This window comes from Raoultella sp. T31, assembly GCF_002806725.1.
GTDB classification, from domain to species: Bacteria; Pseudomonadota; Gammaproteobacteria; order Enterobacterales; family Enterobacteriaceae; genus Klebsiella; species Klebsiella electrica.
Genome location: NZ_PIBO01000037.1, coordinates 1 through 57037 on the forward strand (window position 1 = coordinate 1; position 57037 = coordinate 57037).

General features: G+C 53.6%; 60 protein-coding genes and 1 tRNA gene (1 of these 61 cut by a window edge). 24 read left to right on the forward strand and 37 right to left on the reverse strand.

All coding sequences use genetic code 11. From position 1 onward, the window contains the following. On the forward strand, window positions 1-181 hold a 181-nt coding region (locus CWM52_RS26535), incomplete at its 5' end, for a hypothetical protein (RefSeq protein ID WP_206057730.1). A 159-nt stretch (window positions 182-340) separates the two neighbouring features. Continuing rightward, complete coding sequence (locus CWM52_RS20320) at window positions 341-1075, forward strand: arginine ABC transporter substrate-binding protein (protein WP_100685743.1); 735 nt, start codon at window positions 341-343, stop codon at window positions 1073-1075. Between the two features lie 38 nt (window positions 1076-1113). Here CWM52_RS20320 and orn read toward each other — a convergent pair whose 3' ends face one another. Next, window positions 1114-1659 carry an oligoribonuclease gene (gene orn / locus CWM52_RS20325; protein ID WP_100685744.1) on the reverse strand — a complete coding sequence of 182 codons (546 nt, stop codon included), beginning with the start codon at window positions 1657-1659 and terminating at the stop codon, window positions 1114-1116. 160 nt (window positions 1660-1819) lie between these two features. Here orn and rsgA point away from each other — a divergent pair, with 160 nt between their 5' ends. From rsgA to mscM, 3 genes are all read left to right on the forward strand, one after another. Further along, window positions 1820-2881, forward strand: a complete 1062-nt coding sequence (gene rsgA, locus CWM52_RS20335) for a small ribosomal subunit biogenesis GTPase RsgA (protein ID WP_100685745.1) — start codon at window positions 1820-1822, stop codon at window positions 2879-2881. 94 nt (window positions 2882-2975) lie between these two features. Further along, window positions 2976-3902 carry an archaetidylserine decarboxylase gene (asd, locus tag CWM52_RS20340; protein WP_100685746.1) on the forward strand — a complete coding sequence of 309 codons (927 nt, stop codon included), beginning with the start codon at window positions 2976-2978 and terminating at the stop codon, window positions 3900-3902. A gap of 24 nt (window positions 3903-3926) precedes the next feature. Then, on the forward strand, window positions 3927-7253 hold the full coding sequence (gene mscM / locus CWM52_RS20345; protein WP_100685797.1) for a miniconductance mechanosensitive channel MscM: 3327 nt from the start codon (window positions 3927-3929) through the stop codon (window positions 7251-7253). 87 nt (window positions 7254-7340) lie between these two features. On the opposite strand, the gene epmA is transcribed toward mscM, so the two are convergent. Beyond that, window positions 7341-8318, reverse strand: coding sequence for an elongation factor P--(R)-beta-lysine ligase (gene epmA, locus CWM52_RS20350; protein WP_100685747.1), 978 nt, complete (start codon window positions 8316-8318; stop codon window positions 7341-7343). Window positions 8319-8594: 276 nt separating this feature from the next. Here epmA and frdA point away from each other — a divergent pair, with 276 nt between their 5' ends. From frdA to CWM52_RS20375, 5 genes are all read left to right on the forward strand, one after another. Next, window positions 8595-10385 (forward strand): fumarate reductase (quinol) flavoprotein subunit, encoded by a 1791-nt coding sequence (frdA, locus tag CWM52_RS20355; protein WP_100685798.1) that lies wholly within the window; start codon window positions 8595-8597, stop codon window positions 10383-10385. Continuing rightward, window positions 10378-11112 (forward strand): fumarate reductase iron-sulfur protein, encoded by a 735-nt coding sequence (frdB, locus tag CWM52_RS20360; RefSeq protein WP_100685748.1) that lies wholly within the window; start codon window positions 10378-10380, stop codon window positions 11110-11112. Before frdA ends, frdB begins: the two co-directional genes overlap by 8 nt. Before the next feature lie 10 nt (window positions 11113-11122). After that, window positions 11123-11518 (forward strand): fumarate reductase subunit FrdC, encoded by a 396-nt coding sequence (frdC, locus tag CWM52_RS20365; protein WP_100685749.1) that lies wholly within the window; start codon window positions 11123-11125, stop codon window positions 11516-11518. Window positions 11519-11528: 10 nt separating this feature from the next. Beyond that, a complete protein-coding gene (gene frdD, locus CWM52_RS20370; protein ID WP_100685750.1) occupies window positions 11529-11888 on the forward strand; it encodes a fumarate reductase subunit FrdD in 360 nt (119 codons plus the stop codon). A gap of 113 nt (window positions 11889-12001) precedes the next feature. Beyond that, on the forward strand, window positions 12002-12532 hold the full coding sequence (locus tag CWM52_RS20375) for a lipocalin family protein (protein WP_100685751.1): 531 nt from the start codon (window positions 12002-12004) through the stop codon (window positions 12530-12532). Here CWM52_RS20375 and sugE read toward each other — a convergent pair whose 3' ends face one another. From sugE to efp, 4 genes are all read right to left on the reverse strand, one after another. After that, window positions 12533-12850, reverse strand: coding sequence for a quaternary ammonium compound efflux SMR transporter SugE (gene sugE, locus CWM52_RS20380; protein WP_100685752.1), 318 nt, complete (start codon window positions 12848-12850; stop codon window positions 12533-12535). 140 nt (window positions 12851-12990) lie between these two features. Further along, window positions 12991-13137, reverse strand: a complete 147-nt coding sequence (gene ecnB / locus CWM52_RS20385; protein ID WP_004097935.1) for a lipoprotein toxin entericidin B — start codon at window positions 13135-13137, stop codon at window positions 12991-12993. A 174-nt stretch (window positions 13138-13311) separates the two neighbouring features. Further along, window positions 13312-13443 (reverse strand): entericidin A/B family lipoprotein, encoded by a 132-nt coding sequence (locus tag CWM52_RS20390; protein ID WP_100685753.1) that lies wholly within the window; start codon window positions 13441-13443, stop codon window positions 13312-13314. Window positions 13444-13518: 75 nt separating this feature from the next. Further along, window positions 13519-14085 carry an elongation factor P gene (gene efp, locus CWM52_RS20395; protein ID WP_100685754.1) on the reverse strand — a complete coding sequence of 189 codons (567 nt, stop codon included), beginning with the start codon at window positions 14083-14085 and terminating at the stop codon, window positions 13519-13521. 40 nt (window positions 14086-14125) lie between these two features. Here efp and epmB point away from each other — a divergent pair, with 40 nt between their 5' ends. Beyond that, a complete protein-coding gene (gene epmB, locus CWM52_RS20400; RefSeq protein WP_100685755.1) occupies window positions 14126-15157 on the forward strand; it encodes an EF-P beta-lysylation protein EpmB in 1032 nt (343 codons plus the stop codon). A 107-nt stretch (window positions 15158-15264) separates the two neighbouring features. On the opposite strand, the gene CWM52_RS20405 is transcribed toward epmB, so the two are convergent. From CWM52_RS20405 to CWM52_RS20420, 3 genes are all read right to left on the reverse strand, one after another. After that, on the reverse strand, window positions 15265-15618 hold the full coding sequence (locus tag CWM52_RS20405; RefSeq protein WP_100685756.1) for a DUF4156 domain-containing protein: 354 nt from the start codon (window positions 15616-15618) through the stop codon (window positions 15265-15267). A gap of 252 nt (window positions 15619-15870) precedes the next feature. Beyond that, on the reverse strand, window positions 15871-17517 hold the full coding sequence (groL, locus tag CWM52_RS20415; RefSeq protein WP_100685757.1) for a chaperonin GroEL: 1647 nt from the start codon (window positions 17515-17517) through the stop codon (window positions 15871-15873). A gap of 39 nt (window positions 17518-17556) precedes the next feature. Then, window positions 17557-17850 carry a co-chaperone GroES gene (locus CWM52_RS20420; RefSeq protein WP_003855929.1) on the reverse strand — a complete coding sequence of 98 codons (294 nt, stop codon included), beginning with the start codon at window positions 17848-17850 and terminating at the stop codon, window positions 17557-17559. 231 nt (window positions 17851-18081) lie between these two features. Here CWM52_RS20420 and yjeH point away from each other — a divergent pair, with 231 nt between their 5' ends. Next, window positions 18082-19344 (forward strand): L-methionine/branched-chain amino acid transporter, encoded by a 1263-nt coding sequence (gene yjeH / locus CWM52_RS20425; protein WP_100685758.1) that lies wholly within the window; start codon window positions 18082-18084, stop codon window positions 19342-19344. 80 nt (window positions 19345-19424) lie between these two features. Here the strand turns inward: yjeH and CWM52_RS20430 are convergent, their stop codons facing one another. Next, window positions 19425-19895, reverse strand: a complete 471-nt coding sequence (locus CWM52_RS20430; RefSeq protein WP_100685759.1) for an FxsA family protein — start codon at window positions 19893-19895, stop codon at window positions 19425-19427. 339 nt (window positions 19896-20234) lie between these two features. Here CWM52_RS20430 and aspA point away from each other — a divergent pair, with 339 nt between their 5' ends. The 7 genes from aspA (at window position 20235) to CWM52_RS20470 (ending at window position 28367) form a co-directional block, all read left to right on the forward strand. After that, window positions 20235-21671, forward strand: coding sequence for an aspartate ammonia-lyase (gene aspA / locus CWM52_RS20440; protein WP_100685761.1), 1437 nt, complete (start codon window positions 20235-20237; stop codon window positions 21669-21671). A gap of 117 nt (window positions 21672-21788) precedes the next feature. Further along, entirely contained in the window at window positions 21789-23090 is a 1302-nt protein-coding gene (locus tag CWM52_RS20445; RefSeq protein WP_100685762.1) for an anaerobic C4-dicarboxylate transporter, read from the forward strand. 94 nt (window positions 23091-23184) lie between these two features. Further along, window positions 23185-23508, forward strand: coding sequence for a divalent cation tolerance protein CutA (gene cutA, locus CWM52_RS20450; protein ID WP_100685763.1), 324 nt, complete (start codon window positions 23185-23187; stop codon window positions 23506-23508). Further along, on the forward strand, window positions 23484-25298 hold the full coding sequence (locus tag CWM52_RS20455; RefSeq protein WP_100685764.1) for a protein-disulfide reductase DsbD: 1815 nt from the start codon (window positions 23484-23486) through the stop codon (window positions 25296-25298). Before cutA ends, CWM52_RS20455 begins: the two co-directional genes overlap by 25 nt. Before the next feature lie 35 nt (window positions 25299-25333). Then, window positions 25334-25909, forward strand: a complete 576-nt coding sequence (locus CWM52_RS20460) for a transcriptional regulator (RefSeq protein ID WP_100685799.1) — start codon at window positions 25334-25336, stop codon at window positions 25907-25909. Between the two features lie 179 nt (window positions 25910-26088). Then, complete coding sequence (locus CWM52_RS20465; protein WP_100685765.1) at window positions 26089-28176, forward strand: DUF1176 domain-containing protein; 2088 nt, start codon at window positions 26089-26091, stop codon at window positions 28174-28176. 115 nt (window positions 28177-28291) lie between these two features. After that, a tRNA-Phe gene (locus CWM52_RS20470) sits at window positions 28292-28367 on the forward strand. A gap of 220 nt (window positions 28368-28587) precedes the next feature. On the opposite strand, the gene CWM52_RS20475 is transcribed toward CWM52_RS20470, so the two are convergent. The 4 genes from CWM52_RS20475 to CWM52_RS20490 all read right to left on the reverse strand — a co-directional run bounded on the left by CWM52_RS20475 (window position 28588) and on the right by CWM52_RS20490 (window position 32151). Next, a complete protein-coding gene (locus CWM52_RS20475; protein ID WP_100685766.1) occupies window positions 28588-29550 on the reverse strand; it encodes a tyrosine-type recombinase/integrase in 963 nt (320 codons plus the stop codon). Between the two features lie 10 nt (window positions 29551-29560). Beyond that, entirely contained in the window at window positions 29561-30952 is a 1392-nt protein-coding gene (locus tag CWM52_RS20480) for a TraI domain-containing protein (RefSeq protein WP_100685767.1), read from the reverse strand. A gap of 95 nt (window positions 30953-31047) precedes the next feature. Then, window positions 31048-31917, reverse strand: coding sequence for a hypothetical protein (locus tag CWM52_RS20485; RefSeq protein WP_100685768.1), 870 nt, complete (start codon window positions 31915-31917; stop codon window positions 31048-31050). 9 nt (window positions 31918-31926) lie between these two features. Beyond that, a complete protein-coding gene (locus CWM52_RS20490) occupies window positions 31927-32151 on the reverse strand; it encodes a hypothetical protein (RefSeq protein ID WP_100685800.1) in 225 nt (74 codons plus the stop codon). Between the two features lie 183 nt (window positions 32152-32334). Between CWM52_RS20490 and CWM52_RS20495 the strand changes: the two genes are divergently transcribed. Further along, window positions 32335-33657: an SH3 domain-containing protein gene (locus CWM52_RS20495; RefSeq protein ID WP_100685769.1), complete on the forward strand. Its 1323-nt coding sequence runs from the start codon at window positions 32335-32337 to the stop codon at window positions 33655-33657. Window positions 33658-33764: 107 nt separating this feature from the next. On the opposite strand, the gene CWM52_RS20500 is transcribed toward CWM52_RS20495, so the two are convergent. From CWM52_RS20500 to CWM52_RS20515, 4 genes are all read right to left on the reverse strand, one after another. Then, the gene (locus CWM52_RS20500) at window positions 33765-34700 is read right to left on the reverse strand and encodes an ArdC family protein (RefSeq protein WP_100685770.1); all 936 of its coding nucleotides are present in this window, start codon (window positions 34698-34700) and stop codon (window positions 33765-33767) included. Between the two features lie 75 nt (window positions 34701-34775). Then, window positions 34776-35162 carry an antirestriction protein gene (locus tag CWM52_RS20505; protein WP_227521316.1) on the reverse strand — a complete coding sequence of 129 codons (387 nt, stop codon included), beginning with the start codon at window positions 35160-35162 and terminating at the stop codon, window positions 34776-34778. A 4-nt stretch (window positions 35163-35166) separates the two neighbouring features. Continuing rightward, window positions 35167-35472, reverse strand: coding sequence for a hypothetical protein (locus CWM52_RS20510; protein WP_100685772.1), 306 nt, complete (start codon window positions 35470-35472; stop codon window positions 35167-35169). A 313-nt stretch (window positions 35473-35785) separates the two neighbouring features. Further along, window positions 35786-36676 (reverse strand): integrase domain-containing protein, encoded by an 891-nt coding sequence (locus tag CWM52_RS20515; protein WP_100685773.1) that lies wholly within the window; start codon window positions 36674-36676, stop codon window positions 35786-35788. 1031 nt (window positions 36677-37707) lie between these two features. On the opposite strand from CWM52_RS20515, the gene CWM52_RS26890 reads away from it, so the two are divergent. Next, window positions 37708-38214: a cold shock domain-containing protein gene (locus CWM52_RS26890; protein ID WP_227521317.1), complete on the forward strand. Its 507-nt coding sequence runs from the start codon at window positions 37708-37710 to the stop codon at window positions 38212-38214. Window positions 38215-38237: 23 nt separating this feature from the next. Further along, window positions 38238-38492 carry a hypothetical protein gene (locus CWM52_RS20530; RefSeq protein WP_133121758.1) on the forward strand — a complete coding sequence of 85 codons (255 nt, stop codon included), beginning with the start codon at window positions 38238-38240 and terminating at the stop codon, window positions 38490-38492. 27 nt (window positions 38493-38519) lie between these two features. Here CWM52_RS20530 and CWM52_RS20535 read toward each other — a convergent pair whose 3' ends face one another. Genes CWM52_RS20535 through CWM52_RS20555 form a run of 5 tightly spaced genes read right to left on the reverse strand, consistent with a single transcriptional unit; the run spans window position 38520 to window position 43164 of the window. Then, window positions 38520-40052 carry a conjugal transfer protein TraG N-terminal domain-containing protein gene (locus CWM52_RS20535; RefSeq protein ID WP_100685802.1) on the reverse strand — a complete coding sequence of 511 codons (1533 nt, stop codon included), beginning with the start codon at window positions 40050-40052 and terminating at the stop codon, window positions 38520-38522. Further along, a complete protein-coding gene (locus tag CWM52_RS20540) occupies window positions 40052-40384 on the reverse strand; it encodes a hypothetical protein (RefSeq protein WP_100685775.1) in 333 nt (110 codons plus the stop codon). Before CWM52_RS20540 ends, CWM52_RS20535 begins: the two co-directional genes overlap by 1 nt. 1 nt (window position 40385) lies before the next feature. Further along, window positions 40386-41801 carry an integrating conjugative element protein gene (locus CWM52_RS20545; RefSeq protein WP_100685776.1) on the reverse strand — a complete coding sequence of 472 codons (1416 nt, stop codon included), beginning with the start codon at window positions 41799-41801 and terminating at the stop codon, window positions 40386-40388. A gap of 14 nt (window positions 41802-41815) precedes the next feature. Continuing rightward, the gene (locus CWM52_RS20550; protein WP_100685777.1) at window positions 41816-42766 is read right to left on the reverse strand and encodes a TIGR03756 family integrating conjugative element protein; all 951 of its coding nucleotides are present in this window, start codon (window positions 42764-42766) and stop codon (window positions 41816-41818) included. After that, window positions 42766-43164, reverse strand: coding sequence for a TIGR03757 family integrating conjugative element protein (locus tag CWM52_RS20555; protein ID WP_100685778.1), 399 nt, complete (start codon window positions 43162-43164; stop codon window positions 42766-42768). Before CWM52_RS20555 ends, CWM52_RS20550 begins: the two co-directional genes overlap by 1 nt. Before the next feature lie 11 nt (window positions 43165-43175). Between CWM52_RS20555 and CWM52_RS20560 the strand changes: the two genes are divergently transcribed. After that, on the forward strand, window positions 43176-44291 hold the full coding sequence (locus CWM52_RS20560) for a type II toxin-antitoxin system PemK/MazF family toxin (RefSeq protein WP_100685779.1): 1116 nt from the start codon (window positions 43176-43178) through the stop codon (window positions 44289-44291). 138 nt (window positions 44292-44429) lie between these two features. Here CWM52_RS20560 and CWM52_RS20565 read toward each other — a convergent pair whose 3' ends face one another. The 10 genes from CWM52_RS20565 to CWM52_RS20610 are packed head-to-tail and all read right to left on the reverse strand — an operon-like array spanning window position 44430 to window position 52315. Continuing rightward, on the reverse strand, window positions 44430-44822 hold the full coding sequence (locus tag CWM52_RS20565; protein WP_100685780.1) for a hypothetical protein: 393 nt from the start codon (window positions 44820-44822) through the stop codon (window positions 44430-44432). After that, the gene (locus CWM52_RS20570; RefSeq protein WP_165785419.1) at window positions 44819-47590 is read right to left on the reverse strand and encodes a conjugative transfer ATPase; all 2772 of its coding nucleotides are present in this window, start codon (window positions 47588-47590) and stop codon (window positions 44819-44821) included. The genes CWM52_RS20565 and CWM52_RS20570 overlap by 4 nt, the downstream gene beginning before the upstream one ends. Continuing rightward, window positions 47587-47988 carry a TIGR03751 family conjugal transfer lipoprotein gene (locus CWM52_RS20575; RefSeq protein ID WP_100685782.1) on the reverse strand — a complete coding sequence of 134 codons (402 nt, stop codon included), beginning with the start codon at window positions 47986-47988 and terminating at the stop codon, window positions 47587-47589. The genes CWM52_RS20570 and CWM52_RS20575 overlap by 4 nt, the downstream gene beginning before the upstream one ends. 9 nt (window positions 47989-47997) lie before the next feature. Then, window positions 47998-49464 (reverse strand): TIGR03752 family integrating conjugative element protein, encoded by a 1467-nt coding sequence (locus tag CWM52_RS20580; protein ID WP_100685783.1) that lies wholly within the window; start codon window positions 49462-49464, stop codon window positions 47998-48000. Then, entirely contained in the window at window positions 49454-50329 is an 876-nt protein-coding gene (locus CWM52_RS20585; RefSeq protein ID WP_100685784.1) for a TIGR03749 family integrating conjugative element protein, read from the reverse strand. Before CWM52_RS20585 ends, CWM52_RS20580 begins: the two co-directional genes overlap by 11 nt. Next, on the reverse strand, window positions 50329-50985 hold the full coding sequence (locus tag CWM52_RS20590; protein ID WP_100685785.1) for a PFL_4703 family integrating conjugative element protein: 657 nt from the start codon (window positions 50983-50985) through the stop codon (window positions 50329-50331). Before CWM52_RS20590 ends, CWM52_RS20585 begins: the two co-directional genes overlap by 1 nt. Next, on the reverse strand, window positions 50978-51358 hold the full coding sequence (locus CWM52_RS20595) for a TIGR03750 family conjugal transfer protein (protein ID WP_100685786.1): 381 nt from the start codon (window positions 51356-51358) through the stop codon (window positions 50978-50980). The genes CWM52_RS20590 and CWM52_RS20595 overlap by 8 nt, the downstream gene beginning before the upstream one ends. A gap of 9 nt (window positions 51359-51367) precedes the next feature. Continuing rightward, window positions 51368-51742 (reverse strand): TIGR03745 family integrating conjugative element membrane protein, encoded by a 375-nt coding sequence (locus CWM52_RS20600; protein WP_100685787.1) that lies wholly within the window; start codon window positions 51740-51742, stop codon window positions 51368-51370. 28 nt (window positions 51743-51770) lie between these two features. After that, window positions 51771-52007: a TIGR03758 family integrating conjugative element protein gene (locus tag CWM52_RS20605; protein WP_100685788.1), complete on the reverse strand. Its 237-nt coding sequence runs from the start codon at window positions 52005-52007 to the stop codon at window positions 51771-51773. Next, window positions 52004-52315, reverse strand: a complete 312-nt coding sequence (locus CWM52_RS20610; protein ID WP_100685789.1) for an RAQPRD family integrative conjugative element protein — start codon at window positions 52313-52315, stop codon at window positions 52004-52006. The genes CWM52_RS20605 and CWM52_RS20610 overlap by 4 nt, the downstream gene beginning before the upstream one ends. A 337-nt stretch (window positions 52316-52652) precedes the next feature. Between CWM52_RS20610 and CWM52_RS20615 the strand changes: the two genes are divergently transcribed. Next, complete coding sequence (locus CWM52_RS20615) at window positions 52653-53348, forward strand: hypothetical protein (protein WP_416308815.1); 696 nt, start codon at window positions 52653-52655, stop codon at window positions 53346-53348. Window positions 53349-53576: 228 nt separating this feature from the next. Here CWM52_RS20615 and CWM52_RS20620 read toward each other — a convergent pair whose 3' ends face one another. The 4 genes from CWM52_RS20620 to CWM52_RS20635 all read right to left on the reverse strand — a co-directional run. Beyond that, window positions 53577-54341: a TIGR03747 family integrating conjugative element membrane protein gene (locus CWM52_RS20620; RefSeq protein ID WP_044349370.1), complete on the reverse strand. Its 765-nt coding sequence runs from the start codon at window positions 54339-54341 to the stop codon at window positions 53577-53579. A 9-nt stretch (window positions 54342-54350) separates the two neighbouring features. Next, entirely contained in the window at window positions 54351-54650 is a 300-nt protein-coding gene (locus tag CWM52_RS20625; protein WP_227521318.1) for a hypothetical protein, read from the reverse strand. Then, the gene (gene traD / locus CWM52_RS20630; RefSeq protein ID WP_100685792.1) at window positions 54634-56718 is read right to left on the reverse strand and encodes a type IV conjugative transfer system coupling protein TraD; all 2085 of its coding nucleotides are present in this window, start codon (window positions 56716-56718) and stop codon (window positions 54634-54636) included. The genes CWM52_RS20625 and traD overlap by 17 nt, the downstream gene beginning before the upstream one ends. Before the next feature lie 103 nt (window positions 56719-56821). Continuing rightward, on the reverse strand, window positions 56822-57037 hold the end of the coding sequence (locus CWM52_RS20635) for an integrating conjugative element protein (protein WP_100685793.1). It continues 297 nt past the right edge of the window; the window shows 216 of its 513 coding nt (coding positions 298-513); its start codon lies off the right edge, out of view — the gene reads right to left on this strand; the stop codon is at window positions 56822-56824.

The following is a 57037-nucleotide window of genomic DNA, read 5'->3' on the forward strand; positions in this document are numbered from 1 at the left end:
AACTCGCGACCCCGACCTTGGCAAGGTCGTGCTCTACCAACTGAGCTATTCCCGCGTACTTCTTGCCATATTTCTATGGCGTCGTGATGTGCATTTCTGCTTCGTCACGGGAGGCGCATTATACGAGAATTCGATTTACCTGCAACCCCCCAGCGAACACTTTTTTGCGTTTTTTGTCTGAATGGACGTTTTATCGCCAGACACACTGCCAAATTGTACAAATAAGCATCTGACAAGGCAAAATAACTTTTTCCAGCCGGGCGAAAGGCGCAAAATCGCTCAGATTTGCGGGTCCGCTACCCGCTAACGGTCAATAACCATGACATACAGGGAAATTCAGATGACAAGAGCGCTTTCCGTCCTGCTGCTGACCACGCTGCTTGCTGCTGGGGCAGCATCCGCGACGACGCTACATTTCGGCACCACGACGGCCAATCCGCCCTTTGAAACCGTGAATGCGAAAAACCAGCCCTCGGGGTTTGATATCGATCTGGCCAAAGCACTGTGCAAACAGATGCAGGCCGAATGCAAATTTACCCCTCAGGACTTCAATACCCTGATTCCCGCGCTGCGTTTTAAAAAATTCGATGCCATCATTGCCGGCATTGAAGTTATTCCCATGCGCGAAAAGCAGGTCGCCTTTACCCAGCCCTATCGTCAGACGCTCTCCGGCGTGGTGGTGACGGCAAAAGGGGCGGCCCATCGCTTCGCCGATCTGCAGGGCAAGAAACTCGGCGTCGTGAAAGGTACCGTCCACCAGCACTATCTGCACGATACACAAAAAGGGGTCAACGTCATCGGGTACGACAATGACGCCAGCGCATTGGCCGCGTTGAAAGACGGGAGCGTGAATGCCGTGATGGGCGACCAGACGACCCTCGACCCGTGGCTGCAGGATAATCCGGATTACGCCATGATGGATGAACGCGCGACCGACCCGAAATACTACGGCAAGCAATATGCCATTGCGGTACGTAAAGACGATCCGGAGCTGCTCAATGCCATGAACGCTGCGCTGGAGGTGGTTAAGGCATCGCCTGACTTCCAGGCGATGGAACAGAGGTGGTTTAAATAAGCTAGCGACGCCGGGGCCATTGGACCCCGGCGCCGGTATTACAGCTTGATAAAGTTCTCGCGATAGTAGGCCAGCTCCGCTACCGACTCGCGGATATCATCCATCGCCTGATGGGTACCCTGCTTTTTAAAACCACTAAGGATTTCCGGCTTCCAGCGGCGCGCCAGCTCTTTCAGCGTGCTGACGTCAAGGTAGCGGTAGTGGAAATACGCTTCCAGCTCCGGCATATATTTGAACAGGAAGCGGCGATCCTGACCAATGCTATTCCCGCAAATCGGTGATTTCCCGGCAGGAACCCACTGCTTGAGGAATTCAATCGTCGCCAGTTCCGCTTCGCGATCGCCCTGGGTGCTGGCCTTAACGCGTTCGACCAGTCCGCTTCCGGTATGCGTGCGCACGTTCCACTCATCCATCAGCGCCAGCTGCGCATCGGACTGGTGAACCGCAATCGTCGGCCCTTCCGCCAGAATATTCAGGTGCGCATCGGTCACCAGAGTGGCGATTTCAATAATGCGATCGCGCTCAGGATCCAGCCCGGTCATTTCGAGATCGATCCAAATCAGGTTGTTTTCATCTGCACTCATGCTATTTTCCACCCATAATTTTACAATTCTGGCCCGTAAAACTTCAGGATGCAGGCAAAACAACGTACCAGCATCTTGCAAGATGACGGGTCGATATTCATCTTAGATAGCGTGTATCATAGAGGTTTTGCCCACTCAGGGCGACCAGGAGCCAGTTCGATTGAGTAAAAATAAACTCTCCAAAGGCCAACAGCGCCGCGTGAAGGCCAACCACCAGCGCCGCCTGAAAACGACTTCGGAGAAGGCCGATTACGATGACAACCTGTTTGGTGAAACCTCTGAAGGGATCGTCATCAGCCGCTTTGGCATGCATGCCGATGTCGAATCCGCCGATGGCAGCGTTCACCGCTGCAACATTCGCCGCACGATCCGTTCGCTGGTCACCGGCGATCGCGTCGTCTGGAGACCCGGTAAAGATGCCGCCGACGGCGTCAATGTGAAAGGGATTGTCGAAGCGGTACACGAGCGGACTTCCGTCCTGACTCGTCCGGACTTTTACGATGGCGTTAAGCCTATCGCCGCCAATATCGATCAGATAGTGATTGTTTCCGCGATCCTGCCCGAGCTGTCTCTGAACATTATCGACCGCTATCTGGTCGCCTGCGAGACGCTGGACGTTGAACCGCTGATTGTGCTCAATAAGACCGACCTGCTGGATGCCGACGGCATGGCCTTCGTGAACGAGCAGATGGATATCTACCGCGGCATCGGCTACCGCGTACTGATGGTTTCCAGCCGCACTCAGGATGGCCTCAAGCCGCTTGAGGAAGCGCTCACCGACCGTATCAGTATCTTTGCCGGGCAGTCCGGGGTGGGGAAATCCAGTCTGCTGAACGCGCTGCTGGGTCTGCATGAAGATCAGATCCTGACCAATGACGTGTCTGACAACTCAGGACTGGGCCAGCACACCACCACCGCCGCGCGCCTCTATCACTTCCCGCACGGCGGCGATGTCATTGACTCACCTGGCGTTCGCGAATTCGGCCTGTGGCACCTGGAAGCGGAACAAATTACCCGCGGCTTTGTCGAATTCCATGATTATTTAGGCCGTTGTAAATATCGCGACTGCAAGCATGATACCGATCCGGGCTGCGCCATTCGTGAAGCGGTAGAAAATGGCCACATCGCCGAGAGCCGTTTTGCAAACTATCACCGTATTCTGGAAAGCATGACTCAGGTGCAGGTAAAAACGCGTAAAAGCTTTTCATCATCCGATGACTGACATTTAAGCTGAGCATCGTTAGAATCGTCCCCTTTTTTCAGGGCCCCGCACGTTGACGGGGTCAGGAACGACAAACCATGGCCTGGAGGCTACCTTGTTAAACGATCTTAAACTTTCACTGCAATACATTCTGCCTAAACTGTGGCTCACCCGCCTCGCAGGCTGGGGTGCGAGCAAACGGGCGGGTTGGCTGACAAAGCTGGTCATCGATCTGTTCGTGAAATGCTACAAGGTCGATATGAAAGAGGCGCAAAAGCCCGATACCGCCAGCTACCGTACCTTTAACGATTTCTTCGTGCGCCCGCTGCGCGAAGATGCCCGTCCGTTGAACACGGACCCTAACGTGCTGGTCATGCCTGCCGATGGCGTTATCAGCCAGTTGGGCGCAATCGAAGACGACAAAATTTTGCAGGCCAAAGGCCACAACTACACGCTGGAAGCGCTGCTGGCGGGGAACTACCAGATGGCCGATCTGTTCCGCAACGGCACCTTCGCCACCACCTACCTGTCGCCGCGTGACTACCACCGCGTGCACATGCCGTGCAACGGTATCCTGCGTGAAATGATCTACGTTCCGGGGGATCTGTTCTCCGTTAACCACCTGACCGCACAGAACGTTCCGAATCTGTTTGCCCGTAACGAGCGCGTCATCTGCCTGTTTGATACTGAGTTTGGCCCGATGGTGCAAATTCTGGTGGGGGCGACAATTGTTGGCAGCATTGAAACCGTGTGGTCCGGTACGGTGACCCCGCCGCGTGAAGGCGTCATCAAACGCTGGACCTGGCCGGCGGGCGACAGCGAAGGTTCCGTCGCGCTGCTGAAAGGCCAGGAGATGGGCCGCTTTAAGCTCGGTTCGACGGTAATCAACCTGTTTGCCCCGGGCAAAGTGCAGCTGGTTGAACAGCTGCACAGCCTCTCCGCTACCCGACTCGGCCAGCCGCTGGCGACGGCCGTAGAGACCATGTCCGCGAGCGCAGACGACGTCAGCCCACTGAGCGACGCGACGCAAGACGAAGGTTAATTGCTGACAAAAAAAGGTTACGCCGTGCGCCTGATATATATTTTCCTGCTGGCCTGGAGCCTCAGTCTGGGGGCGTACGCAGCGACAGCCCCCGATGCGAAACAGATCGCTCAGGAACTGGAACAGGCGAAGGCGGCAAAACCCGCTCAGCCTGGTACCGTTGAAGCGTTACAATCTGCGCTGAACGCGCTTGAGGAACGCAGCGCCTCCCTTGAGCGCGCACGCCAGTATCAGCAGGTTATTGATAACTTCCCCAAGCTGTTCCAGACCCTGCGTTCGCAAATCAATAACCTGGCCGATGAACCGCGCCAGGTCTCAACCAGCCTCTCCACGGATGCGCTGAACCAGGAAATCCTGCAGGTCAGCAGTCAACTGCTCGAAGCCAGTCGCCAGGCACAGCAGGAGCAAGAACGCGCCCGCGATATCGCCGATTCGCTTAACCAGCTTCCGCAGCAGCAGAGCGACGCGCGTCGCCAGCTCAATGAGGTTGAGCGCCGCGTCGGCGCGCAAACCAGCAATACGCCGCTGGCACAGGCCCAGAATCTGGGTCTGCAGGCGGAATCTGCGCGCCTGAAAGCGCTGGTCAACGAGCTGGATCTGGCCCAGCTGTCAGCGAACAATCGTCAGGAGCTGTCGCGGATGCGCGGCGATCTGGCGCAGAAGCAGGGCAAGCTGCTCGACGGCTATCTGCAGGCGCTGCGTAATCAGCTTAATAGCCAGCGTCAGCGTGAAGCGGAAAAAGCACTGGAAAGCACCGAGCTGCTGGCGGAGAACAGTGAAAACCTGCCGCCGCAGCTGGTGGCCCAGTTTAAAGTCAACCGCGAACTCTCGCAGGCGCTGAACCAGCAGGCCCAGCGTATGGATCTGGTGGCTTCGCAGCAGCGTCAGGCGGCCAACCAGACGCTGCAGGTGCGCCAGGCGCTGAATACCCTGCGCGAGCAGTCGCAATGGCTGGGCTCCTCCAATCTGCTGGGCGAAGCCCTGCGCGCCCAGGTGGCCCGTCTGCCGGAAATACCGAAACCGCAGCAGCTGGATACCGAGATGGCGCAGCTGCGGGTGCAGCGTCTGCATTATGAGGATCTGCTTGGCAACCAGCCGCAGCTACGCCTGATTCGCCAGGCGGACGGCGAACCGCTCACCAGCGAACAAAACCGCATTCTGGAAGCGCAGCTGCGCACGCAAACTGAGTTGCTTAATTCGCTGCTGCAGGGCGGCGATACGCTGATTCTGGAACTGACCAAGCTGAAAGTCTCCAACGGCCAGCTTGAAGACGCGCTGAAAGAGATCAACGAAGCAACCCACCGCTATCTGTTCTGGACGTCGGATGTCAGCCCGATTGATTTTTCATGGCCGCTGGATATCGTCCATAATCTGCGCCGTCTGGTCTCTCTCGATACGATAAGCCAGCTGGGCAAGGCCAGCGCCATGATGTTAACCAGCAAGGAGACGCTGCTGCCGCTGTTTGGCGCGCTAATCCTGGTCGGCTTCAGCATCAGCTCGCGCCGCCACTTTACCCGCTTCCTCGAACGCTCCAGCGCCCGCGTCGGTAAAGTGACGCAGGATCACTTCTGGCTCACGCTGCGCACGGTGTTCTGGTCGATTCTGGTGGCCTCTCCCCTCCCCGTGCTGTGGATGACGCTGGGCTACGGCCTGCAATCGGCATGGCCCTACCCGCTGGCGGTCGCGATCGGCGAAAGCGTCACCGCCACGGTGCCGCTGCTGTGGGTGGTGATGGTTTGCGCCACCTTCGCGCGTCCAAACGGCCTGTTTATCGCGCATTTCGGCTGGCCACGCAGTCGCGTCAGCAAAGCCATGCGCTACTACCTGATGAGCATCGGCCTGATCGTCCCGCTGATTATCGCGCTGATCATGTTTGATAATCTCAACGACCGCGAGTTTTCCGCTTCGCTCGGCCGTCTGTGCTTCCTGCTGATTTGCGGGGCGCTGGCGCTGGTCACCCTGAGCCTGAAGCATGCCGGCATCCCGCTGTATCTCGATAAAAGCGGCAGCGGCGATAATATGGTTAACCGCATGCTGTGGAACCTGCTGCTCGGCGCGCCGTTAATCGCCATGCTGGCGGCGGCGATCGGCTATCTGGCCACCGCTCAGGCGCTGCTGGCCAGGCTGGAAACCTCCGTTGCTATCTGGTTCCTGCTGCTGGTGGTCTACCACATCATTCGCCGCTGGATGCTGATTCAGCGCCGCCGGCTGGCCTTTGACCGCGCCAAACATCGCCGGGCGGAAATCCTTGCCCAACGCGCTCGCGGTGAAGATGACGTGGTGCATTCCAGCAGTCCGGAAGGTTCTGCGGAAATCGAAGTGAGCGAAGTCGATCTTGATGCTATCAGTACGCAGTCCCTGCGCCTGGTCCGTTCGCTGCTGATGCTGGTCGCGCTGGTCTCGGTGATCGTCCTGTGGTCAGAAATTCACTCCGCCTTCGGTTTCCTCGAAAATATCTCGTTGTGGGACGTCACCTCGACGGTGCAGGGCGTTGAAAGTCTGGAGCCGATTACCCTCGGCGCCGTGCTGATTGCCATCCTGGTGCTGATTATCACCACCCAGCTGGTGCGAAACCTCCCGGCGCTGCTGGAGCTGGCTATCCTGCAACACCTCGATCTCACTCCGGGGACCGGATATGCCATCACCACCATTACCAAATATCTGCTGATGCTGATTGGTGGCCTGATGGGCTTCTCGATGATTGGGATTGAATGGGCGAAGCTGCAGTGGCTGGTCGCCGCGCTCGGCGTGGGGCTGGGCTTTGGTCTCCAGGAAATCTTCGCCAACTTTATCTCCGGCCTAATCATCCTGTTTGAAAAACCGATACGTATTGGCGATACGGTGACGATCCGCGATCTGACCGGCAGCGTCACTCGCATCAATACCCGGGCAACCACCATCAGTGACTGGGACCGTAAAGAGATTATCGTGCCTAACAAGGCCTTTATCACCGAGCAGTTTATCAACTGGTCGCTCTCTGACTCGGTCACCCGCGTGGTGTTAACCATCCCGGCACCGGCAGATGCCAGTACGGAAGAAATCACGCAGATCCTGATAGCCGCCGCCCACCGCTGTTCGCTGGTGATAGACACGCCAGCGCCGGAAGCGTTCCTCGTCGACCTGCAGCAGGGGATTCAGATTTTCGAGCTGCGTATCTACGCCGCCGAGATGGGGCATCGTATGCCGCTGCGCCACGAGCTACACCAGCTGATTCTGGCTGGCTATCGCGAACACGGTATCGATATGCCGTTCCCGCCGTTCCAGATGCGTCTGGAAAGCATCGATGGCAGAAAAAGCAGCCGCGCGCTGACCTCGGCAGGGAGATCCAGCCGCACGGCAGGGAGCATGTAAGACGAATCGCGCCGGTGCGGCGCGCTATCCGTTAACCTATCACCGCGCTTCCCTTAGCCCGTTTGCTAAGGGAAGCCGTCGGGCAAATCAGGCGCGATCGACGGTAAAGGCAATCACTTCGCTGATGCTTTCGGCGCCCAGCGCCAGCATCACCACGCGATCGACCCCCAGCGCGACGCCGGAACAGTCCGGCAGCCCGGCGGCCAGCGCACCCAGCAGATTCCGATCGATAGGCTGCTGCGGCAGACCGCGAGCGGCACGTTTGCGGTTGTCCTGCTCGAAACGCTGCTGCTGTTCACGCGCGTCGGTCAGTTCGTGGAAACCATTCGCCAGCTCAATGCCCTTGTAATAGACCTCAAAACGCTCCGCCACGCGGTGATCTTCGGTGCTGATTTGCGCCAGAGACGCCTGGCTGGCCGGGAAGTGATAGACAAAGGTCGGGCGATCTTTACCAATATGCGGCTCGACGCCCATGGTAAACAGCAGCTGCAGCAAGGTATCCCGGTCTTCTTCCGTATCGGCAATATTACTCAGATCGAGCTTCGCCGCCGCCTCGCGCAGCTGCGTCTTATCGGCCGACAGCGGATCAAGCTCAAGGTGACGCAGGAACGCCTGCTGATAAGAGAGGCTTTCCGCCGGCTGGCACTCCAGTACCTGCTGCAGCAAGTCATCGACTTCGTTAATCAGACGGTACATGTCATAGCACGGACGATACCATTCCAGCATCGTGAATTCCGGATTGTGGTGTCGCCCCATCTCTTCATTGCGGAAGCTACGACACAGCTGGAATACCGGGCCACAGCCCGCAGCCAGCAGGCGCTTCATATGGTATTCCGGGCTGGTCATCAGATAGAGATCCATCCCCTGGGAATAGCCAGGGCCGACGAAACGGGTCTGGAACGGAAACAGGTGAATATCCGTCACCGTAGCCTGACTCATGCAAGGCGTCTCCACCTCCAGCACGCCGCGATCGCTAAAGAAACGGCGAATTTCCGCCATTATCGCCGCGCGTTTCAACAGGTTGGGAATGGACGCGCTCGGCTGCCAGGTTGCCGTCTCGCTCATGTTACTTTCTCCGATTTCATACAAGGGCACGAAGTCTACTCGTAACCGTCGGGTGAAACAAATTTTGTGCGAACCGGCGCTCCTGCGGCAGACGGGAAACCTGTTGCCGAAGAGAATTCATCACCAGAGCTGATAAACCAGCGTACATATTGACAAAAAAATCGAACACATCAATTTTCCCCACCAACCCTACGGCTATACTCCTTTACCTATAAAGGAGCAGTGATACTTTTTCGCCAGTCCGGCGGCGAAATAAACAAAAACTGGAGGAATGTCGTGCAAACTTTTCAAGCCGATCTTGCTGTTATTGGCGCTGGCGGAGCGGGTCTTCGCGCCGCTATTGCCGCGGCGCAGGCAAATCCACATGCCAAAATCGCACTGATTTCAAAAGTCTATCCCATGCGCAGCCATACCGTTGCGGCCGAGGGAGGTTCTGCTGCCGTTGCACAGGATCATGACAGCTTTGAGTACCATTTTCACGATACCGTCGCCGGCGGCGACTGGCTCTGCGAGCAGGATGTCGTCGATTACTTTGTCCACCACTGCCCCACGGAAATGACCCAGCTTGAGCAGTGGGGATGTCCGTGGAGCCGCCGTCCGGATGGTAGCGTCAACGTGCGCCGCTTCGGGGGGATGAAAATCGAACGCACGTGGTTTGCCGCCGATAAGACCGGCTTCCATATGCTGCATACCCTGTTCCAGACCTCCCTCCAGTTCCCGCAAATCCAACGCTTCGATGAACACTTCGTCCTCGACATTCTGGTCGACGATGGGCAGGCCCGTGGCCTGGTGGCGATGAACATGATGGAAGGTTCGCTGGTCCAAATCCGCGCCAACGCGGTGGTGCTGGCGACCGGCGGCGCGGGACGTGTCTATCGCTACAACACCAACGGCGGCATCGTCACCGGCGACGGAATGGGGATGGCGCTGAGCCACGGCGTACCGCTGCGCGATATGGAGTTTGTCCAGTATCACCCCACCGGCCTGCCGGGTTCCGGCATTCTGATGACCGAAGGCTGCCGCGGTGAAGGCGGTATTCTGGTCAACAAAAATGGCTACCGCTATCTGCAGGATTACGGCATGGGTCCGGAAACGCCGCTGGGTGAGCCTAAAAACAAATATATGGAGCTCGGTCCGCGCGACAAAGTCTCCCAGGCCTTCTGGCACGAATGGCGTAAAGGTAACACCATCCCGACGCCGCGCGGCGACGTGGTCTATCTCGACCTGCGTCATCTCGGTGAGAAAAAGCTGCTTGAACGCCTGCCGTTTATCTGCGAGCTGGCTAAAGCCTATGTCGGCGTTGACCCGGTGAAAGAGCCGATTCCGGTCCGCCCGACCGCCCACTACACCATGGGCGGCATTGAAACCGACCAGCAGTGCGAAACGCGGATTAAAGGCCTGTTCGCGGTTGGCGAATGTTCTTCCGTCGGTCTGCATGGCGCCAACCGCCTCGGCTCCAACTCGCTGGCGGAACTGGTGGTCTTTGGTCGCCTCGCCGGTGAACAAGCCATAAAACGTGCAGCAGAAGCCGGGGAAGCCAACGCCAATGCGCTGGATGCGCAGGCTGCCGATGTAGAAAAACGTCTTAACCATCTCGTCAATCAGGAAGGTAACGAAAACTGGGCGAAAATTCGCGATGAAATGGGACTGTCGATGGAAGAAGGCTGCGGTATCTATCGCACGCCGGAGCTGATGCAGAAAACCATCGATAAGCTGGCGGAACTGCAGGAGCGCTTTAAACGCGTGCGCATTACCGACAACTCCAGCGTCTTCAACACCGACCTGCTCTACACCATCGAACTGGGCCATGGCCTGAACGTCGCTGAATGTATGGCGCACTCCGCGATTGCACGTAAAGAGTCACGCGGTGCGCACCAGCGTCTGGATGAAGGCTGCACCGAACGTGATGATGTCAATTTCCTCAAACATACGCTGGCCTTCCGCGATGCGGATGGCACTACGCGCCTGCAATACGGCGAGGTGAAAATCACCTCTCTGCCGCCGGCGAAACGCGTATATGGCGCAGAAGCGGAAGCAGCCGAGAAGAAGGAGACGGCAAATGGCTGAGATGAAAAACCTCAAAATTGAAGTGGTGCGCTACAACCCGGAAGTGGACACCGCACCGCACAGCGCGTTCTATGAAGTGCCTTATGATGAACAAACCTCGTTGCTCGACGCACTGGGTTATATCAAAGATAACCTCGCGCCGGACCTCAGCTATCGCTGGTCCTGCCGCATGGCTATCTGCGGTTCCTGTGGGATGATGGTCAATAAAGTGCCGAAGCTGGCCTGTAAAACCTTCCTGCGCGAATACACTAAGGGTATTAAGGTTGAGGCGCTGGGCAACTTCCCGATTGAGCGCGATCTGGTGGTCGATATGACCCACTTTATCGAGAGTCTGGAGGCCATTAAGCCCTATATTATTGGCAACCCGCGCACACCGGATCAAGGGCCAAACAAACAAACCCCGGCGCAGATGGCCAAATACCATCAGTTTTCTGGCTGTATCAACTGCGGCCTGTGCTACGCCGCCTGCCCGCAGTTTGGTCTTAATCCGGAGTTTATCGGCCCGGCGGCCATCACCCTCGCCCATCGCTACAACGAAGACAGTCGCGACCATGGCAAGAAGGAGCGTATGGCGCAGCTTAACGGTCAGAACGGCGTCTGGAGCTGTACCTTCGTAGGCTATTGCTCGGAAGTCTGTCCGAAGCATGTCGATCCGGCAGCCGCCATTCAGCAGGGCAAGGTAGAAAGCTCGAAAGACTTTCTTATCGCGACCCTGAAACCACGCTAAGGAGTGCATGATGACGACTAAACGCAAACCCTACGTGCGGCCGATGACGTCCACCTGGTGGAAAAAACTGCCGTTTTATCGCTTCTACATGGTGCGTGAAGGAACCGCAGTGCCAACGGTATGGTTCAGTATCGTGCTGATTTACGGTCTGTTTGCCCTGAAAAATGGCGCAGAAAGCTGGGCTGGCTATGTCGGTTTCCTGCAAAACCCGGTGGTGGTGATCCTGAATCTGATCACTCTTGGCGCCGCGCTGCTGCACACGAAAACCTGGTTTGAGCTGGCGCCGAAAGCCGCCAGTATCATTATTAAGGGTGAAAAAATGGGGCCAGAGCCGGTGATTAAAGGGCTTTGGGTGGTGACCGCGCTGGTGACCGTGGTGATCCTGTTTGTTGCCCTGTTGTGGTAAGGAGGCTGAAATGATCAATCCCAACCCGAAACGTTCCGATGAACCGGTATTCTGGGGGCTGTTTGGCGCAGGCGGTATGTGGGGCGCGATTGTCGCGCCGGTCATGGTGCTGCTGGTCGGCATTCTGCTGCCGCTAGGCCTGGCGCCAGGTGATGCATTCAGCTATGAGCGCGTGCTGGGCTTTGCCCAGAGCCTGGTGGGCCGCGCGTTTATCTTTCTGATGATTGTCCTGCCGCTGTGGTGTGGGCTACACCGCATCCATCACGCCATGCACGACCTGAAAATTCACGTTCCGAATGGTAAGTGGGTCTTCTACGGCCTGGCCGCGATCCTGACCGTGGTGACGCTGATTGGCGTGTTATTTATTTAACCTCCCTGAAGCCCGATAGCATTCTGTTATCGGGCTCTCTTTTGCAGAAAATATCCCCCGCTTTTCTCCCGACAGAATCTACACTTAGCTAAAAAACCAGCAAGGAAAATGCTATGCGTGTGCTGCCCATGATTGCGGTTGTTGCCGCCTCGTTTCTGCTTGTTGCCTGTAGCACGCCAACGCCGCCACCAGGCGTGACGGTAGTCAGTCCATTTGATACCCAGCGCTATCTTGGCACCTGGTATGAAATAGCCCGCTTCGACCATCACTTTGAAAGCGGCCTTGAAAAAGTGACCGCCACCTACAGCCTGCGCGACGATGGCGGACTGGACGTGGTGAATAAAGGCTATAACCCCGACCGGGGTGTGTGGCAGAAAACCGATGGCGTGGCCTACTTCACCGGCCAGCCGACCCGCGCAGCGCTGAAAGTCTCCTTTTTCGGCCCGTTCTACGGCGGCTACAACGTGATAGCCCTGGATAAAGATTATCGTTATGCGCTGGTCTGCGGGCCAGACCGCGATTATCTCTGGCTGCTGGCGCGCACGCCGAAAATAGCACCGGAAGTGAAACAGCAGATGCTGGACATTGCCACCCGACAGGGCTTCGACGTCAGCAAACTTATCTGGGTTAACCAGCGCTATTAGTCAGTGCGCGCTGATTTTCAGCCCGATAATACCGACAACGATGCACGCCAGGCTGGCAATACGCATGGCGCTGGCGGATTCGCCCAGCAGGACAATGCCGGCGAGCGCCGCGCCTACCGCGCCAATTCCCGTCCACACCGCATAGGCGGTGCCGACGGGCAGCGTTTTCATCGCCCATGACAGCAGCGCCATGCTAAGTACCATAGCCACAATGGTGATCACGCCTGGCAACAGGCGGCTAAAACCGTGGGTGTATTTCAGACCAACCGCCCAGACCACTTCCAGCAGACCGGCGATAAACAAAATAAACCAGGACACAGGACTCCCTCGATGGGGCCGTCCCCAAATGCGATACGCTTACAGGTCGTCCCGTAAGGTGTGGATGAAAGCACAGAGATTATAGCCAGCAGAACGAACGATGAAAAGAACGGTACGGCCAGTCACCGTACCGTCAGGGTCTATTGCTGAGCTTTTGTCGCAGCCCCAGAAATGGCACTGCCGCCTTCTGAAATATCCTGACCCACACCACGTGTTGTATTACATGCGGTCAGCACAGAAGAGAGGGCCAAAACCGTAAAGAACGCTGCAATTGCTTTTTTCACCATAATGTCATCCTTATTACCAGTTTTAGTTATCGTGCCCTATAAGCATAGACAACCTGACCCAGGATGACGGAATCTCAGCGTTTTTTAAGAGAAAAAGAGAAGATGACACGGCAGGTGTAAGCGAAACGGTACAGCGAGGTGGCCATGTAGCAAAAAGAACGGGTAAAAAGGCGCTTAGCTGACCGCACGCGAAATCGCATGTCCCAGCCCCTGGATGTCTTCACCAACGCCGCGCGCGGTATTGCATCCGGTGAGCAACATTGCGCTCAGAGAGAGCAGCAGCAGCAGTTTTATCGCGTTGTTCATCTTCCCTGCCTGCGGTTTGCTTAACGGCTTATAGCAGGCGCAGCACGCTGCTGCGCCAACCCTGTATGGCATGAATTACTTCACGCGGGATACGTATTCGCCAGAGCGGGTATCCACTTTGATGACTTCGCCAATCTGCACAAACAGCGGAACTTTAACCACTGCGCCAGTAGACAGCGTCGCCGGTTTACCGCCGGTACCTGCGGTATCACCTTTCAGGCCTGGATCGGTTTCCACGATTTCCAGCTCAACGAAGTTCGGCGGGGTGACGGAGATAGGCTGACCGTTCCACAGGGTCACGATGCACTCAGCCTGATCCAGCAGCCATTTTGCGTTATCGCCTACGGCTTTCCCATCGGCAGCCAGCTGCTCGAAAGTGGAGTTATTCATGAAGTGATAGAACTCACCGTCGTTGTACAGGTAGGTCAGGTTCATATCCACAACGTCTGCGCCTTCGGCGGAATCGGTAGATTTGAAGGTTTTCTCTACGCGAGTCCCGGTCAGCAGACGGCGCAGCTTAACGCGCGCAAAAGCCTGGCCTTTGCCTGGTTTCACGAATTCACTGGCTTCAACGGCATAAGGTTCGCCGTCCATCATGATTTTAAGACCGGCACGAAAATCGTTGCTATAGTAAGTCGCCATAAGGCCCTCTAAATTTGTTAATTGGTAGCTAAGCCACAAAATGGCGCATATTGTAACCCTAAATACCCCATCCAGAGAAGATTGGTTAACGCAACTTGCAGATGTTGTGACCAGTCCCGATGAACTGCTGCATCTTTTAAATGTAGACGCTGACGCGAACTTGCTGGCGGGACGCGAGGCAAAACGCCTCTTCGCCCTGCGCGTGCCGCGGGCATTTATCGCCCGCATGGAGCCGGGAAACCCCAACGATCCCCTGCTTCGTCAGGTACTTACCTCGCAAGATGAGTTTATTTCAGCGCCGGGGTTTTCCACCGATCCGCTGGAGGAACAGCACAGCATCGTACCCGGTCTGCTGCATAAATACCGCAACCGGGCGCTGCTGCTGGTCAAGGGCGGCTGCGCGGTAAATTGCCGCTATTGCTTCCGCAGACACTTCCCTTATGCCGAAAATCAAGGCAATAAGCGTAACTGGCAGGCGGCGCTGGCGTACATTGCCGAACATCCGCAGCTCGATGAGATCATTTTTTCCGGCGGCGATCCGCTGATGGCAAAAGATCATGAGCTGGACTGGCTGCTCACCCAACTGGAGGCGATCCCGCACATTAAGCGTCTGCGCATTCACAGTCGCCTGCCTGTGGTCATCCCGGCGCGGATTACCGATGCGCTGGCCGCTCGCTTTGCCAGCTCCTCGCTGCAGGTGCTGCTGGTCAATCATATCAACCATGCCAATGAGATCGACGCTGATTTCCGCGCCGCGATGGCGAGTTTGCGCCAGGCCGGCGTCACACTGTTGAATCAAAGCGTTCTGCTACGCGGCGTCAACGACAATGCACACACGCTGGCCGCGCTGAGCAATGCCCTGTTCGATGCGGGCGTCATGCCCTATTACCTGCATGTGCTGGATAAAGTCCAGGGCGCGGCCCATTTTATGGTCGAAGACGAAGAGGCCCGGGCGATTATGCGCGAACTGCTGACTCTGGTTTCAGGTTATATGGTGCCAAGACTGGCGCGGGAAATCGGCGGTGAGCCAAGTAAGACGCCGCTGGATTTGGGCTTAAAGCAACATGCGTGAAAAGGTCTGCCGGGGAAAGCTGGCAGACCTTCGATTCACAGACTGACTGAACGCGCGGAGATAGCCCGGGTCCCTTTTACCCTCGACGGGAGAGGCCCGGAATCAAATCAGTTCGGGCACTTATAGACCTGGCCGTTCATTTCGCTGTCGGTCGGCACAAAGCTCGACAACAGGTTCTGCGTCGGGCTGCTCACGCCATAAATCACGTTGCCGCCCATCGCCGCAGCCTGGTTGCGCAGCGCGTTTGCCGCGCCACGCATGGAGCCGCCTTCGTCACCGTTATGCCCGGACAACCAGTTGCTCTGCTTGCCCGTCGCGGTCCCCAACAGCTGGCAATCCGCACCCGGCTTATCTTCAACAAAGCGTACGCTCTGTCCGCCTGAGCTCAGTTCGTTGCTGGAACTGCAACCCGCTAACAATAATGCTGCGCCGACAATCCCTGCTAAATATCTTACCTGCATGTTATTCCCCATGATCAATGAGCTGGACGCGCTGGCCCGGATGTACACCTTATACTAAAAAGCTGAGAAAAAGAAAAACCCCCGAGCATTTCTGCCCGGGGGTTTCTCATTTTTCGCGAGATGCTGATTTAATCGAATAATTCAGGTTGCAGGCAGTCGGCAAGTCTATGATTCCCCGGAAGCTTACATGAGTAAGTGACCGGGTGAATAAACGCAGCCAACGCACCTGCGGTTTGAAGTATGAAGATTAAATTACATCATGCCGCCCATACCACCCATGCCGCCCATACCGCCAGCAGCGCCTAAGTCAGGAGCGTCGCTTTTCGGCAGGTCAGTAACCATGCACTCGGTGGTGATCATCAGACCAGCAACGGATGCGGCGTACTGCAGAGCAGAACGGGTCACTTTAGTCGGGTCGAGGATACCGAAGTCGATCATGTTGCCGTATTCTTCAGTTGCCGCGTTATAACCGTAGTTGCCTTCACCCGCTTTCACGTTGTTAGCAACCACAGACGGCTCTTCGCCGGCGTTGGACACGATCTGACGCAGCGGAGCTTCCATTGCGCGCAGCGCAACTTTGATACCGACGTTCTGATCTTCGTTCTGAGCGGTCAGGCCAGCCAGTTTAGCGGCAACGCGAACCAGCGCTACGCCACCACCCGCAACCACGCCTTCTTCTACCGCAGCACGGGTTGCGTGCAGGGCATCGTCAACGCGCGCTTTTTTCTCTTTCATTTCAACTTCGGTCGCTGCACCGACTTTGATTACCGCAACACCGCCAGCCAGTTTCGCTACGCGCTCCTGCAGTTTTTCACGGTCGTAGTCAGAAGTCGCTTCTTCGATCTGCTTACGGATCTGAGCAACGCGGCCCTGAATGGCGCCTTCTTCACCCACGCCATCGATGATGGTGGTGGTGTCTTTGTTGATGACAACGCGTTTCGCCTGACCCAGGTCTTCCAGAGTCGCTTTTTCCAGCTCCATACCGATCTCTTCAGAGATAACGGTACCGCCGGTCAGGGTCGCGATATCCTGCAGCATCGCTTTACGACGGTCGCCAAAGCCCGGTGCTTTAACAGCAGCGACTTTCACGATACCGCGCATGGTGTTGACCACCAGAGTTGCCAGCGCTTCGCCTTCAACGTCTTCAGCGATGATAACCAGCGGTTTGCCTGCTTTCGCAACGGCTTCCAGAACCGGCAGCATTTCGCGGATGTTGGAGACTTTTTTGTCAGCCAGCAGGATGAACGGGCTTTCCAGTTCAACAGCGCCAGTTTCCGGCTTGTTGATGAAGTACGGGGACAGGTAGCCGCGGTCGAACTGCATACCTTCAACCACGTCCAGTTCGTCTTCCAGACCGGTACCGTCTTCAACGGTGATCACGCCTTCTTTACCGACTTTGTCCATCGCTTCCGCGATCAGTTTACCTACGGTTTCATCGGAGTTAGCGGAGATGGTACCCACCTGGGCAATCGCTTTAGAGTCGGAGCACGGTACGGACAGAGTTTTCAGTTCTTCAACGGCAGCCACGACAGCTTTGTCGATACCGCGTTTCAGATCCATCGGGTTCATGCCAGCAGCAACGGCTTTCAGACCTTCTGCGATGATAGCCTGAGCCAGTACGGTTGCGGTGGTGGTACCGTCGCCTGCAGCGTCGTTCGCTTTAGAGGCAACTTCTTTCACCATCTGCGCACCCATGTTTTCGAACTTGTCTTCCAGCTCGATTTCACGCGCTACGGAAACACCATCTTTGGTGATGGTCGGTGCACCGAAAGATTTATCCAGAACCACGTTACGGCCTTTCGGGCCCAGGGTCACTTTCACTGCATCTGCCAGTACGTTCACGCCGCGCAGCATTTTTACACGAGCGTCATTACCGAATTTTACGTCTTTAGCTGCCATTTTTTCTATTCCTCAAATTCGTTCAGTTTCGCGCGCGAATTACGCTTCAACAATTGCCAGAATGTCGCTTTCAGACATGATCAGCACTTCTTCATTGTCGATTTTTTCAGATTTCACACCGTAGCCGTCGTTGAAAATAACGATGTCGCCAACTTTAACGTCCAGCGGCTGCACAGTGCCGTTTTCCAGGATGCGGCCCTTACCGACAGCGATGATTTCGCCACGAGTTGATTTGGCTGCCGCAGAACCGGTCAGAACGATGCCGCCTGCAGATTTGGTTTCAACTTCTTTACGTTTGACGATCACACGATCATGTAACGGACGAATACTCATTGATAGCTCTCCTTTGAGAAAGTCATTATCAGTTATGGGTGACACCGGCCCGTATACGGTTTTCCGGCTAGTGCCTGAGAGATGGGGGTGGGTTTTCGCGCTTCAAGGGGGAAAGTTAAAAAAAAATTTTTCCTTGTGCGCTGACGCACAGAAACAGCTGCGGGTCTGCCCGCCGTCATAAGCAAAAACGATTGTGATACCATCGCTTTTTTGTCAGGGCAGGATGGCATTATGAGTGGTTTAAAACAGGAGTTAGGTCTGGCTCAGGGAGTGGGGCTGCTTTCTACGTCGCTGCTCGGCACTGGCGTCTTCGCCGTTCCCGCTCTTGCCGCGCTGGTGGCGGGAGATAACAGTCTGTGGGCCTGGCCCGCGCTCATTCTGCTGGTGTTCCCGATCGCCATCGTCTTTGCCGTACTGGGCCGCCACTTCCCCAGCGCGGGCGGCGTGGCGCACTTCGTCAATATGGCGTTTGGTTCACGTATGGAACGCGTCACCGGCTGGCTATTTTTGTCGGTTATCCCGGTAGGGTTGCCCGCCGCCCTGCACATCGCCACCGGCTTCGGCCAGGCGCTATTTGGCTGGCACGACAGCCAGCTGCTGCTTGCGGAGCTGGGTACGCTGGCCATCGTCTGGTGGGTCGGGTCGCGCGGCGCAAGCTCCAGCGCCAATCTACAAACGCTGGTCGCGGCCCTCATCGTCGCGCTGATCGTCGCTATCTGGTGGCGCGGCGGGATTAGCCCGGCGCAAATTCCTTTTCCGGCGCCGGAAGACATCGATAGTTCACAGCTTTTCTCCGCCCTGTCGGTGATGTTCTGGTGTTTTGTCGGTCTTGAAGCCTTCGCCCATCTGGCAGCGGAATTTAAACGCCCGGAGCGCGATTTCCCCCGCGCATTGCTGATAGGCCTGCTGCTGGCGGGCTCCGTTTACTGGGCCTGTACCGTACTGGTCCTGCATTTTCACGCCTTCGACGACCATATGGCCGCCGCCGCATCGCTGCCTAATATCGTGGTGCGCCTGTTTGGCGTGCAGGCGCTGTGGATCGCCTGCGTCATTGGCTATCTCGCCTGCTTCGCCAGCCTCAATATCTATATCCAGAGCTTTGCCCGCCTGGTCTGGTCGCAGGCGCAGTACAAACCCGAAAGCTACCTCGCCCGCCTTTCGCCGCAGCAAATCCCACGCAATGCGCTCACCGTCGTGCTGGGCTGCTGTGTCATCAGCACGCTCGGCATCTACTGGCTGGATATCAACCTTGATGCGCTGATCGTCTATGCCAACGGCATCTTCATTATGATTTATCTGCTGTGTATGCTGGCGGGCTGCCGGTTGCTGCGGGGACGCTATCGGGTGCTGGCGCTCATCGGGAGCCTGCTCTGTCTGCTGTTGCTGGCGATGGTCGGCTGGAAAAGCCTCTACGCCCTGCTGGTTATGGCGGTGCTGTGGCTATGGCTGCCAAAGCGCCGTACGGCGGCGCTTCCCCACCATCATCGTCACTAAAACATGCCATAAAAAAAGCCGGACAGCGCAACGCAATCCGGCTCATCATTATTAGCGCCGCGTCAGCGCGGCCCGCAGGCTTAGCGGTCGTCTTTGTGATCCAGACGGTCGCGCTCTTCATCTTTGCGCTGATACTCCCCGTCAAAGGTCTCACCGCCTCCGGTTCCCGCGCTAAAACCACCACCTTGCATCCGGCTAAAGCGCAGGTGTGGCATCAGCTTCAGGGTCAGGTGTTTTTGCACCGGCGGCAGCAGGAGCAGCAGGCCGAGGAAATCGGTAAAGAACCCCGGCAGCAATAGCAGCAGGCCAGCGATAATCAGCGATACGCTTTTAATCATTTCTGCCGCCGGACTTTCACCCGCCGCCATTTTCTGCTGCATCAGCATAAAGTTTTTAAAGCCCTGGTTGCGCACCAGCGACATACCGACCACCGAGCTGAAGATAACCAGAATCAGCGTCAACAGAACGCCGAGCACGTGAGCCACCTGGATAAAGATCGATATCTCAATGTAAACGTATAAAAAAATGGCAATTAACGGAATCCAACGCACTGGCGTCTCCTTCATTAGCGGGGTTCACTATCGGCCCCCGCAGTCATCGGTGTGCTTTTCGCATCACATCAATATTGGGCTAAAACGGCACATTTCAATCGGCAGGAACGCTTATTTTTTTCCACGAACGGCAAAGCGGTGACTCATTTCACAGATTAATAATTCTTATACTCTTCTCGACATAATAAGTGATCAAGGTTGCTGACATTCGCTATCATCAGCATATGATCGTGGGCACCGGGCCGATTAAGGAAATAATCTTCGGCAAGAAAATGCGCAAAACCCCATAAATTCTGCGTGTTTGGTGAATTCATTGGCAGCTTGAAAAAGAAGGTTCACATGTTAAACAACATTCGTATCGAAGAAGATCTGTTGGGTACCAGGGAAGTTCCAGCTGACGCCTACTATGGTGTTCATACTCTGAGAGCGATTGAAAACTTCTACATCAGCAATAGCAAAATCAGCGATATCCCGGAGTTCGTGCGCGGCATGGTGATGGTCAAAAAGGCCGCCGCGATGGCCAACAAGGAACTGCAAACCATCCCTAAAAGCGTCGCGAAGACCATTATTGCCGCCTGTGATGAAGTGCTGAATAACGGTAAATGCATGGACCAGTTCCCGGTTGATGTGTTCCAGGGCGGCGCAGGGACTTCGGTCAACATGAACACCAACGAAGTGCTGGCCAACATAGGTCTTGAGCTGATGGGCCATCAGAAAGGTGAATACCAGTATCTGAACCCGAACGACCACGTTAACAAATGCCAGTCCACTAACGATGCCTACCCGACCGGTTTCCGTATTGCGGTTTATGCCTCCCTGCTGAAATTAACCGACGCCATCAACCAGCTGGGCGACGGCTTCCAGAATAAAGCCGTCGAATTCCAGGATATCCTGAAAATGGGTCGCACCCAGTTGCAGGACGCCGTGCCGATGACCCTCGGCCAGGAGTTCCACGCGTTTAATGTTCTGCTGAATGAAGAAATCAAAAGCATTCTGCGCACCGGAGAGCTGCTGCTCGAAGTTAACCTCGGCGCCACCGCCATCGGTACGCGCCTGAATACGCCGGATGGCTACCAGCAGCTGGCAGTACAAAAACTGGCGGAAGTCAGCGGCCTGCCGGTGATTCCGGCGGAAGACCTGATTGAAGCCACTTCCGATTGCGGCGCCTACGTGATGGTACATAGCTCGCTGAAACGTCTGGCGGTGAAACTGTCCAAAATCTGTAACGACCTGCGCCTGCTCTCTTCCGGCCCGCGCGCCGGTCTGAATGAAATCAACCTGCCGGAGCTGCAGGCAGGTTCCTCCATCATGCCAGCCAAAGTGAACCCGGTGGTGCCGGAAGTGGTCAACCAGGTTTGCTTTAAAGTTATCGGCAACGACACCACGGTGACCATGGCGTCGGAAGCCGGTCAGTTGCAGCTTAACGTGATGGAGCCGGTGATCGGCCAGGCGATGTTTGAATCTATCCACATTCTGACCAACGCCTGCTACAACCTGCTGGAAAAATGCGTTAACGGCATCACCGCCAACAAAGCGGTGTGCGAAGGCTATGTGTATAACTCCATCGGTATCGTCACCTACCTCAACCCGTTTATCGGCCACCACAATGGCGATATCGTCGGCAAAATTTGCGCCGAAACCGGCAAGAGCGTAAGGGAAGTGGTTCTGGAGCGTGGATTGCTGACCGAAGCGGAGCTGGACGATATTTTCTCTCCGCAAAACCTGATGCATCCGGCCTATAAAGCGAAGCGTTATACCGATGAAAGCGAACAGTAATCTTTCAGGTTAAACGACCCAAAGGCATGTCAGCGATGACATGCCTTTTTTGCTTTTTTAGATTTACTAAATCACAACAATTCAATATCAACTTGTTAAAAAACAAGGAAGGCGTATATGTTTGGTGCAGAACTCGTGATTGTCCTGCTGGCGATTTACCTTGGGGCCAGGCTCGGCGGTATCGGCATCGGCTTTGCCGGTGGTCTGGGCGTTCTCGTCCTGACGCTCCTCTTTCAAATCAAGCCTGGCGCGATCCCCTTCGACGTCATCGAAATCATCATGGCGGTGATCGCCGCTATTGCCGCCATGCAGGTGGCCGGCGGCATGGATTATCTGGTCAGCCTTGCCGAACGTTTGCTCAGACGCCATCCGAAATACATTACCTTCCTTGCTCCGCTGGTCACCTGGTTTATGACCGTTCTCGCGGGAACCGGCCATACCGCGTTCTCTACCCTACCGGTGATTACCGAGGTCGCGAAGGAGCAGGGCATTCGCCCGTCCCGTCCGCTCTCTATCGCCGTCGTCGCCTCGCAGATTGCCATTACCGCCTCGCCGATTTCCGCTGCGGTGGTCTTTTTTGCCGGGATCCTCGAGCCGCTGGGCGTGAGCTATCTGACGCTGCTGGCCATCTGTATTCCGGTGACGCTGATTGCGGTGATGATCACAGCGGTAGTGTGTAACTTCCTCGGCTGCGAACTGAAAGACGACCCGATTTATCAGGAGCGCCTGGCAAAAGGTGAAGTGAAGCTGCGCGGGAGCCAGGTATTTGAGCTGAAGCCGCATGCCAAACGTTCCGTCCTGCTGTTCCTGATCGGCATCGTGGCGGTCATGTTCTACGCCACCGCCATCAGCGATACCGTCGGGCTGATTCAGAACCCGGTGCTGCCGCGTAACGAAGCGATCGTGGTGTTCATGCTGACCATCGCCACGCTGATTAGCGTCACCTGTAAAATCGACACCAGCGAAGTGCTCAACGCCAGCACCTTTAAATCCGGGATGAGCGCCTGCGTCTGCGTGCTGGGCGTCGCCTGGCTCGGCGATACCTTTGTCAAAGCGCATATCTCCGACATCCAGACCGTGGCCGGCGATCTGCTGCACAACTATCCGTGGCTGCTGGCGGTGGTGCTGTTTTTCGCCGCGACCCTGCTATATTCCCAGGCCGCAACCACCAAAGCGCTGATGCCGGCGGCGCTGCTGCTTGGCGTCACCCCGCTGACCGCCATCGCCTCGTTTGCTGCCGTCTCCGCGCTGTTCGTGCTGCCGACCTACCCTACGCTGCTGGCGGCGGTCGAAATGGACGATACCGGATCAACACGTATCGGCAAGTATGTCTTTAACCATGCGTTCCTGATCCCCGGGGTGATTGCCATTACCCTGTGCGTCATCCTGGGCTTTATTATCGGCGGCATCATGCTGTAAATCTGCTTAAATTCGGGCCAGTTTCCTGGCCCGTTGCATTATTCCCCTCACCGTGCGTGCTATAGTGCCTCTTTTCGCTGATACGAGGTTCACGATGACTACGCCTGATGCTGTTGTTGTTCTCTGTACCGCGCCGGATGAAGCCACCGCCCAGGATCTGGCGGCCAAAGTGCTGGCCGAAAAGCTCGCCGCCTGTGCCACCCTCCTGCCTGGAGCGACCTCTCTCTACTACTGGGAAGGCAAGCTGGAGCAGGAGTATGAAGTGCAAATGCTGCTGAAAACCGACCAGGCTCACCAGCAGGCGTTACTGGATTGCCTGAAGTCCCATCACCCGTATCAAACCCCCGAATTACTGGTTTTACCCGTCACTCACGGAGACACTGATTATCTCTCATGGCTCAATGCATCATTACGCTGATTTTGCTGCTGTGCAGCACATCCGCTTTCGCCGGCTTATTTGACGCCCCCGGACGCTCTGACTTTGTTCCCGCAGAGCAGGCTTTTGCCTTTGATTTCCAGCAGAGCCAGCGGGACGTCAACCTGACCTGGCAAATCAAAGAGGGTTACTATCTTTATCGCCAGCAGATCAAACTGACGCCGGCGAATGCCACGCTCGCCGCAATGGAGCTGCCGCCCGGTACGTGGCATGAGGATGAGTTTTACGGCAAAAGTGAGATTTACCGCCAGCGGCTGACCGTCCCGGTCACGCTGAGCCAGGCGGAAAAAGGCGCCACGCTTACCGTGACATATCAGGGCTGCGCCGACGCGGGTTTCTGTTATCCGCCGGAGACGAAAGTGGTGCCGCTTCGGACTGTGCTGGCCGTATCCGGCAGCGAATCGGTCCCCGCCCATCCGGCGTTCCCCTCGTCCGGACAACTCAAATTTAATCCGCCGCTGCCGGTTGAAAAGCGTCCTGAGCTGGCAACAAAAAGCGAGCCGCCAGCCCCGCAATCTCCTCGGCAAGAGAAGCGCGGCGCAGGCGATAATGCGCCTGCCAGCCTGCCCTTCTCCGCGCTATGGGCACTGCTGATTGGTATTGGTATCGCCTTTACCCCGTGCGTGCTGCCGATGTATCCGCTGATCTCGGGGATTGTCCTCGGCGGCAAGCAGCGGCTCTCAACCGGGCGCGCGCTGCTGCTGGCATTTATCTACGTGCAGGGGATGGCGCTTACCTATACCGCGCTGGGACTGGTGGTCGCCGCCGCCGGTTTGCAGTTTCAGGCGGCGTTGCAGCATCCGTATATACTGATTGGCCTGTCAGCGGTCTTTATCCTGCTGGCGCTGTCGATGTTTGGTCTGTTCACGCTGCAGCTGCCCTCATCGCTGCAAACCCGCCTGACATTGATGAGCAACACGCGCCAGGGCGGTTCACCCGGCGGCGTTTTTGCGATGGGAGCCATTGCCGGGCTGATCTGTTCGCCTTGCACCACCGCGCCGCTGAGCGCCATCCTGCTGTATATTGCCCAGAGCGGCAATCTGTGGCTCGGCGGCGGCACGCTGTATTTGTATGCGCTGGGCATGGGGCTGCCGCTGATCCTGGTCACCGTATTTGGCAACCGCCTGCTGCCGAAGAGCGGCCCGTGGATGAGCCATGTGAAGACCGCGTTCGGTTTTGTGATCCTCGCGCTTCCGGTCTTTTTGCTGGAGCGTATCGTCGGCGAACTCTGGGGTTTGCGTCTGTGGTCGCTGCTGGGCGTCGCCTTCTTTAGCTGGGCTTTTATTACCGCACTCGGCGCCTCCCGTCCCTGGCTGCGCATCGTGCAAATCATTCTGTTCGCCGCGGCGCTGGTCAGCGCGCGTCCGCTACAGGACTGGGCTTTTGGCGAGCCGGTCGCCCGGCAGCAGTCACCGCTGGCTTTTACGCGGATAAGTAACGTCGCGGAGCTCGATCAGGCACTGGCGCAGGCCAAGGGTAAACCGGTGATGCTCGACCTGTACGCCGACTGGTGCGTCGCCTGCAAAGAGTTCGAAAAATACACCTTTAGCACCACCGAAGTACAACAGGCCCTGAAAGGGACCGTTCTGTTGCAGACAGATGTGACCAACAACAGCGCCGAAGATGTGGCCCTGCTGAAACACCTGAAGGTGCTCGGCTTGCCGACCATTCTGTTCTTTAATACACAGAGCGAAGAGCAGCCTGCGCAGCGCGTAACCGGGTTTATGGATGCGGCGACATTCAGCGCCCATTTGCACGATTGGCAACCGTGAACGACACTTTAGGAGGAAAAATGGAGGAGAAGACCGTGCAACGTGAAGATGTCCTGGGTGAAGCCATACGCATTCTCGAAATTGAAGGTATTGCCAACACCACGCTGGAAATGGTCGCCGAACGCGTCTCTTACCCGCTCGCTGACCTCAAACGCTTTTGGCCCGATCGTGAAGCGCTGCTGTACGATGCGCTACGTTACCTCAGTCATCAGGTTGATGTCTGGCGCCGTCAGCTGCTGCTCGACGATACGCTCACGCCGGAGCAAAAGCTGCTGGCGCGCTACGGCGCATTAACCCAATGCGTGAGCAACCATCGCTATCCCGGCTGCCTGTTTATTGCCGCCTGCACCTTTTATCCGGATCCCCGGCACCCTGTTCATCAGCTGGCGGAGCAACAAAAGCAGGCTTCTCTGGCCTACACCCACGAGTTACTGACGCAGCTGGAAATTGACGACCCGGCGATGGTGGCGAAACAGATGGAGCTTATCATTGAAGGCTGCCTGAGCCGTCTGCTGATAAAACGCAGTCAGACCGATGTCGATACCGCCCAACGTCTGGCGGAAGATATTCTGCGCTTTGCCCAATGTCGCGCGGGTGGCGCATTAACCTGATTGCGCATTGACCGGCGATACGCCGCATACATCTCCCCGGAAGAGGACGCGTCAGAGTAGCCGCGTCCCGAATAATCGAGCCGTAGGTCGTCGAAAGCCGCACGGATTGTCAACAGAGATGCAACTTGAAGTGCGAAGGGTATAATTCCCCCTACATCGATATGTCTACAGGGATTTATATGCCTCCTCTCCTATGGGCTGCCATCATGGGGCTATGCTCTGCATCGCTCCAGGCCGCGCCTGTTCAAGGTTTTTCTTTCGCGCATAAAGACTGGGAGGTCGCCTGCGATAACACCGGCACCTGTCGGGCCGCAGGTTATGGCGTCAACACGGGAGAAATCAGCGTCCTGTTGACCCGTAACGCGGGCGCCGGGCAGCGCGTAAGCGCTCAGATGACCTTCGCCCAGACCGATCATGATATTCCCCAGGACGCCACGGTTACCCTGCTGATCGACGATCAGGATCGCGGTACGCTTGAGGCCAAAGACGACAGCCATTTCCGCTTCGATAGCAGTCAAACGGCCGCCCTGATTCAGGCGCTGGAGCATGACAGTAACATCGAGATCGCCCTTAACGGCCAGCGTAAACCGCTCTCCAGCGCGGGCAGCAGCGCGGTGTTTCTGAAGATTGATGAGTTCCAGCAGCGCCTGGGCACCGCAGGTGCACTGGTGCGAAAAGGCAATGCCGACGATGACAACACGCTCAGCGCCGTTGCGGCGCCGGAAATTATCGCCGCCCCGACGATCCGCAACGCCCAGAGCGAACCGCTGACGGCAAAGCAGCGGCAGAAGCTGCTGCCGGAGCTGATCCCGTTGCTGAACAGCCATTGTGATGACTGGCAAAATAAAGATATTCCGTCTCAGGAGCGGCAGATAACCACAACCCCTCTCGATAAAACCCATTCGCTCATCGAAGCCCTGTGCTGGCGTACCGCCTATAACGACGGGTACGCCATGTGGGTAGTGGAGAATACTCCGCTCGCCAAACCACAGCTCATTACCACCGATGCATCCAGCTATGCCGATGGCACGATCACCTTTTTCAATAAGGGGCGTGGCATCGCCGACTGCGTCAACGGCGAGGAGCGGGTCTGGGACGGCAAAACCTTCGTGCAGAGTCTGAAATACACGACCGGTATGTGTCGTGAAATCACGCCTGGCGGCACCTGGATGCTGCCCACGTTCGTCAGTCAGGTGCGGCCAAAACAGCAGAAGGATGCCGATAATCTGGCGCTCAAGACGCTGTATAACGCCGTGCTGAAAGAGCAAAAGAGCAACCCGGAACTGGCGTTGAAAAAGGTTGCCGAACAGTTCCCGCTCACCGGGCATGTCACGAACTTTACGCTGACCTACGCGGATGACACTCTGGTATCGACCAACAAACCCGCGCTCGATATCAGCGACGATGAGTGGCAGGCTTTTCTTCATTCCGATATCAGCGCTGACTCAGAAAACGGTAAGGTCAGCTTCACGCTGGTCGATCTTGATAACGACGGTAAACGCGATTTAATCATCGACAGCTATATCGGCGGGACCGGGCTCTTTAGCTACACCGGCGTGCTGAGACGGGGAGAGAACACCTTTGATACCGTCGATCACAGCGATACCGATGACGACGATGATTTTGACGCTGGCGTCCCTGGAGCGCTGTTTTCGCTCAACGGGCGCGGCGCCAATCAGTGGAACCAGTGGGTCAGAATCAACGGCCAGGTGTATGCGCTGTGGTACAACGGCCAGTTCGGCGAAGATAACCTGTATCTGCTGCGCCCCTTCAGCCCGACGGACAGGAGTCCTGCCGTAACGATTCGCTATCGCTACAAGCTGGAGACGCTAAGTTCACCGGAACAAGGTCAGCCGCTGACGCCGGCGCTCAGCGCACAGGATCGCGACGATTTACTCAAATCGCTGGAACTGATGCAAAGCAACCTGCTGAAAGATAAAAAAGGTCACGCGGAAGAGGGGCCCATCTGCCCTATCCCACCCGGTACGTCATCAGATGAAGCAGATAACTACTACAGCGGCGTCACCTCTTACTACGTCTATGAAACGGTGGCCTATATCCCCGTCTGGCTCGCTGGCAAATGCTTTATTGGCACCGTCATCAGCCATCATGGCGCCTACCGCCACGGCGTCGATGCGGAGATTATGATAAGCTCGCCGCGGGAAGACGAAGACCTCATCGGCGGCTACTCCATATCCGGATTGCGCCACGTAATTTCTGCCGTCAGCGGCTGGAAAACCCGCGAGGGTGACAACGGGATGATGTGATGAACCAGCAAAACGCCCCTTTCGTGGCAAAATTGCCGCAAAGTTAAGCAATCAGCAGGGAAATCAAGAAATGTGGTTGACGCGCATGATGGATTACGGTTTAATGCGCCCCGTTGCCCGGATAGCTCAGTCGGTAGAGCAGGGGATTGAAAATCCCCGTGTCCTTGGTTCGATTCCGAGTCCGGGCACCACTATTCAAAGCCGGTTGGTCAGATTTGCAAGATGCAATCCTGACGGACACGAAGGCGAGCCAGTAAAAACACGATGTAACGCTGTTACTTGTTGTTGAAGAAAGGCTCTTGAGAAACAGACTTGTTGTCGCAAGTCTGTTTTTTCGCGTATGATATTTGCAAGAAATCTTTTCAATGTCAAATAATGTAAGTATTTGACGCCATTCCTGAAGCCTTCTCACTACATCAATTCGGTTTCCAGTATATCCCGCAAGCTATCAACACTTTCATCAATGTATTCCAGCGTCGATGTGATGCTGACATGACCCAGCAGTTTCTTCACCGCATACAAATTGCGCTCAGGTGATTTCATCATGTGGGTTGCCACCGTATGGCGGAACCGGTGTGGCGTGATCGTAAACTTACACTCCCGTGATAAGCGCCGGAAGAACGCTCTCAGCGGGTACTCGTTCATCACCTCCGGGTACTTACTCTTTCTCATCAGGTCAAACCAACCCACATTGAATACCTGATCACCCGACTCCATCCCCGCCTCACCGGCTTTTCTCACCAGTTCCTCCAGCGACGGATACAACGACGAGACAATCGGAACCCGATGCTCACGATGGTTTTTGGCTCCCTCGATATTCAGATCAATCCACCGTTCCTCAAGATTGATATCGCCCAGACGGATATGCAGAAGCTGGTTTTGTCGGATGGCGGTATAACGAAACACGTTTACCACCGTCAGCCAGAACCACGCCGGAAGTAGCGCATTTCTGCGGCCGTTGAACATACTGCTGTTCCCCTTCCCTGTTTCAGCGTCCAGATGTTGTTCCATCAGCCGGTACATCGCGTCCATTTGCGTTTGTGTCAGCGTTTTCTTCTTTTTCGTACCCGGACGTACAACCGCGCCATTGAAGGGGTTTTCAACCTGCGGCAACAATCCCTGCTTGATACCAAAATTAAACAATGCCCTCATGTGGGCAACTTTGTTATTCCACGTTCGGGTCGCGCGGTTCTGGTCATTCAGCACCGTATGACGCCACTTCAGCACTGTCAGGTGATCGATCTTAGTCGGGTTAAACGATGTAAACCCTTCAAATGAACGAACCACTTTTTGGTAGCTCCACTCCGTCGCCGGTCGTAATGATTTGCTGTAAAAATACTGTTCAGTAAGAAGCCCAAAGGTACACGAATTCATTAGAATATCCTTATATAACAATCAATAATGGGTTATCCCCTGGATTGTTATCGCTGTCATAGACCTTACTGGCAAGTACCAGATAGCCACTCAGTTTCTGAAAGCGCCCTTCCCGTTGCTCGTTTTGGTACAGCTGGCAGGTATACATCGTGCCATTGTCCTGCCGATGATGCCCCAGTCTCTCAAATGCTTTCTGAAGCCGGGCCTTATCCTCTCCCGGTGCATTCGTCTCTGTCAGATACTGGTGAAAAATCCCCGGCGCACGCAGAAACACGTAACCGGCGACCAGGTGAATCCGCCCGTCAGGTTTGTTCGGAATCAGACTACCGGAACGGCATCCCGTGACCAGCCATTGCCAGAATGCCTCTCCGGGATCATTCGACTCGGCGGATGGCGTGATTTCTCCGGTTTCTGCTTCATCAGCGCTGACGAAGCCCATCATTGCCAGCAACGCATCAGTATCATCCGGCCCTTCCTGCTCATCCGGGAATATCAGCTCTGCATCCGACACAGGAGCAGGTTCCGCTGCCGGAAGGATTTCCTCTTCGGAATACGACACAACCAGCTCCGGCACATCATCAGCTAATCCGGATAGCAACGAGTCCCCCTGCAATGGTTCCGCCTGCACAGGAATGATCATCGCCGGAACAGCCGGTTGTTCGCCTTCCGGTGCGCCAGCAGTGAGGCGAATAGCTTCAGACACAATGGCATTGACCACGCCCGACTGCGCCCGGAAGCCGGTCAGGTACGTTGACAGGGTCCTGATGGCTTCCGGCCAGCTACTCAACCAGTTAATCGCTTCCGGAGGGATAATCTTCCACGCCAGCATTGCGCCAAAACTTTGCAACCGTTCCGGGGACTGTTCCGGCGAAAAGCGGAAACGATAAGGCTCAGATGGTGCACCCAGTAACGGAAACCAGCGTTTGCCACTCTCCAGCTCAACGTGGAGATGACAAAGATATTCAAGTGAAGGCAACATTGCCGCATAGACGACTATCGCATTCCAGGCCGCGCTTTGCGCCGCCTGTTCTTCAGGCGGCGCGCCAACCGGCAACATGTAGCTTTTCGACAATCGTGCCGCATATGACACCGTTTCCAGCATATAGTCAGCCATCCCTCCGGGACGGGCATACGGCCCACTTTCCGTAAGAGGAAATTGCTGTATCAGCGCCACACAATGCTCCAGCGGAGCAAGGTAATACTGGCGATACATGCCTTTCGGCAGGGACGAGTAATCCCAGAGCGATTGCAGCCATTGTTGACGACGGGTTGTCGCCAGCAGTTCACTGGCGGTCATGGGCAGAAAGTAGCCTGGAGGCAAAGAGGGGTTTATCGCCTTAACGGTCGGCGGAGCATCCGGGCGTGAACGCCCCGGACGGAAAAAAGATTTCAGATTCAACATAGCGGAAGCCTGTTAAGTGGAAATTCCGCTACGTTAAACGCTGATTCTTATTGGGCAATCAACAACTCACAATTCGATTTCGAACTTTTAACCTGTCAGGCCAGCACGCTTCTGGCAAGATCAACAAGGTTCATTTTCCTGTTAGCTTCATTTTTACTGTTTATCAGTTTCAGGAAATAGTCGTGTTCAAAAATAATTTCCCTTTTGCATACCGTTTCCTGTTTTGAGTTCGCAATATTGAACTCAATACTTTCAGACAACGTATGTTGATCAACATGGCGACGATGTCTGATGAAACTAAAACTCAAATCGCAGAATTTTTTATCGTCCTTAATGTCAATTTGCCCATTGGCATTCCAGGTTAAATCTGGTCGTCTGGTTAAGAGTTCTTCGGTAAATTTTGCATCGAAAAATATCCGTCCTCTCAACCGCTTAGCCTGCATCATGTATGCAAATACCCAAGGTATATTCTGCCGTGTTGCTCCCCTGTAGCGCCAGCCTTCAGCTGCGCGGTATTCTTCAAGCATCTGTTTCGCCAGGGCAAATGAAATCCTCATTCCAGTTCCCTTTTCTAATAGGTAAATAACCCGGTCAAATTGCTCAATTAAGGTTTGTTTTACCAATACAGCAAGTTCACTACCCGCCGCTCGCCGATCATCTTTCGTTAGATGCTTATTCTTGCTGGCATATGGGCACCACTCATATTCTTCCTTATCAACACGACCTTTCAACGGTACAGCCACGGCACCGGCAGTCGGGAAGAAGTGCTTCCCATACGGCGCATCACGCTCAAGCATTCCTATAATCTGGATCGGGTTGTCACAAGCCGGGCAAACCGCAAACCATCCCTGGTGACCATTGATTGGCTGATACCAGGGAGCCTGCTTTTTCGTAACCTGATCAAAGTTCTCTTGGCTAATCTTTTTAACCTGTTGTGTATCAACGGAAATTTTGAATACATCCATTGTTATGCCTCATGACGGGTATCCCAACGCAGTATGGTTAGCGATAAGACACCACCAATCCGCGCCAATCTCAGGTACATGGCCGTGTTCCTCTGCCACCTTCAGACATGAGAGTATCGTTTCAAGGGAAACGGCAAAATGATCATGACCATTATCAAGCACAAAAACTGCACTACTGTCACAGCAGTCAACATCCATATGAGTACGCGTTACAGCAGGAATGTTCTCTTTCATCAGTAAGACCTTTTTATTGGATAAAAACGAAAACATATCCCGATGAGCCAAACTGACAATCGAAAAGTCTATTCTCAGGATAGAAAATTTCTCCCTAATCATTGCCCGCTCAGGTTCATGTCCTGTACGATAATTTCAAAAAATCTTATTTTATCAACAAGGATAGTTAACTTAGGATGTGAAATGATGAAAGAGAAAAAAACATCCCTCACCAATAATGAGAATGAATTCGACATAACGGCCCCTCCCTCAATTGTGGAAGAGATCAAATGCCTGGACTCACTATTTGCCGATACCGCTACCAGCAAGCCATTCGAGTCGCTGACGCAGGACTCCAGCGTGGATGCCTTCTTCAAAAGTCATAACTCTCTGTTTGCCAGTACCCGCAAACAATATGACTCGCTGTTTGCCGGTGCCGCTGTCAACAGCGTACTCGCGGCTCAGAAGAAGCTTCAGGATTCCAGCGCGGCCGCTTTCTTGAAAAGCCAAGACTCGCTGCTTGCCAGTACCCGCAAACAATACGACTCGCTGTTTGCCGGTGCCGCTGTCAACAGCATACTCGCGGCTCAGAAGAAGCTTCAGGATTCCGGCGCGGCCGCTTTCTTGAAAAGCCAAGACTCGCTGCTTGCCAGTACCCGCAAACAATACGACTCGCTGTTTGCCGGTGCCGCTGTCAACAGCATACTCGCGGCTCAGAAGAAGCTTCAGGATTCCGGCGCGGCCGCTTTCTTGAAAAGCCAAGACTCGCTGCTTGCCAGTACCCGCAAACAATACGACTCGCTGTTTGCCGGTGCCGCTGTCAACAGCATACTCGCGGCTCAGAAGAAGCTTCAGGATTCCGGCGCAGCCGCTTTCTTCAAAAAGCAACGAGGGATACTTACTGAAAATTATTTTGCTACAAGCGTTGCTAAACAATTAGAAAAACTAAATGCAGCCGAGATTCAACAATTACAGGAAGCTGCTATTCTATTTTCGCGCTCACCTCAAGGTGCAGCCGTTATTGCAACTAATATTCATTCAGTAAAAGAAAATGAACCTGACGCATTAACAAAATTAAAAAATCATATCGAAGAAAGCCCTATTACTTCGAACTTTAGGAAATTGCCATTATTATTACAACTTATCATCATTTATCTTGTAACCACCATTTATTCAGTCGGTGTAGATAAAAATAAAGAGTTCGCAGTGTATTTAATAGGGCAAGCACAACAATATGTTAGTAAAGCAGAAACACCAAGCCCCCACATTAAAAAATTGACAAAACAGTTACCTAGTGAAATTGACGTAAACACATTAAAACATATAAGAATAATTACCGGCGAAAACGTCCGATTACGGAATACACCATCAATGCATGGTGACGTATTGGTCACACTGGAAAAATACACACCTGTTATCGTTATCGATAAAAGTGATAGGAAGTGGCTATATATACAACTATCATTTGGAGAACAAAAAATCTATGGCTGGGTAAATCGTTCCTACACCAAAGCAATAAATCAATAAGTAATGAAATGGAGTTTAGTTCTTATTGTTAGCGGATAAGCAAGAAATATTATTAGCCCCGACCTCTAAATACAGGTCGGGGTACAACGTGATCACGAAAAAGTCGATTACACTGCCAGCATCTGCTCACACAGCGCCAGGTATTCAAACGCTTCCCGGGCGAAGCGAGCGGCACGAAATACAGCTCGGTTATCTTCCTTCAGCGTTTGCAGCCACGACGCGATATAGCTCTCATGTTGCAAGTCGCCATAAATGCCAAGTTCAGCACACAGAAAGGCCGCTCCCATCTCAGCTATCAGCTCTTCAAATCCATAAACCGGATCGCCAAACTTCTGTGAAGTGGAAACAATGCCTTCACGCGCCAGCCGCGAAGCGTGACCGGTGGAATGCACCAGTTCATGCAGCAGCGTACTGTAGTAGTCTTCCGCCGAATCAAACTGAGCGGCTTCCGGCATCATAATGTGGTCAACATCCGGGCGGTAATACGCACGATCCTGATGACGATGAATCACAGACACACCGCTACAGGTTGCTATCTGTTCTGCCCGGGCAATACGTTCCACGTCGGGCAAAACCGGTATTTCCGGGTAAAGGTTATCGGGCAGGTTTTCACACTGCTCAACGTTGAAGAGGTGGAAGCTGGTCATAAAACAGCGATCCCGCATGACCACCTCGCCGTTCTCATCAAACACCGGCTGGCCGCTGTCATCCATTTCCTCTTTCTGAAACGGTTTAAACAGCGTTACAAGCGTCGATTTTTCACCTTTCCGGACATTACCACCGGCACCCAGTGCCTGTTTGAACGTCAGCCAGCGATTTGAGTGAAATCCCTTCTCGGCGGCATCGATCCATAACAGCATCACGTTAATACCGCTGTAGTTCCGGCCAGTGATGGCATTAGTAGGCAAACCCTCTTTTCCGGTTTGCCATGCTTTACGCCAGGGTGTCGTCCCGTTCTCCAGCGCCACAATAATCTTACCGGTGACGGTCTGGAACAAATCCTGCCGTGAGGCTGATTTACGGTGAGTTGTTTTCTTCGTCATATGTCATTCCCGTCAATAAAAAAACGGGGATGGCCCCAGACGGGGAACAATCCCCGTTTGGGCTAAAATAAAAATTCAGTCTATCGCGGCCATAATCTCAACCGATTCAGAGTGATCCAACGCATAGTCACGCAAAGCGTGGTAAAGCAGGATATCGCTGTCCTCTTCCGTCGTATTGGCAATCTGCCCGAGGGCAAACAAAGACAGCGTGATACCAAAAGCCTCTGCTGTCATGGTGCCTTCATAACCATTCCCGGTCACACTGACGCCATAAATCAGACGGGAGTTGGGGACAAGATAGAATCCGTTGTTTGACAACGCCCGACCTTCCCACCGGCTGGTTTCTTCATATTCATCACCCAGACGCTTAGCCCACGCAAAGAACGGAACTACGCGACGTGGAGTACGCAGATATTTCAGAAGAACCAGGCCAAAGGGAACGGGCTGCATATCAATCATCATTCCGTTATCCATTACTTACTTCTTCAGAAGAAGTAGCCAAAGTTACAACCAGCACATCGTCAACGTATCTGGCGACAAAGTTTTGCATCCGCTCGGCAGTTTCGTTCCCCAGACGTACAAAAAGCGTCAGCGAAAATGTCACCTGCTGAGAGTCAAGATCTGAACGATGGCTCCAGGCATCCTGCGCGGCTTTAATCAGCGCAAATTGCCGACGTTCCCACTGGGAAAAATCAAACACTTCAATAGCGTGTTCCCAGGCCGGGAGCGTGATAGAAACAGGCGTAAATGCCAGAGATAAGCGATGAGTCATCGGTGTATTCCTTACGTAAAAAAGGGAACACCGATCCCCTGCGGGAAGCGTGTTCCCTTAGGGTGAGTGACAATATTGATAGCGGAGAATCCGCTGTGGTGAGAAGTGTACCTTCATCGCATAAGCGACTGCTGTTTTCAAAGGCTAAACAACGTTACCGCCCGAAGGCATCGTCTCTCAGGTCATGACGATTTTGGCTGGCAATCACCCGAAGGCGTCCCTTCCAGATTGCCGGGACATTGGCTGTTGTCGGAGACAACGTGTTAACGTTTAAATGCTATCGCTTATATTCCACAGAGGCAAGCGAGTTTAATTATTCCTCGATATCTGGTTTATTATAGACACGCTCAATATAACGCCCTCGACTATCGCCGTGCCCCAGATCCATAGAAACCATTGCTTTTGCCTCATCGTCATTCATCCCTTTGCTTTTATGATATGCCATCGCTTCGCCTGCCCAGGCGTATCGCAGGCTATGAGGCGCATATTTCCCTACTAATCCCGCATCTCTGACAATATTTCGATAGCGATCAATCGCTGACTTCAGATCCGGTTTATCAACCAGCTTACCATTCTGTTCAGCAGCAACTTTTAGAGCATGATTAACAGCACTTAGCATTTTATCGCGATCTATAACCGTCGTATCTCTTGGCCGTCCTCCTTTTGTACCAAATACGATCCTGACACGCTCATCACCACGTGATAATGCACGCTGCCAGGTTTTTAATGATTTCACAGATTGCACCGTTTCTTCTGTCCTCAGACCAAAACAACGAGCAACCTGCATCGCGGCAGCTACGCCAACATCTTGTCTCTCTGAATAAGCGAACGCTGCGAGATAGCGTTCGCTATTAATTGCGACTTTAGTACCGTCACGACTGGCATCGGATAATCCGAGAGCTGAATTACTTAATTTCTCATGAGCAGGGTCGGCAAGTTTTGTCCGACCGGAAACGGTCAGAATATTTCTGATTGCGGCCATCTCATTCTGCATTGTTCTTTTAGATATCCCTTCGGCCTGACGACTCCTGACATACAGCTCAATATGATTGGTTTTTATATGCTTCACATCCCGGATCTGAATATTTAATTTAGCTATTCTCTTCGCTACACGGGTGGCGATCTTTGAACGATCCGCGATAGTTTTGAACCCACCACCTCCCTGCCTTGCCAGCGTAACTAGCTGTTTACTTAACTTCGACATGCCTGTCCCCCTTCACTAAGAAATACAGATCAGGCTCTTCTCCCGAAATAAGGAAACGAGCACGATCTATATTCTGAATCTTCACACAGAACATGAGTGATACATCTGGCCCCGACGGCACGGTTAGGTTTTGCGCTTCCTGCGTCTCGACGGGTATCTGTGCATCGGGGTGACAAATGTTGAGTTTTTACGAGGTTCCCCAGCTCGCAGAGCTGTTCGCGGCGTATGCCGTCCTGACGTTAGTCAGACTACCTCCATACGTCAGCTTTCACTGACATTGCCATCGATACCGAGTCGAATTTTCTCCTGAAGTTGATACGCCTGCTCTCATGGTTTCTCCGTGAATGGATGCGTTCCGTGATAAGACGTTATGGTTAAAAAGTGTGCTTAAAGATGTTTTTTCCCCAGTCCGATCGCCGTGACTACGTGTGCGTCAGACTGTACAGAGAGCTGAAAGACCGCATTCCGTCTGCTAAGACGGTGCCCTTTCGCGCAGCGTCACTTGGTATCGCTAACGCTCTTACACAAGTGACGCTGCACATATCCCGCCGCCAAATGCTGCTCTTGCAGATGCCAAATGTTCCAATTGGCATGAGCTGCGAGCTGCAAATGTTACCGGGATAAGCTGGACGTAAGTCCAAAGGAAAACAGCTTTAAGGATGTTGGGCAGACGTTGTTGCCCTGCGTTGAAGTGTACCTTTATCGCTTATGCGATCACCGTTCTCAAAGGTTAAACGGTGTTATCGCCCGAAGGCATCGTCTCTCAGATTGCGACGATTTTGGCTGCGGCCACCCGAAGGCATCAGTCTCAGGCCGCGCTTCTTTCCCTATGATATTGGCTTGCGATCACCCGAAGGCGCTTCTCTCAAATCGCTGGCGCAGTTCCGATTGCGCTGAAGCATTGGCTGTTGTCGGAGACAACGGTGTAACACTCGGAGAATAAATCTTTCTATGAAATCCTGCAAGATATTGCATTAATTTTCTCCATCTATTAATCTCAACATTATATTGAAACTTATAGGGAGATAATAATGGATGGTGTGGTTAAGTGGTTCAGTGTAGAACAAGGGTATGGATTCATCACTGACGGGAATAATAAAGATTATTACTTTCATGTCAGTGATGTAAAAGGTGTTTTACTTCCTAAAATCGGTCATAACGTCTCTTTTGATGCCGAAGATAATAAAGCAAAAGGTGTTAGCCTTTCGCATAGAAAAGAAAATACATTTAAGATATTATCAACTGATTACAGAAAAACCATATTTGATTTATACAAAGACACGCTTACAAGTGTAGCCATCGCTGTTTTAGGTGTGTTTTTAATTAAAAACAATTATCAAATTACCGGATGGTTAATTTATTGTGTTGCATGCGCATTGGCTGTACTAGCATCACTTACTACCATTGAACTAGTTGAAGAAAAACGAAAATCAAAAGAAGTAAGCAGATTCAGTTTTATAATATTTTTGTTTTTCAGCGCCTGCTCAATAATAATCTTAGCAAGTGGCTTATTAAAAGGTGTGAAGGAATTTCTATAATGTATAAAAGGGAGATATTTTTGATGAAAGATAAAAGTAATTCATCCAAACAATCAGACGTTTGGACTGTAATTTTCAATGGATTAACCGAAGCCATTAAAATGATCTTTTCTATCGTTGTTGCTATTGTTGCTGCTGGAAGTAAAACAACAAACTCCCAAACCTCATCAACTGATTCAGAAGACTATAACTCTGGTTTTCGTAATGGGCACAGTGGGCAAGGTTATTACGATAGCAATGACCAAAAATTAAAGCACTTTGATGATGAATACAGGTAGTAGAGTAAATCTACTACCTGTGTAGTTTTATTTACTTTTCCCTGCTGAAACGCCCTTCGTAGCAACAGTTTTAACTACTTCACCAGCCACGTCTGGACCTTTAGCCCCTGCTTGTTGCGATCCTTCCGAAGCTTTTGCAATAGTCGATGAAACAACAGCACCTATCTGCGCACCACTCCATCCAACGGCTCCAAACCAAAACATGGGCAACATCACATACATCGCCCCCAGCACCAGATTCATGATCCAACCATCCGAGCCAGTACTGGCAAGCCAGTTATTGAAGCTGTTCGTGTAGCCCTTGTAGCTGGCGTACATCAGCTCAATAAGCTTGTCATCCAGCCAGCCGCCAAGCTCCCACCAGAACGGGACGAATATCAGCGCAAACATCGCAAAAGTAATGGTAACCACCACTTTCGGATCGTAAGCGCCGAACAACATGACCAGTGGGATACAAACCACGATAGCCATCAGTAAAACAGCATGAACCATAGGCAGAGCCTGCCGCAGGGCATCAAACGCCGGGAGCTGCGTCACCTGAGCAGAAAGCGCACCAAGACCGCTCAGCGCCTGCTTAATGCCGGTATCAATCCCCGTTCCCTGTCCCTGCTGATTACCCATCATGTAAGTATCGCCCCCGCCGGACAGGTGCGTATTTTGCGGACTCACCAGCCAACGCAACAGGCTTTCTTCCCAGTTACCGGGGGACTTTGCCTTCATCATATTGATCGTCCGGGTATCAAAGCTTTCCAGCAGACGGCTTTTCAGCCCCTTACTTGATGCGCTCCACCAGTCTTTACAGGTTGGATAACCGCCACGGCCAACATTGGGGTATCCACTGTCCCGGCTTTCGCTATACGGCCACGCGGCTCGCGGTGACGTCGAGGTGTAGTAGTCGTAATACCCTGAAGTATTGAGAAAATAATCGGAACCAATCCAGCCAACTGAATCAATCGTGGCGGCGGTCAGTTTCGGATTGCTGTTCTTCAGTTTGTAATACGACTTCGCATAGCACTGACTGGCGAACGCCTGCACTTCCTCTCGGATAATAGGATCGATCAGCTTAGTATGCTGAACCTCAAAACGTAATAACCGGAAGTCACTCCCACAGGGGATTGAGGCGATAGCCGCGTGAGTCACCCCTTTAGATAGCGAATGCACCAGATACCACCACGCCGGGATCTTCGCCGTCTGGCCGTTGAACTCTGCAATCAGCGGCCCATAGCCGGATTCATCCGGTCTAGGTACATTCACGCCACATTGGGAAGAACGGGTACGATCGAACTTCATCGTTGTGATATCGATATCCTGCATCGGCATCGCGCAAAACATGATCACCACAAATGCAACATATATAACGTGTTCCATTCGCGGCAACGCCAGCGCCCCCTTGTTCCCTTCATCATCCCCCTCTTCCCTGACTTTCAGCCAGACACCGGCGATTTTAAACGCCAGCGGAATAGCAAAAATCCCTGTGGTGGTAATAATCATCCACAGCGCGTTATTGATGAGCCAGCCCATAAAGACCAGCACCATTTCCAGATAGCTGTCAGCCGTCATCATATCTCCCAACGCGAACTGGTGATTTCAATCATCACGAACAGGCAAACCGTCATTATTTCCAGCCGATAAACCTGAAAGCGCCGGGTACAGTGACGCAGGAAATAGCCCCGGACACGGTGCAGCCAGAAAAACGTGATGACGGTATACAGCGCCAGCCGCCAGAACAGGAGCGGTGTTTTTATCTGAAGCAACCACGCCCTCAGTTCTGCTTCGCTGCCCACGAAATGCAACAGCGTAAAGCTAAAACCGCCGATAGCCAGCATGGCGACAATACAGAACAGCAAGACTCGCAATATTCGCAGCCAGAGAGGTTTACGAATAACGTCCATATTATTCCTCCACCTTCTGATTCAGGTTCTGCATAGCATCATCATTCTGTTGCACAGGCTGACGCAGACCATGATCGGCCTCGCGGCTTTCCTGCCGAGTTAGTGTGACAAGAATTGAGTTATTACTGATTGCCTTACGGATCTCCATTTCGTTTTTCAGCGCCATCACTTCGCGGTCGAGAAACTCCAGACGACGATCGGACTCGTCAAGTGCCATTGTCTGATCCGCCGCATTCGGTTCCGACTGACCGGCCATCAGCATTCGGCGCATCCCGAGCGCCGTGGAAATGGTCTCTGACATCGCCAGTTCGCTGGCAAGACGCTGTACCAGCGCAGCGTTGTCCGGATCATCCTTCAGCGCCTGAATAACACCGCGAGATACAGCCAAATCGCCTGTTTTCAGCGTTGCCAGATTGGTCACATCAGGCGTCAGGTTTCCGTTAACCAGCTTCACCAGGATTTCCAGATTCTCCTGCGTGGCCTCTTCCAGCATCGGTGAAAAACCGACGCCGGCAGTTGATGCGCCAGGTTCGTTTTCCACTCCACCACTGCTGCAATCGCTGGCCTCGGAACAGGTACGAATCGCCCTGTCACCCAACACTTTCACAACGGCTTCCGCCGCCTCTTCACTGGTCTTATACTTCTTGCATAAAGAACCATTACAGGCCGATCCGCTGACGCCACCACTACTGGTAACAGATTGCTTATTCAGAATATTGAAACCCGCTTTCGCCAGGTCATGCGTGGGTTTAATTGCAGGCTGGCCGCTGCCGCCGCGTTTTTGCCCACCAATCCACTTCACCCCTTCTTTGCCGGTGGAGGTTTTTAGCTGGTTATCCGCGGCCACCGCATCCGGTGTTGTAGAGACGATTTTTTTGAACTCTTCCCCTATTGCCGCCTGCGTCCACTGGCTGGACGTGGTGTAATCGGCCATTTTCTTCGACATGTTCTGGCAATTGAGCTGGGCTTTATCAAACGCTACGTTGGCCTGAAGCACACCGTTAGTCATTAGCTCATACAGACCTGGATTAGCCCTCTGAATAACCATTGCTGGGTAGCTCATTACAGCGCCGGTCGCACTACTAATCACGCTGCCCATCATGTCCTTAAATCCGCTGGTCACGCCATTGAGCTGATTTTTGACGGTGGTATTGATATCAAAATTGCCGCACATCAGATCGCTGTTCCAGCTAATCCCCATACCCAGTTTTTCCATATTGTTGTTGCTGGGCGGCTGCGATATCACCGTCCCACCACCGATGGTGTAAAAGAGATTATCGTTAACTGCACCTTTCAACCCCTTACTGGAATCGGTGTTAATCACATCATTATCCAGGTCGAAAACCGCCCGGGCCGGAAGGCTCAGCGCAAGACATCCCATCAGAGCGCCTGCAAAAACTATGCGTTTATTCGTCATACTCACTCTCCTTGTTATTGAAAATCGACGCTGTAAAGGAACGTCTGGCCGCGACGCTCACAGCAGCTGTAGGGTTGCCATAACGCCCAGGCGTAATTGCCATCGGTTGCAACGGGATTAGGGCTGTCCGGAAAGACAGCGCAGGATGTGGACAGCGACGGCGTGAGTTGCTGCCATTTGTGATTGCGGGTGCCGGTGTTTTCCATGACCGGCGAAGGGGGCCAGTAGCCCGGTCTGGCGCTGACCGTCATAGGTTGATAAACGTGTATTTGCCCGGTACGAGTGGCTACATCGGCCGCACGCTGTGCGACGACCGCTGCCGCTTTATAGTCATCGACCTGAGTCACAAACCCGCTGCGGGGATAGACGTTCCCCCACATATTGCCGCCAGTGGTGGAGCCTATTTCACGCAGTCCGGGCGTCAGCGCTTCGGGATAAAACGACTCTGGTAAACCAGAACGCCACATTACTGCATCCAGGGTACTGAGAAGATACGGCATCATCGCCGTGACAGAGCTGGAACAGGCATACCCCATCTGCCCCATGAACTTATTGAAGACGGGAGCGGCCAACGCCGGATGGCCGATAACATCCGCATTTTTAAATTGCAGGTTATCTTTCCGCTCAACGCGTTTCTGCTCGTTCGCGCCGCCACCTTCGGCAATACCGGAAAGGCCGGTTCCCAGAAAAGACATCTCCGTCCAGGGATTACTGCCTGTCTGGTTATAGCTGGAAACAACAGCGTTGGGGATATAGTGGCGAACTTTGGTGGATGTCTTCACCGTACAGCCGTATGGGGTACAAAGTAGCCAGTAGCAAATACCGACAATCTTGTATTCCAGACACTGGGGAGACAACGCACTGGAGATGATCTGCGCGGAGTTAATCGCTCCGGCCGCAAAAGGTTGAGCTGCGCAGCCCAATGCCAGCGCAATCCCCAGTCGGTGTTGTCGAAGCTGTTTCATCACCGCGCCCCCTGAAATTCAGCAAGGTGAGCTTCAGCAACCGCAACATCCGCCGTGCCGTAAACCACATAGCGATCGTCAAACACCACGGCGGGATATTTCACCAGCTTCAGGCTGTATGCCTGAAGTACGCCCTGGTACGCTTGCCCGATTTGTTGCTGTTTTTGCTGCCAGTCCGGTGACTGGATAATGGTTTTCGCAACCTGCTCCGCCTGTACGGGATCAGCAGGCAACTCACCAAACAGTTGGCGCTGAACGGTATCCGGAGCATCCAGGTAAACCACCTGGTTGCTGGCCGCATTCAATGGGGGATGATGGCTGTCGGTGTAGACAATGGTCGCTGCCGGTGCCTGAACAGCAACGGCCAGCAGCGAGATCAGGAACTTTGAAGGTGTCATAGGGCACTCCTGTGATCATTAAAATCACAGTGTGCGTAAGACAAATGCTCGAAACAGCAAACAACTCTTTTCAGGTTTCGAAGATTTTTATTGTAGAATTCTGCCCAAAACAGCTCATTCGAGGAACCGTCATGCCGGATAACATGACAGTAAGATACCTGCTTGACGGTAACAACACTCTGCTCGGTACAGAAGACTATCAAAGCATTACAGAAATTACGTTACCACTTCCTGATGAAGGTGGTCATAAAATCACTTTAACGCGTTTCTTCAGTGGGCAGGCTTCACATCGTTGGTTGGTCGAAAGGGTCCAACATACTGATGAGCAAGTTGACCTGTTTTTAACCCCTCGAACCGAATGTGCCGATGAAATATTCTTGGCAAAAACCTATTCGGCTAAGCGGACCGTTGCTGCCCGTATTACTAAAGGTACGTTGGTTGAAGTAGAGTATGGATTTATCCAGTCAACAAAACGTTTAACTGGCAAAATTAGTTCAATCAAACGCTATCCAGATTTGGTCCAAAATGGGGAAATGCATAAACGTCGCCTAGCGATTGTTGTTAACTCACGACTGCCTACGTTGCAGGTCATCCCTGTTACTTCAGTCCATCCGAAACCCGGCGATAAAACAATATTCGAAATATCAGAGGATTCGCTAAGCAGCTTAGTACACTACAACAATCCCGTTATAAGAAGTTTTGGCTTGGGCAGCATGATACAAACAGTGTCGCTAAGACGAGTCCTTCCTCCAATGACAATACAAGGAGGAAGAAGATATCGCGATGTCAGTTATACTCATCGTCTCAATCGTGATGACATGAAGGCACTGGAAGCAGCCATCACAGTAGCCGTAGGCTACGGTGATTATCAATCTATACGTGATGAGCGAAACCAACTCAGGCTAGAAGTTCGCGCACTCGAATTGAGCAATGCTCAAATGACAGAAGGACTTGCGGCTCACCAGTTCTGCCAATCGGAAAACGAGCGGTTAACCCAACGCTGTAAAGTACTCGAAGAGAAAATGATAGACTGGTATCGTTCAATGAACGGAAATCTCTCCCTAGAAGATGCCCGAGAACATATGGAACAAGAGTTAGCATTGTACTTCGAAGTATTTGGTGGTTGACACTCACTTAAAGATCACCTAAAGTTTACGCCATCGGCAGGGTTCATGGAACGGCTTCCATCCTTGCGACGCCTTAAGTGGCATAGCCGAAAAATAAATGTTTATGAAAAAAGGAACCCAATGGTTCCTTTTTTCATTTCAGTGATTCGTGAACCACCTTACCATTTCCCTTACAAAATAAGCTGCATCCACCGCATCAGGTACGTTGATATACCAGCGTGGTGCATGTTCGTAATCCTTGGCCACTGGCCAGCGCAAACTACCAGTTACAGTGAGCAGCAGGTTAACCGTTCCCGTCTTACCCTCTACCTGAACGGCCAGGCAGTTATGTCCGGCCACGCGATGAGGTGAATAAGTAAATGTCGCCTTCTCCCCTACCCGCTGACGGATCTGGTGGCATAATTCCGCCAGTTGCGCATGATGGCGCTGGCTAATTCGCGGATTGCCCTGCGGCGGCGCATCAAACAACACGCCGGTACTGGAAATATTGTCATCCACAACGTCCAACACCGTGGATCTGAATCGCATCATGCCGCCTCCTGAGTGGCAATACCACGGGCAATATCGAGTTGATGCGCAATCAGCTTCGCAGCATCCAACTCGCTGATACCGTGTTCAACCATCAGTGCCCGACGCGCCGCCTTCTCATCCTTCTCTGTCATACCTAGCGCCAGATACAAGCTTGGCGGTACAGCCCGGAACAAAGCCTCAATGCGACTTGCCAGCACCACACCTTCGGTGTAGCAGCGCGGCGTTTTGGTCGCGGAGAGCAACATCGCTTTCTGCTCATCAGTCAGCTTTTTAAATCGGGCGATCTCTTCCACTTCTTCCGGCGGCATTACCAGACACAGCCACCACTCAATCATATTGAGCATCTTCTTAGCCGTGCCCGGTAAGTCTTCCAGGTTCTGCGTTGCCAGCCACAACCACGCGCCGAGCTTACGCCACATTTTCACTACCTTAACCACATATGGAGACAGTAACGGGTTAGTGGTGATCATATGCGCCTCATCAGTCGTAAATACGATCTCCCGATCCAAAAATTGGTCGCGTTCGGCGATATTGTTGATGGTATTAACCAGTGAGGTATAGGCCACCGCCAGCGGCGCTTCATAGCCTTCACGAGCCAGTGTACCCAGGTCAATCAGCGTGACATCCGCTTCCGGCCAGTTTTGCCCGGGGCGATTAAACAGTTCGCCCAGGAAGCCCTGCATAAATACGCCCAGCGATTCACCCATGTTCTGCGCCCGGGCACGACGAACTTCAGGACGGGACTCATCCTTCGCAAAGGCGTAAAACGCATCCTGAAGATCAGCAGTAATCATCTGCCGTTCTTCATCCCAGGCTTTACGCGCCCCGGCCAGAATTGCCTCGCGCATCATGCCCCGGTCGGCACGTTCCAGCCGCGCCTCTTCTTTGGCTTCCCCACCGGTTACCATCAGACGCGCCACAATCTCCAGCTCACCCAGAATATCGCGCTCTTCTTCAGCATCGCCGTCGTCCGTTTCATCCACCTCGATACGGTCACTCAGCTCGCTCTCATCGACATTTTTCACCGGCTCTTCAATCAGCTTGTGCGCGTCGGCAAACGGGGCCAGAGAAATACCACAGCCCGGTTTGATACTGACCTTGTTTACCGACAATTCCTGCTCTGCACAGTAGTCGGCAAACAGACCAAACGAGTTCCCCGCTTCAGCAATAAACAGACGTGGCCGATGAATCGCCATCAACTGGGCAAACAGGCTGTTGAGCGTCGCGGACTTACCAGAACCGGTCGGGCCAAACAGGATCAGATGTGCGTTTTTTGAGCGGTCGGCGCTGTTAAGCGGATCGAACGTTAGCGGCGCACCTCCCCGGTTAAAGAAGGTAAATCCCGGATGGCCAGTGCCGGTGTCGCGGCCAAATACCGGCAGCATATTTGCCATATGCTGAACAAACGTCAGGCGGGTATACCAGTTCTTCTTATCCAGTGTCGGGTTAAAGCACATCGGCAGCGCCCGAAGGTAGCCATTCAGCGGTGCGACGTCGTATTCAGGTTTCACCGGCTGCAACCCGGCGTTAAGAAGGATGGCAGTCAGCTCGCGCTGACAGCTGTTCAGGACTTTCAGCGACTCTCCGGAGAGAAAGAATGTCATGCTGGAGCGGTACAGTTTGTGCCGTTCACCCAGATAGCTTTTGACCGTATCGGCATCGGCCCGGACGCGTTCGGACTCGGTATTCTCACCAATGGCATTTTTCGCCAGATGGTTGAAGCGTTCTTCCAGCACATCCTGCGGCTGTACGACCAGCGTCAGGGAAATCACCGTTCCCTCCGGCAGCAAATCCATCAGCGCGTTAATGTTCTCCCCTTTGCGGGTTTCGCCGGTAAGGTGGCCGACTGAGGGCGCACGACGGATGCGATCGATGCTGACAGCTTTATGCGGCCGCTCATCGAACCACCACACACCGTTCTCCACGTCAGAGCGCGGTGGCGTAAACATCAGGGTTTCGCTGAAATCATTAAGCACCGGCAGCTCGCCGTTGCGGGTGTCAACATACGCCGCCGTGCTGTACAGTGTATCCTTGTCCACCCAGTCAGGCTCGGGATTAAACCAGCGCAACAGCCAGGCATGGATCTGCTCGCCGTTCTGCCTGGCGGTCACAATCCCCGCCCCGGCCAGCGCAGAAGATAGTCGCTCGCAGACCTGATTCAGTTGCTCTTCCGGTGAATATGGCTCAGAGACACCCGGATTTACATAACGATAAATCACCATCCGGGTACGACGCTGCTGACCGCGCCACGGTGCGCCGGTGACAGCTTTATCGATAAACAGACCTTTCGGCACAGCAATACCGCGCATATGGCTTTCCATCTCATGCAGATACGCAGCGGTGAATGCCGTTCCCTGCGCCCACGGTTTGACATAGCCACGCAACTTATCGATGTACTCCGTCACGTCAGTTTCATCCTGACAGAAGAACTGGATGACCCACGGATGACTGTCCCGCTCGTCAAAGCTGTCCTGAAGCGCATCTTCAACGATATCGCGGATCTCTTCCAGGCGTTCGCCGGTGCGCCCTTCAGTTCCCACCGGCACCACTTCAAATACGGCGCCCACCGAAATACCATCATCGAGCAGCAGGCTCTGGCTTTCCGCCAGATACTCCACCCACGGCAGGAAGTCGATAAATGAGGCGTTATTGGGATACAGCGAGCGCACACCGTCCTGTGTCAGCCTGCCGCTCTTTTTCTGTGACGGCAGCACCGATTCATCACCCACCGGCTGCGGCTGTTTTTTGGTGAATAAACTGAACATCAGAGTGCCTCCAGTCGTTCACCCGGCAGCGCATACTGCACCCGGCTGTAAAAAGAGAACACCGAGCTGTATCCCGGCACCGGCGCAGGCTCATTACCCGCCATATGCGGGTAGATATAAATCACCATATCCGGATTAGGCAGGCGCGGAAAAAGCTGCTGGATCTCATTCTGTGCATCGCGGGTATAGCTCTCTTCCAGCGACTGACGGGTTGCCAGATCCGTATCGTTCAGCCCCCGGCGTAACACACTCCGGGCCTCTATTGTGGTCCGGGCGCTGCTGGCTTTTTTCTGCCACAAATCCAGCATAGTGCCGTCGCCGGGAGGCAGCATTTCATCTTTGGAGGTACTGCAACCGCTCAGCAACAACGCGACCAGCATGAATAAACCGTATCCTTTCATGGTCTCACCTTAATCCAGCTCGTGTTGCTGGCTGACATCAAAATCGTATTTGACCTTGCGGCCCTTCTCTTCGTAATCAATCGGGATCTGGCGGGTGATATGCACGGCAACATTCGCGCCGGGAGGAACGTAAATTGCGTCAAACATCTGGCCGTATCGTGCTTTCACCCAGTCGGCCAGCTCGTTCGTACCGCCTGATAACGCCTTGCCCAGCGCAGCCTGTCCGGCGCTACCGGTAAGCGTACTGGTGATGGACGTCCCGTCAGTGGTTGTTGTGGTCTGGCTTTCGGACATGGCATCAGAGGCCGCACCAGCGGCAGAGAGTGCGAACAGCGTAGGGAGATAGGTTGTAGCGTTGGTTTTACGGTCGCCGGAAAGACAGGGTATTCCGTGCTCATCGGACAGCCAGCCAATGCTGCCACCATTGGATTTCCCGTTACTGCCATCGCTGGATTTTGCCGACTGTGGCACTGTGCGTACCGTACCGTCATTGAAAACAAACGTAATGGAGTGAACGTCACCACGTACACATGACAAAACCCAGTCACCAGTAGCCGTACCGGACACAATAGCGCCTTCAACATCCGGCAACTCGATACCATTGGCGGTCAGATTCTCTTTACCGATAAGTACCTTGAAGGGATAGGGATCGGTAACTTTGCCATCAATCGGCACACGTCCCAGCAATGCAGTCATGGCCTGGCTACCAACCAGTGTGGAGTTCTCCGGCAGGGTATAGACAGGCAGCTCAGTTTCTTCGATGCTCTGCTGATTTTTCGCAACGCGGTCCAGTTCGGCTTTCTGACGGGTGATCTCGTTGTCATTCAGCCTACCAAACGCCGTAGGGAACTGGAATGTACCGGTGCCATTGGTCACAGTTGCCGCGCCGGTCGCCGGTTTACCGTTACGATCCAGTTGCACGCCATCCTGCGGTTCAATCCAGACCGTGCCTTGCGTCACCGTTTCGGCCTGCCCTGAATCTTCCAGCCCCAACCCAACCGGTAAGTCACCGTCTGCGGGAGTATTGCTACCTGCCCCCAGCCCGGGGGCCGTATTTTTCAGTGATTCCAGCAGGCCAGCCAACCGCTGCTGTTCAGCCTGAAGTTTTTGCTGTGCCTGGGTACTTTCCTGTTTGACGGCGTTAACAGCATCATTAATACGGCCATCCACGTTATTGCCCTTATTTTGCAACCGGACATTTTCTTCGGCCAGCGTTGCATTCTGCTTCTCCAGATTCTCCTGACTGGTCTGGATCGTTTTAATACGCCCGACCAGTGTACGCAGCGTATCCTGCGGCGTATCGCCCTCAATGCCGAGAATGCGCAACTCCTCCTGAGTCAGGTCGGCTACAGCGGTGTTATCTGCCGAATCCAGAGTCTGTTTCGAACCACCACAGGACTTCACGCCAATCATAACTGCCGACAGCAACACTAACGGTACAATGACCTTCAGCAAGGTATTCGATTTAATCTGCATCGCCCTTCCCTCCTTTGTCTGTTTTCGCCTTCACCGGCTCAGGAAGAAATGCGGCATCAGGACGCCCGTTGATCACCAGATAAACCGTCGTGGTATCTTCCGGCGTTCCGCTTGCCCCCAGCCAGCGATGCTGAAATGTCGCGCTGTAAAAATTACCCTGAAGACGACGCGGATCGAGAATCACTTTCTCTGAACGTTGATTACGCAGGGTCAGCGCCACCACGCTGTAGCCCTGCAATCCCCATGCGGCCAGCGGTTTCACCTCAACAGACTCGGACGGCAGCAATGACATCAACTTGTCCGGCAGCGCCAGCGAAATGGAATGCACACCGGGCAGAGGCTCAATCGTCCGTGACGGTGCGTACAGACTTTGCGCGGCATAGCGGGTCAGGGCCACCGGTAGCGGCGTGGTGGATTTTTTCTCTTTCGGTTTCAATGTGAGCTGTCGTTCGCCAGTTGTTGCGGTTCTATTGTCGCCCACTGCAACATCACCATTCCCCGTCGAGCTGGAGACCTCCCCCTGATACACCAGACTTACCGGCTCCAGCACGTTTTTTCCCTCTTCCGCACTGATATCCAGCAGGATCATCTCGCCGTTCTCCACATCCTGAAGCACCAGGCGGGTTCGGGCAAACTGCGCCCCCGGTTGCAGGTATACCGCGCCGCCGGTACTTTGTACGCGCAGTTTCCCCTTCAGCTCAGGAGGAAATCCCACGCGTACATTACGATTCACAAACACAATGCGCTCCTGTCCAACATGCAGGGCTACCGGCAAAGGAATGCGTTCCCACTTCACCAGCTCAACCGCCTGCGCCGGTAACACCACAAGGCAGGTCAGAAACAGAAAAAGTCGTCGTAATTTCATCAGTTAAACGCTCCCTTTTTCTCTTCCTTAACCACTGGAGCCACTTCCAGGCGAAGCGGCGCTTCCGAGAAGCAATCCAGCGCCATACCGAACGGGTTGGTCTCCGGATTGTTATCCCAACGCACCACTTTCAGTGGATAGCGCACCAGTGAGCGTTTAACCGGCTCGGAGTTAACATATTCATCGGTAACCAGATCCAGACGAACCCGCCAGTTATCGCGGTCAATAATGGTGACGCTGTCATCCCGATATCCCCGTTCAGGGATCTCCGACACACCGCGCACACGATCCCGCGATTCCCCCTGGTCCTTGCGTTGCTTCGCATCCTTGTGCAGCAGTTCCTTACAGGTCGGCGTCAGATAGGCTGATAACGTCTCAATACGATACGGATAATCCACATTGCCATCCTTCGGCCAGCTGTTCAGTTGCTGGAAGATATAAAAGCTGAAGGCATACACTGTTGAGGGGGGGATCTCCCACCACGGGCGGGAGCTGCCGGAACGAAGATCAGGAGGATTGTGAATGGTCAGATTGCGCGGAGATATCATCCAGCCAAGCATGGACAACACTAACAGTACCAACATAACTCCACATGCTGCGCGAAGCGTCCAGATATGATTGTCACGGGCATTCAAGGCATTTTTAAACTTAATCATTAATGGCCTCCTGACGACGAACCACAGGACGCAGACGGCGTAACGCCAGTACCTGGCAGTCTTGTACCAACCCTTTAGTTCCCAGGCCAAACTGGCTTAAAAACATATCCAGCCTGCGATAGAGGTAGTTTTCCGGCTTACCGCGCTTAAAACGTGCCATCAACCTGCCGCCGAAGATAATTATGATCAGCGGCATTAGTAAGGCCACTGTTGGAAAGGCTATCCAGCCAATAAAGGGCATAACAGGTATGGCGACCACGAGGCCGCCCAGTACGCTGACTAACGCGGTAAATCCCAGTTCCGGCGTGGTAAACCCTCGGAACACCACTGGTTCAGCATTCAGCCTGTCAGGCATAAATTCGATAGTCGCCATGACATCTCCTTAGCCCAGCAATACCGTAGCGGCTTTTGCAGCAAGCCAGATAACCACAACCACCAGAATGATACCCACTACGCAGAGCATCCCGAATTTAGCCCAGGTTGATTTCGCGTCACGAACTTCGGCAAAGGTCGCAATAATGGCGTTACCTACGGATAGCATGGCAACTGCCGCAAGAATTAACCCACCCAGAACAATACCGTCATTGAGATATCCGGCGATCTGACCATAGAAAGAGCCGTCGGTACTGCTTTTGGGGCCTTCAACAGTTGGCAAACCCGCACGGGCAGTAGAAATTCCGATCAGAGCGACTGCCAGCCCACGAGCAGACCAGAGACGAAAAGAAAAACGTAAAGAAGATAATGCAGAGCAAAACATAGTTATTTCCTTATAAGAGAAGCCAGGCTTAGCTGGCAAAGAAATAGATAGCGATAATGATGAGAAGGACTGAGCGAACGGCAAAACGTACCAGAGCCTGCTCTTTGATGTGACCTGTCGCATATCCCCGATAAACGTGTACAAGACCCCATCCCACCCACAAAATCAGCAGGGCAATCAGCGCACCAATAAATACTTTGCTCAGCAGTGCGGGATCGGCGTTGCCGCTTGCCGCCTTAAATGCGCTAGTCTGGGTATCGTTCACGGGTGACGCTCCATCCGGTACTGACCGGTGAGAGATGCCGAAGGGACTGGCTGGGCGCGGGAAGGTTCCAGGTAGATACCGATCCCCTGGCGAATCGCCTTGATGTCCTGCGTTGCCCTCAAATAATCGAAATAGAAGCGCCCGTTCAGTCCATCCTGAACGGCGATAACACGGGCGCGTTCCAGCGCGGCCTGCACCTGATCCAGTTGCTTTATTACCAACGCCAGCTCGTCAGACTCAGCGGCCTGAACGCCTGAAGTCAGCAGAATCCCCAACAGGCACCATGCCCGGGGTTGTGTCATGCGCATATAAACCTCCTTCAATGCGATTGCATGTCCAGAGGAAGGGTGGCGAAAAGTGCCCTAGTGGGCAGTAAGAAAACAGAAGTGGAATTTTGAAAATTATGGCGGGGTAAGGCGTGGCGCAAGGTGCGCCATCGGGGTTCTTTGCCACCCCGGAGCAAGCTGGCTTGCTCCCCCGGCAGGGCTCCATAAGCGCAATCGGAACAATGTTCCCATTACGCTTATGGAGCTGAAATTGCCCCCCTGTTATACTGCACCACTGCTTCCAGTCAGGTGAATAAAAGTGGGATTAATACTTAAGGGACATAAAGTTATCGTCGATCATGATTGCCGTGACTGGCTAATTACCCGTCCACAGGGCAATCCCACCATAGAGCACTCTGGCAACCTAAAAATTTATTCCGTCTTCAAACGCCAGTTACTCTCAGGTAAACGCAGACGTAATCGTGAACAACGACAACTTGGCGATAACTGCCCTTTGATTTATGCCCTGAAAGGAAAAGAAGAACTTACAACCGATATATCCAGCATTAAAAGGTTGCACAAAAGCTTCGGGATCATACTGGAGCAGATAGCAAGGCAAGAGCCTGATGGATATCAGCTTATAATTTCTATGCCATCTGCTCATAATATCAGTCACGTAGTCGCAAAACGGTTCGCCAGGAGATTTGGATCTGTTCACTCTACAAATCTTTTACGAAAAATAACGGTTGAAGAAGCATTCAGACTCTTAGATCGCGCAGATATCAGCGTCGAAGAAACCAGGAGCCTCGATTACCGTATTAAGTTGCAGGCTAAAGAAGTTGGTTTTAAAGGGAATTTCTCACTTAAAGGTATTCCTGCTGGTCTTCGTGACGCACTCCCGCCGCTTTCACTGAATGTTTTACCTGAGCTGAACTTCCGACCCACGCGGATTCTACTCGTTGACGATCTAATGGCTTCAGGCACAACGTTAGATACTGCCGCACATATCATTTCGCAGCAGTATCCTGGTGCAACGATTCATGCCGCATGTTTGTTCAGCTCTATTGGCAGGTAGTGCGGCTTGATCAAAAATGAGTAAGCGTGTATAAATAGTGTGTAGAGTGTGCTTGAGTCTCCCCGCTCTTTAAATCCAGATGAGACCCGCGTAGGCACCCTGACTGAGGTCGGCCTGTAAAAGGTAGATATCAGTTGGTTAGGCAGCGGCTAACCCTTCAACAATAATTGTTGTCGTAGAGTAATGTAGAAAGGGGAGCGTAGGCTCTCCTTTCTGCTTTCTGACATATCACAAATACTTCTTAAAACTCCCCATCGTTACCGAAATAGCCAGCCCCATCAGCAATGCTGCCGGTAACAGCAATACATTCGGATACACCGCGAATGGCGCGGACAGATACAGCACGCACGGTATATACGCCGCTGGCTTCACGACACGCTTGGCATGATGGTAGAGGAAGCTCGACTCATAGGCCGCACCGTAGCGGCGCAGATCGCGTCGAACCATCCCATCTGCAATGCCAACAATAGCAACCAGCACAAACAACGGCACTGACAGCACCAGAATGGTCACCCGCATCAGAAAGACCAGAGACACATATATCGTTGCCATCAAGTATTCATAGGCAATTTGTACCGCCCAGACGCTCCAGGCATTAAGCTCATCCGTAACGCCATTCCCGCTTCTGACAGTCGGCGTCTGAATCGACTGCAACCAGCCCATAAACCCGCTATTCACAAACAACCACTGATAACCCAGCGCGATCCAGCTCTGTACCGCCACCACTGGCGATGACAGCAACAAACTTTGCGTAAATCCCTCAGCGAAATAATCGCTTTCTGTCTGCATAACGGCACGGCTATGTTCTGCCCCTTGCTCCGGCCAAAAGAACGCGATACCGATATATTCCACAATCAGGCTAAACAGCAGCGAGACCAGCAACATTCCGATAATACGCCACGGCGTGTCCCACAGCAGCACAGTGAAAAAGCCATGCGGCTTTGGCGGAGTGGGCGACTGAGCCGAGGCTGAAGATGTGTTCATCTGAGACATAACATCCCCTTAATGTACCGCCAGCGGCTCCATCTGGCAGTTCAGCAACATCTCTTCCTGATCAATTATGATCCAAAGACTAGCGATCTCATTTTCAATATGCGACCTCGGTTCGTACCTAACCCGATACCCCAGCATACTCAATTGTTCAACAATTTCAGGGATCTCCAGTGAAGAACAAATTTGCGTTTTCATCACATCCATCACATCTTCAGGCACAAGCAATGAACTGTCTTTCGTGACCGCTGCTACCATCTCAACCTGGTACATTTTTTTCATCATGATTTCCTTTTCAAAAAGTGGCTGCATCGTAATCTCCCGGTAACGCACTACCCGACCACCAGGCATCGCTTGTCCGGTAATTTCGCTGCATATAGTCTGCAATCTGGCCGATACTATCCGGCATCAGGGCATCCGCGCCAGCAGCTGGCAGTGGCATCCGGATCTTCCACAACCGACCGCCTTCCAGTAAGGCAAACGCCTGCCCTTTCGGCAGGTTAATCACGTTCGCGGCAGTGATCAGCGGTGTGCGCACCGTGCTCACCCTGTCCTGGGTATTCGAGGTAAAATCACTACCCATTTCCGGATTCGAGATATCGGTGACACCGGAAACCAACGTTTTGGTATAGACCTCCACTTCCGGCAACTGTTTAGTCATCAGTTCCGCCGTTTCCGTATGCCGCACCCGTAGCATCACCAGGCTGTTAAAGTTCCCCACTACCTGCGCCGCTTTCGCCGCATTGCCCAGCCGTGCCTCGATATCCGGTAACGTCTGGGTATAGGCCGTTACCTCAATACCCGCCCCGCCACCTTTGTTAATCAGTGGGATAAATTCATCCCCCATCAGCTCATTAAACTCGTCACAGTGCAGGCTGATCGGCGTCTTCTTGCTCTCTTCACCAGGCAGGCCATCATTCACGCCAAATTTATAAATATGCCCCGCCACGGAGACCAGATCGGCAAACATTGAATTGCCCACCGCTGCCGCAACTTCCGGGTCGGACAACGCATCAAGGCCGATATACACCACGCCCTTCTTACGGATCACCTGCTGCCAGTCAAAGATAGGACGGGGATCAGACATATCGGTGTAGTTCGGCGAAATCAGCTGTGCCGTCTTACCAGAGGTCAGTTTTTCCAGCAACGGCAGCAGACTTGCGACGATCTTGTCGTAATACTTCTGGTCATAACGTACCGACGAACGCAGTCCATCAAGCACGGGATCGTAAACCTTCTTACCCTCGTCGCTGTTCAGTACCTGTTCAATCGCCACCACCCGCAGCGAACGCCCCTCCATATGCCGGGGGATATCACGCTCATCCAGAATTTGCGCCAGATTCTCCACCTGTTGCCACTGCGCCGGAGTGTGCTTCACCATCCAGGTTTCCGCATAGGTCTCAAACAGATCGCCGATATTGTTCACGTAACGCTGGATGAGGCCAAAATCCGGGCGTTGCCCCAGCGCAACCAGCGCCCGGGCAATAATATTGACGAAACGCCAGGCGAACTCTTTAAATGCGGCGCTGTTCCCTTCACTACTGAGCTGTCCGGCCACACGCGAAGCCACTTCCGAAATACGACCAAAGCGCCCGACCGCATTGTAACGGGCGCTGATATCCGGCCAGCCCAGATGGAAAACATGAAACTCACCAGCGCGGCCTGCGCGGTGTGATTCGGCATACATGCGCTTCAGCAGATCGGCATCACCTTTGGGGTCGAAAACTATGGTGACGTTACCGCGACGAATATCCTGGGTGATCAGCAACTCGGCGAGGCGGGTTTTGCCGACACGCGTGGTGCCCAGAACCAGCATATGTCCGACACGTTCTCCTAAGCTCATAGATACATTAACTTCATCAGGTTCGATGCCGTGCAATGCCGGATGACCGCCGACTGGCGGTAATGGCCGAACGGGATTCAGCGCTGAATCACGGGCCAGCAGCTTGCACAGGGCAGGAAAACGATGCTCATAATGCTGCTCAAAACGGCGTGCTGCCTGATATAACGCCGGAGGATTCACGTAACCTGCCACCTCCGGCCGCAGGGTATCCAGTAGTCGCTGGGTATGCTTTTGTTTCCACATGAACCCTTTGCCCAGAAATAACCGCTGATTGCTCACCGGCACCTCGCTACTTGTCACAACATAACGCGGCAGGCGGCGGATATTGCGCCGATAACGCAATACCCGTAAACCCTGCTGCGTACGTTTCACCGACAGTGCGGCAAACCCTGCCGCAGTGACATAGCTGACTGAAGGTGCCAGCGCCACCGCCCACGGGGCCGTCACGCAGATATAGCTGGCGCAGGCGGCAACAACGGCAGTGTTCAGCTCCACCGCTGGCCGCAGCATAGCTTCAATCACATAGCGGTCACTCATTTCTTCCTCCCGTCATTACTAGAAAGAAAAATTAACCAGATGAGTAAATTCACAGCGACCAGGCCAATCAAAAGACTGATTTCATCCAGTGGTAACCCCGCTCTCATTGCTCCAGTCCCTTCTCGCTAATCAGTACCGGGTAGTGAGAAATCCCCAGCCGGACGGCCAGATCGCTACCAGAAACCGGAAGCAACTCCAGCCCGTTCGCCTGGTGCTGCAAATCATCCCATGCCGCTTTGCTGGCAACATTCACCACATAGCCCACAGCATTAAGCTGAATAAGCTGATCGCGGCGCAAAGCCAGCCAGCGCTGGGAAAG

Coding starts and splice junctions, on each gene's coding strand:
- CWM52_RS20535 (WP_100685802.1), bottom strand. CDS start 40,052: ATGACGGCTGACAGCTATCTGGAAATGGTGCTGGTCTTTATGGGCTGG.
- CWM52_RS20405 (WP_100685756.1), bottom strand. CDS start 15,618: ATGCAGGTAAGATATTTAGCAGGGATTGTCGGCGCAGCATTATTGTTA.
- CWM52_RS20500 (WP_100685770.1), bottom strand. CDS start 34,700: ATGACGAAGAAAACAACTCACCGTAAATCAGCCTCACGGCAGGATTTG.
- CWM52_RS20480 (WP_100685767.1), bottom strand. CDS start 30,952: ATGTTGAATCTGAAATCTTTTTTCCGTCCGGGGCGTTCACGCCCGGAT.
- traD (WP_100685792.1), bottom strand. CDS start 56,718: ATGAGTGACCGCTATGTGATTGAAGCTATGCTGCGGCCAGCGGTGGAG.
- epmA (WP_100685747.1), bottom strand. CDS start 8,318: ATGAGCGAGACGGCAACCTGGCAGCCGAGCGCGTCCATTCCCAACCTG.
- CWM52_RS20445 (WP_100685762.1), top strand. CDS start 21,789: ATGTTTGGTGCAGAACTCGTGATTGTCCTGCTGGCGATTTACCTTGGG.
- CWM52_RS20595 (WP_100685786.1), bottom strand. CDS start 51,358: ATGGCGACTATCGAATTTATGCCTGACAGGCTGAATGCTGAACCAGTG.
- CWM52_RS20600 (WP_100685787.1), bottom strand. CDS start 51,742: ATGTTTTGCTCTGCATTATCTTCTTTACGTTTTTCTTTTCGTCTCTGG.
- CWM52_RS20485 (WP_100685768.1), bottom strand. CDS start 31,917: ATGGATGTATTCAAAATTTCCGTTGATACACAACAGGTTAAAAAGATT.
- CWM52_RS20575 (WP_100685782.1), bottom strand. CDS start 47,988: ATGAAAGGATACGGTTTATTCATGCTGGTCGCGTTGTTGCTGAGCGGT.
- CWM52_RS20475 (WP_100685766.1), bottom strand. CDS start 29,550: ATGAATTCGTGTACCTTTGGGCTTCTTACTGAACAGTATTTTTACAGC.
- aspA (WP_100685761.1), top strand. CDS start 20,235: ATGTTAAACAACATTCGTATCGAAGAAGATCTGTTGGGTACCAGGGAA.
- cutA (WP_100685763.1), top strand. CDS start 23,185: ATGACTACGCCTGATGCTGTTGTTGTTCTCTGTACCGCGCCGGATGAA.
- CWM52_RS26890 (WP_227521317.1), top strand. CDS start 37,708: ATGGATGGTGTGGTTAAGTGGTTCAGTGTAGAACAAGGGTATGGATTC.
- CWM52_RS20550 (WP_100685777.1), bottom strand. CDS start 42,766: ATGAAACAGCTTCGACAACACCGACTGGGGATTGCGCTGGCATTGGGC.
- epmB (WP_100685755.1), top strand. CDS start 14,126: ATGGCGCATATTGTAACCCTAAATACCCCATCCAGAGAAGATTGGTTA.
- CWM52_RS20465 (WP_100685765.1), top strand. CDS start 26,089: ATGCCTCCTCTCCTATGGGCTGCCATCATGGGGCTATGCTCTGCATCG.
- CWM52_RS20495 (WP_100685769.1), top strand. CDS start 32,335: ATGATGAAAGAGAAAAAAACATCCCTCACCAATAATGAGAATGAATTC.
- CWM52_RS20375 (WP_100685751.1), top strand. CDS start 12,002: ATGCGTGTGCTGCCCATGATTGCGGTTGTTGCCGCCTCGTTTCTGCTT.
- CWM52_RS20455 (WP_100685764.1), top strand. CDS start 23,484: ATGGCTCAATGCATCATTACGCTGATTTTGCTGCTGTGCAGCACATCC.
- ecnB (WP_004097935.1), bottom strand. CDS start 13,137: ATGGTGAAAAAAGCAATTGCAGCGTTCTTTACGGTTTTGGCCCTCTCT.
- yjeH (WP_100685758.1), top strand. CDS start 18,082: ATGAGTGGTTTAAAACAGGAGTTAGGTCTGGCTCAGGGAGTGGGGCTG.
- CWM52_RS20490 (WP_100685800.1), bottom strand. CDS start 32,151: ATGAAAGAGAACATTCCTGCTGTAACGCGTACTCATATGGATGTTGAC.
- CWM52_RS20555 (WP_100685778.1), bottom strand. CDS start 43,164: ATGACACCTTCAAAGTTCCTGATCTCGCTGCTGGCCGTTGCTGTTCAG.
- CWM52_RS20585 (WP_100685784.1), bottom strand. CDS start 50,329: ATGAAATTACGACGACTTTTTCTGTTTCTGACCTGCCTTGTGGTGTTA.
- CWM52_RS20620 (WP_044349370.1), bottom strand. CDS start 54,341: ATGTCTCAGATGAACACATCTTCAGCCTCGGCTCAGTCGCCCACTCCG.
- CWM52_RS20320 (WP_100685743.1), top strand. CDS start 341: ATGACAAGAGCGCTTTCCGTCCTGCTGCTGACCACGCTGCTTGCTGCT.
- CWM52_RS20505 (WP_227521316.1), bottom strand. CDS start 35,162: ATGATGATTGATATGCAGCCCGTTCCCTTTGGCCTGGTTCTTCTGAAA.
- frdC (WP_100685749.1), top strand. CDS start 11,123: ATGACGACTAAACGCAAACCCTACGTGCGGCCGATGACGTCCACCTGG.
- CWM52_RS20540 (WP_100685775.1), bottom strand. CDS start 40,384: ATGGACGTTATTCGTAAACCTCTCTGGCTGCGAATATTGCGAGTCTTG.
- CWM52_RS20625 (WP_227521318.1), bottom strand. CDS start 54,650: ATGCAGCCACTTTTTGAAAAGGAAATCATGATGAAAAAAATGTACCAG.
- CWM52_RS20545 (WP_100685776.1), bottom strand. CDS start 41,801: ATGACGAATAAACGCATAGTTTTTGCAGGCGCTCTGATGGGATGTCTT.
- frdD (WP_100685750.1), top strand. CDS start 11,529: ATGATCAATCCCAACCCGAAACGTTCCGATGAACCGGTATTCTGGGGG.
- CWM52_RS20565 (WP_100685780.1), bottom strand. CDS start 44,822: ATGATGCGATTCAGATCCACGGTGTTGGACGTTGTGGATGACAATATT.
- orn (WP_100685744.1), bottom strand. CDS start 1,659: ATGAGTGCAGATGAAAACAACCTGATTTGGATCGATCTCGAAATGACC.
- groL (WP_100685757.1), bottom strand. CDS start 17,517: ATGGCAGCTAAAGACGTAAAATTCGGTAATGACGCTCGTGTAAAAATG.
- CWM52_RS20610 (WP_100685789.1), bottom strand. CDS start 52,315: ATGCGCATGACACAACCCCGGGCATGGTGCCTGTTGGGGATTCTGCTG.
- efp (WP_100685754.1), bottom strand. CDS start 14,085: ATGGCGACTTACTATAGCAACGATTTTCGTGCCGGTCTTAAAATCATG.
- CWM52_RS20580 (WP_100685783.1), bottom strand. CDS start 49,464: ATGCAGATTAAATCGAATACCTTGCTGAAGGTCATTGTACCGTTAGTG.
- CWM52_RS20420 (WP_003855929.1), bottom strand. CDS start 17,850: ATGAGTATTCGTCCGTTACATGATCGTGTGATCGTCAAACGTAAAGAA.
- CWM52_RS20590 (WP_100685785.1), bottom strand. CDS start 50,985: ATGATTAAGTTTAAAAATGCCTTGAATGCCCGTGACAATCATATCTGG.
- CWM52_RS20515 (WP_100685773.1), bottom strand. CDS start 36,676: ATGTCGAAGTTAAGTAAACAGCTAGTTACGCTGGCAAGGCAGGGAGGT.
- CWM52_RS20390 (WP_100685753.1), bottom strand. CDS start 13,443: ATGAACAACGCGATAAAACTGCTGCTGCTGCTCTCTCTGAGCGCAATG.
- frdB (WP_100685748.1), top strand. CDS start 10,378: ATGGCTGAGATGAAAAACCTCAAAATTGAAGTGGTGCGCTACAACCCG.
- CWM52_RS20510 (WP_100685772.1), bottom strand. CDS start 35,472: ATGACTCATCGCTTATCTCTGGCATTTACGCCTGTTTCTATCACGCTC.
- CWM52_RS20530 (WP_133121758.1), top strand. CDS start 38,238: ATGAAAGATAAAAGTAATTCATCCAAACAATCAGACGTTTGGACTGTA.